52 protein-coding genes, 2 tRNA genes, 4 pseudogenes and 1 riboswitch (2 of these 59 cut by a window edge) are annotated in these 55,675 nt (G+C 60.5%); of the genes and pseudogenes, 30 read left to right on the top strand and 28 right to left on the bottom strand.

What is annotated here, in order from left to right; all coding sequences use genetic code 11:
- From BSF40_RS33520 to ddlA, 4 genes and pseudogenes are all read left to right on the top strand, one after another.
- Nucleotides 1-388, top strand: a pseudogene (locus BSF40_RS33520) (PAS domain-containing protein) (its annotated part extends 338 nt beyond the left edge of the window); the annotation flags it as partial.
- A complete protein-coding gene (locus tag BSF40_RS33515) occupies nt 371-979 on the top strand; it encodes a methyl-accepting chemotaxis protein (RefSeq protein ID WP_256589505.1) in 609 nt (202 codons plus the stop codon). The pseudogene BSF40_RS33520 and the gene BSF40_RS33515, both read left to right, overlap by 18 nt.
- A gap of 168 nt (nt 980-1,147) precedes the next feature.
- On the top strand, nt 1,148-1,747 hold the full coding sequence (locus BSF40_RS14260; protein WP_095965589.1) for a flavin reductase family protein: 600 nt from the start codon (nt 1,148-1,150) through the stop codon (nt 1,745-1,747).
- A gap of 47 nt (nt 1,748-1,794) precedes the next feature.
- Nucleotides 1,795-2,889 carry a D-alanine--D-alanine ligase gene (gene ddlA, locus BSF40_RS14255; RefSeq protein WP_095965588.1) on the top strand — a complete coding sequence of 365 codons (1,095 nt, stop codon included), beginning with the start codon at nt 1,795-1,797 and terminating at the stop codon, nt 2,887-2,889.
- Nucleotides 2,890-3,195: 306 nt separating this feature from the next.
- Here ddlA and ggt read toward each other — a convergent pair whose 3' ends face one another.
- Nucleotides 3,196-5,028, bottom strand: a complete 1,833-nt coding sequence (ggt, locus tag BSF40_RS14245; RefSeq protein WP_095965587.1) for a gamma-glutamyltransferase — start codon at nt 5,026-5,028, stop codon at nt 3,196-3,198.
- Between the two features lie 166 nt (nt 5,029-5,194).
- Here ggt and BSF40_RS14240 point away from each other — a divergent pair, with 166 nt between their 5' ends.
- Complete coding sequence (locus BSF40_RS14240) at nt 5,195-6,298, top strand: DUF2817 domain-containing protein (RefSeq protein ID WP_095965586.1); 1,104 nt, start codon at nt 5,195-5,197, stop codon at nt 6,296-6,298.
- Between the two features lie 184 nt (nt 6,299-6,482).
- On the opposite strand, the gene BSF40_RS14235 is transcribed toward BSF40_RS14240, so the two are convergent.
- A tRNA-Met gene (locus BSF40_RS14235) sits at nt 6,483-6,559 on the bottom strand.
- Between the two features lie 126 nt (nt 6,560-6,685).
- Between BSF40_RS14235 and BSF40_RS33510 the strand changes: the two are divergent.
- Nucleotides 6,686-6,829 (top strand): annotated as a pseudogene (locus BSF40_RS33510) (LysR family transcriptional regulator); the annotation flags it as partial.
- A 15-nt stretch (nt 6,830-6,844) separates the two neighbouring features.
- On the opposite strand, the gene BSF40_RS14225 reads toward BSF40_RS33510, so the two are convergent.
- On the bottom strand, nt 6,845-8,380 hold the full coding sequence (locus tag BSF40_RS14225; protein ID WP_371918085.1) for a methyl-accepting chemotaxis protein: 1,536 nt from the start codon (nt 8,378-8,380) through the stop codon (nt 6,845-6,847).
- An 854-nt stretch (nt 8,381-9,234) separates the two neighbouring features.
- Here BSF40_RS14225 and BSF40_RS14220 point away from each other — a divergent pair.
- Nucleotides 9,235-10,452 carry an MFS transporter gene (locus tag BSF40_RS14220; protein WP_095965584.1) on the top strand — a complete coding sequence of 406 codons (1,218 nt, stop codon included), beginning with the start codon at nt 9,235-9,237 and terminating at the stop codon, nt 10,450-10,452.
- Nucleotides 10,453-10,638: 186 nt separating this feature from the next.
- Here BSF40_RS14220 and ychF read toward each other — a convergent pair whose 3' ends face one another.
- The 8 genes from ychF to BSF40_RS14180 form a co-directional block, all read right to left on the bottom strand.
- Nucleotides 10,639-11,739, bottom strand: a complete 1,101-nt coding sequence (gene ychF / locus BSF40_RS14215; RefSeq protein WP_095965583.1) for a redox-regulated ATPase YchF — start codon at nt 11,737-11,739, stop codon at nt 10,639-10,641.
- Between the two features lie 22 nt (nt 11,740-11,761).
- Nucleotides 11,762-12,346 (bottom strand): aminoacyl-tRNA hydrolase, encoded by a 585-nt coding sequence (gene pth / locus BSF40_RS14210; protein WP_046030136.1) that lies wholly within the window; start codon nt 12,344-12,346, stop codon nt 11,762-11,764.
- Between the two features lie 169 nt (nt 12,347-12,515).
- Nucleotides 12,516-13,115, bottom strand: coding sequence for a 50S ribosomal protein L25/general stress protein Ctc (locus BSF40_RS14205; protein ID WP_007973891.1), 600 nt, complete (start codon nt 13,113-13,115; stop codon nt 12,516-12,518).
- Nucleotides 13,116-13,257: 142 nt separating this feature from the next.
- The gene (locus tag BSF40_RS14200) at nt 13,258-14,199 is read right to left on the bottom strand and encodes a ribose-phosphate pyrophosphokinase (RefSeq protein ID WP_003171603.1); all 942 of its coding nucleotides are present in this window, start codon (nt 14,197-14,199) and stop codon (nt 13,258-13,260) included.
- A gap of 46 nt (nt 14,200-14,245) precedes the next feature.
- Nucleotides 14,246-14,320 (bottom strand) — tRNA-Gln (locus BSF40_RS14195).
- A 36-nt stretch (nt 14,321-14,356) separates the two neighbouring features.
- Nucleotides 14,357-15,208, bottom strand: a complete 852-nt coding sequence (gene ispE, locus BSF40_RS14190; RefSeq protein WP_095965582.1) for a 4-(cytidine 5'-diphospho)-2-C-methyl-D-erythritol kinase — start codon at nt 15,206-15,208, stop codon at nt 14,357-14,359.
- Between the two features lies 1 nt (nt 15,209).
- Nucleotides 15,210-15,827 carry a lipoprotein insertase outer membrane protein LolB gene (gene lolB / locus BSF40_RS14185; protein ID WP_095965581.1) on the bottom strand — a complete coding sequence of 206 codons (618 nt, stop codon included), beginning with the start codon at nt 15,825-15,827 and terminating at the stop codon, nt 15,210-15,212.
- A 4-nt stretch (nt 15,828-15,831) separates the two neighbouring features.
- Nucleotides 15,832-17,556 carry a tetratricopeptide repeat protein gene (locus BSF40_RS14180; RefSeq protein WP_095965580.1) on the bottom strand — a complete coding sequence of 575 codons (1,725 nt, stop codon included), beginning with the start codon at nt 17,554-17,556 and terminating at the stop codon, nt 15,832-15,834.
- Between the two features lie 234 nt (nt 17,557-17,790).
- Between BSF40_RS14180 and hemA the strand changes: the two genes are divergently transcribed.
- The 6 genes from hemA (at nt 17,791) to BSF40_RS14150 (ending at nt 23,166) form a co-directional block, all read left to right on the top strand.
- Nucleotides 17,791-19,080 (top strand): glutamyl-tRNA reductase, encoded by a 1,290-nt coding sequence (gene hemA / locus BSF40_RS14175; RefSeq protein ID WP_007973881.1) that lies wholly within the window; start codon nt 17,791-17,793, stop codon nt 19,078-19,080.
- Nucleotides 19,077-20,159, top strand: coding sequence for a peptide chain release factor 1 (gene prfA, locus BSF40_RS14170; RefSeq protein ID WP_007973879.1), 1,083 nt, complete (start codon nt 19,077-19,079; stop codon nt 20,157-20,159). The genes hemA and prfA overlap by 4 nt, the downstream gene beginning before the upstream one ends.
- Nucleotides 20,160-20,990 carry a peptide chain release factor N(5)-glutamine methyltransferase gene (prmC, locus tag BSF40_RS14165; protein WP_095965579.1) on the top strand — a complete coding sequence of 277 codons (831 nt, stop codon included), beginning with the start codon at nt 20,160-20,162 and terminating at the stop codon, nt 20,988-20,990.
- Nucleotides 20,984-21,739 (top strand): molybdopterin-synthase adenylyltransferase MoeB, encoded by a 756-nt coding sequence (locus BSF40_RS14160; RefSeq protein WP_095965578.1) that lies wholly within the window; start codon nt 20,984-20,986, stop codon nt 21,737-21,739. The genes prmC and BSF40_RS14160 overlap by 7 nt, the downstream gene beginning before the upstream one ends.
- A complete protein-coding gene (gene murI / locus BSF40_RS14155) occupies nt 21,732-22,523 on the top strand; it encodes a glutamate racemase (RefSeq protein WP_095965577.1) in 792 nt (263 codons plus the stop codon). Before BSF40_RS14160 ends, murI begins: the two co-directional genes overlap by 8 nt.
- A gap of 124 nt (nt 22,524-22,647) precedes the next feature.
- The gene (locus tag BSF40_RS14150) at nt 22,648-23,166 is read left to right on the top strand and encodes an acyloxyacyl hydrolase (RefSeq protein ID WP_095965576.1); all 519 of its coding nucleotides are present in this window, start codon (nt 22,648-22,650) and stop codon (nt 23,164-23,166) included.
- 132 nt (nt 23,167-23,298) lie between these two features.
- Here BSF40_RS14150 and BSF40_RS14145 read toward each other — a convergent pair whose 3' ends face one another.
- The 7 genes and pseudogenes from BSF40_RS14145 to BSF40_RS14115 all read right to left on the bottom strand — a co-directional run bounded on the left by BSF40_RS14145 (nt 23,299) and on the right by BSF40_RS14115 (nt 29,138).
- Nucleotides 23,299-23,604, bottom strand: coding sequence for a YkgJ family cysteine cluster protein (locus BSF40_RS14145; RefSeq protein ID WP_015096814.1), 306 nt, complete (start codon nt 23,602-23,604; stop codon nt 23,299-23,301).
- A gap of 99 nt (nt 23,605-23,703) precedes the next feature.
- Nucleotides 23,704-24,486, bottom strand: coding sequence for an SDR family oxidoreductase (locus BSF40_RS14140; protein WP_095965575.1), 783 nt, complete (start codon nt 24,484-24,486; stop codon nt 23,704-23,706).
- Nucleotides 24,483-24,578, bottom strand: a pseudogene (locus BSF40_RS14135) (transcriptional regulator); the annotation flags it as partial. The gene BSF40_RS14140 and the pseudogene BSF40_RS14135, both read right to left, overlap by 4 nt.
- Before the next feature lie 5 nt (nt 24,579-24,583).
- A complete protein-coding gene (gene phrB, locus BSF40_RS14130; RefSeq protein WP_095965574.1) occupies nt 24,584-26,026 on the bottom strand; it encodes a deoxyribodipyrimidine photo-lyase in 1,443 nt (480 codons plus the stop codon).
- Between the two features lie 21 nt (nt 26,027-26,047).
- Nucleotides 26,048-26,989: a MerR family transcriptional regulator gene (locus BSF40_RS14125; RefSeq protein WP_095965573.1), complete on the bottom strand. Its 942-nt coding sequence runs from the start codon at nt 26,987-26,989 to the stop codon at nt 26,048-26,050.
- Nucleotides 26,989-27,948 (bottom strand): DUF523 and DUF1722 domain-containing protein, encoded by a 960-nt coding sequence (locus tag BSF40_RS14120; RefSeq protein WP_095965572.1) that lies wholly within the window; start codon nt 27,946-27,948, stop codon nt 26,989-26,991. Before BSF40_RS14120 ends, BSF40_RS14125 begins: the two co-directional genes overlap by 1 nt.
- 203 nt (nt 27,949-28,151) lie before the next feature.
- The gene (locus BSF40_RS14115) at nt 28,152-29,138 is read right to left on the bottom strand and encodes an NAD(P)/FAD-dependent oxidoreductase (RefSeq protein WP_095965571.1); all 987 of its coding nucleotides are present in this window, start codon (nt 29,136-29,138) and stop codon (nt 28,152-28,154) included.
- A 196-nt stretch (nt 29,139-29,334) separates the two neighbouring features.
- Between BSF40_RS14115 and BSF40_RS14110 the strand changes: the two genes are divergently transcribed.
- Nucleotides 29,335-30,237: a TIGR01777 family oxidoreductase gene (locus BSF40_RS14110; protein ID WP_095965570.1), complete on the top strand. Its 903-nt coding sequence runs from the start codon at nt 29,335-29,337 to the stop codon at nt 30,235-30,237.
- 13 nt (nt 30,238-30,250) lie between these two features.
- Nucleotides 30,251-31,273 (top strand): ferrochelatase, encoded by a 1,023-nt coding sequence (gene hemH, locus BSF40_RS14105; protein ID WP_095965569.1) that lies wholly within the window; start codon nt 30,251-30,253, stop codon nt 31,271-31,273.
- A gap of 145 nt (nt 31,274-31,418) precedes the next feature.
- On the opposite strand, the gene BSF40_RS14100 is transcribed toward hemH, so the two are convergent.
- Entirely contained in the window at nt 31,419-32,693 is a 1,275-nt protein-coding gene (locus tag BSF40_RS14100) for a uracil-xanthine permease family protein (protein ID WP_095965568.1), read from the bottom strand.
- Between the two features lie 2 nt (nt 32,694-32,695).
- A complete protein-coding gene (upp, locus tag BSF40_RS14095) occupies nt 32,696-33,334 on the bottom strand; it encodes a uracil phosphoribosyltransferase (protein WP_095965567.1) in 639 nt (212 codons plus the stop codon).
- 165 nt (nt 33,335-33,499) lie between these two features.
- On the opposite strand from upp, the gene BSF40_RS14090 reads away from it, so the two are divergent.
- The 4 genes from BSF40_RS14090 (at nt 33,500) to BSF40_RS14075 (ending at nt 35,540) form a co-directional block, all read left to right on the top strand.
- A complete protein-coding gene (locus BSF40_RS14090) occupies nt 33,500-34,057 on the top strand; it encodes a hypoxanthine-guanine phosphoribosyltransferase (RefSeq protein WP_007973854.1) in 558 nt (185 codons plus the stop codon).
- Nucleotides 34,058-34,060: 3 nt separating this feature from the next.
- Nucleotides 34,061-34,534 carry a WbuC family cupin fold metalloprotein gene (locus BSF40_RS14085; RefSeq protein WP_095965566.1) on the top strand — a complete coding sequence of 158 codons (474 nt, stop codon included), beginning with the start codon at nt 34,061-34,063 and terminating at the stop codon, nt 34,532-34,534.
- 169 nt (nt 34,535-34,703) lie between these two features.
- Nucleotides 34,704-35,189, top strand: coding sequence for a hypothetical protein (locus BSF40_RS14080; RefSeq protein ID WP_095965565.1), 486 nt, complete (start codon nt 34,704-34,706; stop codon nt 35,187-35,189).
- 63 nt (nt 35,190-35,252) lie between these two features.
- Nucleotides 35,253-35,540 carry a PA4642 family protein gene (locus tag BSF40_RS14075; protein ID WP_095965564.1) on the top strand — a complete coding sequence of 96 codons (288 nt, stop codon included), beginning with the start codon at nt 35,253-35,255 and terminating at the stop codon, nt 35,538-35,540.
- A 106-nt stretch (nt 35,541-35,646) separates the two neighbouring features.
- Here BSF40_RS14075 and mqo read toward each other — a convergent pair whose 3' ends face one another.
- Both mqo and BSF40_RS14065 read right to left on the bottom strand, forming a co-directional pair.
- A complete protein-coding gene (gene mqo / locus BSF40_RS14070) occupies nt 35,647-37,155 on the bottom strand; it encodes a malate dehydrogenase (quinone) (RefSeq protein ID WP_015096804.1) in 1,509 nt (502 codons plus the stop codon).
- Nucleotides 37,156-37,896: 741 nt separating this feature from the next.
- On the bottom strand, nt 37,897-38,136 hold the full coding sequence (locus BSF40_RS14065; RefSeq protein WP_015096803.1) for a hypothetical protein: 240 nt from the start codon (nt 38,134-38,136) through the stop codon (nt 37,897-37,899).
- 204 nt (nt 38,137-38,340) lie between these two features.
- Between BSF40_RS14065 and BSF40_RS14060 the strand changes: the two genes are divergently transcribed.
- Nucleotides 38,341-38,925, top strand: a complete 585-nt coding sequence (locus BSF40_RS14060) for a YajG family lipoprotein (RefSeq protein ID WP_007973847.1) — start codon at nt 38,341-38,343, stop codon at nt 38,923-38,925.
- A 123-nt stretch (nt 38,926-39,048) separates the two neighbouring features.
- Here the strand turns inward: BSF40_RS14060 and BSF40_RS14055 are convergent, their stop codons facing one another.
- Nucleotides 39,049-39,255: a hypothetical protein gene (locus tag BSF40_RS14055; protein ID WP_015096802.1), complete on the bottom strand. Its 207-nt coding sequence runs from the start codon at nt 39,253-39,255 to the stop codon at nt 39,049-39,051.
- A gap of 190 nt (nt 39,256-39,445) precedes the next feature.
- On the opposite strand from BSF40_RS14055, the gene BSF40_RS14050 reads away from it, so the two are divergent.
- Nucleotides 39,446-39,724, top strand: a complete 279-nt coding sequence (locus tag BSF40_RS14050; RefSeq protein WP_007979321.1) for a hypothetical protein — start codon at nt 39,446-39,448, stop codon at nt 39,722-39,724.
- A gap of 102 nt (nt 39,725-39,826) precedes the next feature.
- Here the strand turns inward: BSF40_RS14050 and BSF40_RS14045 are convergent, their stop codons facing one another.
- Entirely contained in the window at nt 39,827-40,990 is a 1,164-nt protein-coding gene (locus BSF40_RS14045) for a 1-acyl-sn-glycerol-3-phosphate acyltransferase (protein WP_172435707.1), read from the bottom strand.
- A 141-nt stretch (nt 40,991-41,131) separates the two neighbouring features.
- Between BSF40_RS14045 and BSF40_RS14040 the strand changes: the two genes are divergently transcribed.
- The 3 genes from BSF40_RS14040 to BSF40_RS14030 are packed head-to-tail and all read left to right on the top strand — an operon-like array spanning nt 41,132 to nt 42,243.
- Entirely contained in the window at nt 41,132-41,314 is a 183-nt protein-coding gene (locus BSF40_RS14040; protein ID WP_008045984.1) for a CPXCG motif-containing cysteine-rich protein, read from the top strand.
- 9 nt (nt 41,315-41,323) lie between these two features.
- Nucleotides 41,324-41,584: a putative signal transducing protein gene (locus tag BSF40_RS14035; RefSeq protein WP_007979315.1), complete on the top strand. Its 261-nt coding sequence runs from the start codon at nt 41,324-41,326 to the stop codon at nt 41,582-41,584.
- A gap of 35 nt (nt 41,585-41,619) precedes the next feature.
- The gene (locus tag BSF40_RS14030) at nt 41,620-42,243 is read left to right on the top strand and encodes an SOS response-associated peptidase (protein WP_095965562.1); all 624 of its coding nucleotides are present in this window, start codon (nt 41,620-41,622) and stop codon (nt 42,241-42,243) included.
- Nucleotides 42,244-42,445: 202 nt separating this feature from the next.
- On the opposite strand, the pseudogene BSF40_RS14025 reads toward BSF40_RS14030, so the two are convergent.
- Nucleotides 42,446-42,940: pseudogene (locus BSF40_RS14025) on the bottom strand (cache domain-containing protein); the annotation flags it as partial.
- A 286-nt stretch (nt 42,941-43,226) separates the two neighbouring features.
- On the opposite strand from BSF40_RS14025, the gene BSF40_RS14020 reads away from it, so the two are divergent.
- On the top strand, nt 43,227-44,045 hold the full coding sequence (locus BSF40_RS14020; protein ID WP_095965561.1) for a M48 family metallopeptidase: 819 nt from the start codon (nt 43,227-43,229) through the stop codon (nt 44,043-44,045).
- A gap of 136 nt (nt 44,046-44,181) precedes the next feature.
- Here BSF40_RS14020 and BSF40_RS14015 read toward each other — a convergent pair whose 3' ends face one another.
- The 3 genes from BSF40_RS14015 to BSF40_RS14005 all read right to left on the bottom strand — a co-directional run bounded on the left by BSF40_RS14015 (nt 44,182) and on the right by BSF40_RS14005 (nt 47,029).
- Nucleotides 44,182-44,766 carry a TMEM165/GDT1 family protein gene (locus BSF40_RS14015; protein WP_007972537.1) on the bottom strand — a complete coding sequence of 195 codons (585 nt, stop codon included), beginning with the start codon at nt 44,764-44,766 and terminating at the stop codon, nt 44,182-44,184.
- Nucleotides 44,767-44,856: 90 nt separating this feature from the next.
- Nucleotides 44,857-44,979: riboswitch (yybP-ykoY riboswitch) on the bottom strand.
- 52 nt (nt 44,980-45,031) lie between these two features.
- On the bottom strand, nt 45,032-46,030 hold the full coding sequence (locus BSF40_RS14010; RefSeq protein ID WP_095965560.1) for a class I SAM-dependent methyltransferase: 999 nt from the start codon (nt 46,028-46,030) through the stop codon (nt 45,032-45,034).
- 33 nt (nt 46,031-46,063) lie between these two features.
- Complete coding sequence (locus tag BSF40_RS14005; protein WP_095965559.1) at nt 46,064-47,029, bottom strand: 2-hydroxyacid dehydrogenase; 966 nt, start codon at nt 47,027-47,029, stop codon at nt 46,064-46,066.
- Between the two features lie 92 nt (nt 47,030-47,121).
- Here BSF40_RS14005 and BSF40_RS14000 point away from each other — a divergent pair, with 92 nt between their 5' ends.
- The 5 genes from BSF40_RS14000 to BSF40_RS13980 form a co-directional block, all read left to right on the top strand.
- Complete coding sequence (locus BSF40_RS14000) at nt 47,122-47,751, top strand: LysE family translocator (RefSeq protein ID WP_095965558.1); 630 nt, start codon at nt 47,122-47,124, stop codon at nt 47,749-47,751.
- Between the two features lie 175 nt (nt 47,752-47,926).
- Complete coding sequence (locus BSF40_RS13995; RefSeq protein ID WP_095965557.1) at nt 47,927-49,609, top strand: fatty acid--CoA ligase; 1,683 nt, start codon at nt 47,927-47,929, stop codon at nt 49,607-49,609.
- A gap of 339 nt (nt 49,610-49,948) precedes the next feature.
- The gene (locus BSF40_RS13990; RefSeq protein WP_095965556.1) at nt 49,949-51,853 is read left to right on the top strand and encodes a DUF1302 domain-containing protein; all 1,905 of its coding nucleotides are present in this window, start codon (nt 49,949-49,951) and stop codon (nt 51,851-51,853) included.
- 28 nt (nt 51,854-51,881) lie between these two features.
- Nucleotides 51,882-53,246, top strand: coding sequence for a DUF1329 domain-containing protein (locus BSF40_RS13985; RefSeq protein ID WP_095965555.1), 1,365 nt, complete (start codon nt 51,882-51,884; stop codon nt 53,244-53,246).
- 173 nt (nt 53,247-53,419) lie between these two features.
- Nucleotides 53,420-55,675: the 5' portion of a LuxR C-terminal-related transcriptional regulator gene (locus BSF40_RS13980; RefSeq protein ID WP_095965554.1), read on the top strand. It continues 483 nt past the right edge of the window; the window shows 2,256 of its 2,739 coding nt (coding positions 1-2,256); the start codon lies at nt 53,420-53,422; the stop codon falls past the right edge of the window.

Genomic DNA, 55,675 nt, shown 5'->3' with positions numbered 1-55,675 from the left:
GCCAGTGCGCTCGGCGGACGGTCGGATCAAGTGTTTCTCGATCTTCTCCAGCGACCTGACCCGCACCATCGAGGCCTCCCGCGAACACGAGAACCTGATCGGTGCGCTGGTGCGCTCCACGGCGGTGATCGAGTTCGATCTCAACGGCAACGTGCTGACCGCCAACGACCGCTTCCTCAGTGGCATGGGTTACAGCCTGGCGCAGATCAAGGGCAAGCATCACCGTACCTTCTGCCTGCCTGATGAATACAACAGTGCCGAGTACCAGAACTTCTGGCGTCGCCTGAATGCGGGCGAGTACGTGGCCGACCGTTTTAAACGCGTCGACAGCCATGGTCGTACAGTCTGGCTGGAGGCGTCCTACAACCCGGTGGCCGATGCCAACAATCATCTCTACAAGGTGGTGAAGTTCGCCACGGTGATTACCGATCAGGTCAATCAGGAACACGCCGTCGCCGAGGCCGCCAACATCGCCTACAGCACCTCGCAACAAACCGACCGAAGCGCCCAGCGCGGCAACGCCGTGGTGACCCAGGCCGTGGGCGTGATGCGTGACCTGGCCAAACACATGCAAACCGCCGGCGACGGCATCGAAGCCTTGAACGAGCAGTCGCTGGTGATCGGCACCATCGTCAAAACCATCAGCGGCATTGCCGAACAGACCAACCTGCTGGCGCTCAACGCGGCCATCGAAGCGGCGCGTGCGGGCGAACAGGGTCGCGGCTTCGCCGTGGTGGCGGATGAAGTCCGGCAACTGGCGTCGCGCACCAGCCAGGCCACCGATGAAATCGTCCTCGTGGTGCGGCAGAACCAGGACATGGCGCGCAACGCCGTGGCATTGATGACCGATGGCAAGCTCCAGGCCGAGCAGGGCCTGGCACTGGCGGCGGAAGCGGGCACGGTGATTGTCGAGATCCAGGACGGTGCACAGAAAGTGGTCAATGCGGTGGGGCAGTTTGCCAATCAACTCACTAACTGACCTGCGATCAGCTCTTGGTGGGAGTGGGCTTGCTCCGGGCGGCGTTCCGACGAAAGCGGTGTGTCATTCAACGCAACTGTGACCGAACTGACGCTTTCGCGAGCAAGCCCGCTCCACAGGGTTACGTGGGCGCTACAATCGGCTCCTTTCCCTCAGGAGCAGACTTCCATGAGCGCTTCCCACCGCCGTCCGGTTCCCTTGTCCAAGGCTTATCGTCTGCTCAATCATGGCCCGACCGTACTGGTCAGCGCCGCCCACGATGGCCAACGCAATATCATGGCGGCAGCCTGGGCCATGCCGCTGGATTTCGAACCACCGAAAATTGCCGTGGTGCTGGACAAGTCCACCTGGACTCGCCAGTTGCTGGAAGCCTCGGGCACGTTTGTGTTGAACGTTCCCTGCGCCGCCCAGGCCGACATTGTGCAGACCGTTGGTTCGACCTCCGGCCTGGAGTTGAGCCAGGGCCAGGGGCGCGACAAGTTCGAGACCTATGACTTGCAGACATTCACCGGCGAGTCGGTCGAAGCGCCGATGCTCGAGGGTTGCGTGGCCTGGCTGGAATGTCGCCTGTTGCCAGAGCCGAACAACCACCAGCAATACGATCTGTTCCTGGCCGAAGTGATTGCCGCCCAGGCCGACGAGCGCGTGTTTAGCGAAGGGCGCTGGCACTTTGAAGGGCAAGACGCCTTGCGCACCTTGCACCACGTGGCGGGCGGGCACTTCCTGACCATTGGCGAGCCGGTGGACGGCAAGAGCTTGCAGCCGTAAGGTTTCGACTATTGAGGTTGTAAGCACATTCACCAGGAGGCCAGGCGATGAAAAAACTGCGTGTAGGGATAATTTTTGGCGGGCGCTCGGCAGAGCACGAAGTGTCGCTGCAGTCGGCGAAGAATATCGTCGACGCCCTCGATCGCTCACGCTTCGAGCCGGTGCTGATCGGCATCGACAAACAAGGCCACTGGCACCTCAACGACCCTTCCAACTTTTTGCTGAACCAGGAAAACCCGGCGCTGATCGCCCTCAATCAGTCCAATCGCGAGCTCGCCGTGGTGCCCGGAAAAGCCAGCCAGCAATTGGTGGAAACTAGCAGTCAGGAAATGCTCGGCCACGTCGATGTGATCTTCCCGATCGTCCACGGCACCCTGGGTGAAGACGGTTGCCTGCAAGGTTTGCTGCGCATGGCCGATCTGCCGTTTGTCGGCTCCGATGTGCTCGGCTCGGCGGTGTGCATGGACAAGGACATCAGCAAGCGTCTGCTGCGTGATGCCGGCCTGGCCGTGACGCCGTTCGTGACATTGACCCGCGCCTCGGCGGCGCGCACCGGGTTTGCCGAGGTTCAGTCCCGGCTCGGTTTGCCGCTGTTCGTCAAGCCGGCGAACCAGGGCTCTTCCGTGGGGGTGAGCAAGGTCACCGACGAGGCCGAATACAGCGCAGCGGTGGAGCTGGCGTTGAGTTTCGATACCAAGGTGTTAGTCGAGTCTGCGGTCAGCGGCCGTGAGATTGAATGCGCAGTGCTCGGCAATGAGGACGCCATCGCCAGTGGTTGCGGCGAGATTGTGGTGCGCAGCGGGTTCTATTCCTACGACAGCAAATACATCGACGACACGGCCGCAGAAGTCGTAGTGCCGGCCAATATCAGCGTCGAGGCCAGCGAGCGTATTCGCGCCCTGGCCGTCGAGGCGTTCCAGATCCTGGGCTGCTCCGGCCTGGCCCGTGTCGATGTGTTCCTGACCGACAGTGGCGAAGTGCTGATCAACGAAATCAACTCGCTGCCTGGCTTCACCCGCATCAGCATGTACCCGAAATTGTGGCAGGCCACCGGCATGACCTACAGCGAGTTGGTGACGCGATTGATTGAACTGGCGCTGGAAAAACATCAGGTTCGGCAGGGGTTGAAGATCAGTCGTTAAGTGCGCTGCTGAAGGGCGCTGCGTTTATCCAGTTCACACGCGTTATCGTTAACCACCATCGCAGGCAAGCCAGCTCCCACAAAAGAACGCGCCCACGCCGAAACTGTAGGAGCCAGCTTGCTGGCGATGGACGCAAGTGCGCCGCGTTTATCCAGATCACACGCGTTATCGTTGACGACCATCGCTGGCAAGCCAGCTCCCACAAAGGACCGCGTCCGGGTCGAAAATGAAGTGAGTTCCAGACCAGTGAAGCCCCCCAAAAAGGGCCTGCTCACTGGCAGGCCTTTCATCACTCCAGCGCGTGACTCAATCCCCCAGCGCCTGCCCCTCACGCCGCGGGTCGGCACCTCCCGTCAGCGACGCTTTGCCCTGGGCGTCCTTGACCCGAACAATCGCCTGGGTGCCGCTGGTCATGTCGATTTCGCTCACGCTGTGCCCTTTGTCTTTCAGCGCCTGAATCAGCGCGGGGCTGAACTGGCCCTGTTCCAATTCTGTCGGGCCGTTGCGGCTGCCGAAGTTGGGCAGGTTGATGGCTGCTTGCGCATCGAGATTCCAGTCGAGCAGGCCGATGGTGGATTTGGCCACGTATTCGATGATTTGCGAGCCGCCGGGGGAGCCGACAGTGGCGAGGAATTCGCCGCTCTGGCGGTCGAAGATCAGGGTCGGCGCCATGGAAGAGCGCGGGCGTTTGCCGGGCTCGACGCGGTTGGCAACTTTCTGCCCGTTTTCCTCGGGGATGAACGAGAAGTCGGTCATCTCGTTATTGAGCATGAAACCCTGAACCATGATGTGCGAGCCGAACGCCGATTCGATGGTGGTGGTCATCGACACGGCGCCGCCGGCGTCATCGACGGCCACCACTTGCGAGGTGGAAATCCGCAGCGGCGAACGGTCCGGTGCGTAGGCCACCCGGATGCCCGGCGGCGTGCCGGGTTTGGCTGTGCCCATGCTGCGTTCGCCGATCAGGGCGGCGCGGCTGGCGAGGTAGGCCGGGTCGACCAGGCCCTTGACCGGCACGGGCACGAAGTCGGTATCGGCCAGGTACTGCGCGCGGTCAGCGTAGGCCAGGCGTTCGGCTTCAGAGATCAGGTGCACGGCTTGCGGGTCGGGTTCGCTGCCGGCCGGGGCTGTGGTCTTGACCGGTTTCAGCGGTGCCAGTGCCAGGCGCTTGTCGTGAGCCTCCAGGGCTTGCAGCGTACCGAGGATCTGCGCCACGGCGATCCCGCCCGACGACGGTGGCGGCATGCCGCAGACCTGCCAGCGTTTGTAGTCGGTACACAGCGGTGCGCGTTCCTTGGCCTGATAGTTGGCGAGATCGGCAAGGGACAGGCTGCCGGGGTTGGCGTGGCCCTGGACCTTGGCTGCGATTTCCTCGGCGACCGGGCCTTTGTACAAGGCATCCGGGCCTTCATGGGCGATGCGTTTGAACACGGCGGCCAGTGCCGGGTTCTTCAGGTGGGTGCCAACGGCTTTCGGGCTGCCATCGGCATTGCGGAAGTAAGCCATCATTTCCGGAGAGCGTGGCATGGACGAATCTGCAGCGATCAACTGGTGCAGGCGCGGTGAAATGGCAAAGCCTTGTTCGGCGAGCCGGATGGCCGGTTCGAACAATTGCGCCCAGGGCAGGCGTCCGTGTTTTTGATGAGCCAGTTCCAGGGCGCGCAATACGCCGGGCGTGCCCACCGAGCGGCCGCCAATCTGCGCCTGGGTGAACCCCAGCGGTTGTCCATTGGCTTGCAGGAAAAGTTTTTCGGTGGCACCGGCCGGGGCGGTTTCACGGCCGTCGTAGGTGCGCACGGCTTTGCCATCCCAAAGTACGATCAATGCGCCGCCACCGATGCCCGAAGACTGTGGCTCGACCAGCGTCAACACCGCTTGCATCGCAATTGCCGCGTCGATGGCCGAACCGCCCCGGCGCAGCATCTCCCGCCCGGCTTCGGCTGCCAGCGGGTTGGCCGCCGCTGCCATGAATTTCTCGGCGTGTTGAGTTTTCAGATCGGTGCGGAAACCGGAAGCGCTTTCCGGGGCGAGCGGCAGCGTCGGCACCGAAGCGTTGTTGCACGCGGCCAGGGTCAAGGCACTGACGATCAGCGCCAGGGCAGGCAGGCGATGGCGGCGCAAAGCGAAGGTTGAGAACACGTGGGGTACTCCGTCCGTTGGATCTACGATCAGTGGACTTTATCGGCCGACCGGGAGGGACGCAAACCGGGTCCTACGGCACTGACGTTTTTGTCCTTCATCAAAGGCAGGAGTTTCTGTAGGGTCGTTGCCAACAGGCAGGCCAGAAAATCAGCAAGAGGCAGACATGCACACCGAGTTCCCAATCCAGCCCGGCTATCGCACCCAGCGTGAACAGTTTCTGGCCGCAGCGGCTGCCGCAGGCGCAACCTTGACTGAGTATCCACACCCGCTCAAAGGTCCGTTCGGTGAATCGCTGAGTACCGATGTGGCGGTGTTGGGTGATCCGGGCGCCAAGCGTCTGTTGATCGCGCTGAGCGGCACCCACGGGGTTGAAGGCTTCTATGGCTCGGGCTGCCAGATCAAATGGCTGCAGGAGTTGGGCAAGCGTTCCCTGCCAACGGATGTCGCCGTGGTCATGATCCATGCCATCAACCCCTGGGGCATGGCGTGGTTGCGCCGGGTCAACGAAGACAACATCGACCTGAACCGCAATCACCTGGATTTCCAGCGATCGCTGCCGGACAACCAGGCCTACAACGCCTTGCATGAAATCTATGCCTGCCCGCAGTTGCACGGTCCGGAGCGTGAGCGTGCCGATGCCTTGCTCGACGAGCAGATTCGCCTGCATGGCTGGCCGGCGGTGATGTCGATTGTCGAGGGCGGTCAGCATGCTCACCCCGATGGCCTGTTCTATGGCGGGCTGGCGCCGAGCTGGTCGAACCGCACGCTGCACCGGATCGTGCAAAAGCACCTGGCCCATGCCGAAGTGGCCATGTGTTTCGACTTGCACACCGGTGCGGGTGAATACGGTCATCCGATGCTGCTGACCATCACCGAGTCCGCCTATCCGGCGTTACCGGATGCGCAGGCGATTTACGGCCCGTGGCTCTACAGCCTGCACACCGGCGCCGATACCCTGAGCGAAACCGGCGTAGCGGCGACGGCTACCGGCTACACCTCGCAGGCGTTGATCGATGCGCTGCCGCAGGTGCGCCTGATGCCATTCGTCATCGAGTGCGGAACGTATCCGGGGCCGGACGTTCATCGTCATCTGCGTGATGACCACTGGCTGCATCTGCACGGCAACCCGAGTGACGCCGTAGGGCGCGGGATCAAGTTGAATCTGCTGGAGCAGTTCTATCCGGCCGATAGCGATTGGCAGTCGATGGTCTGGTTGCGCACGTGGCAAATCTGGGAGCGGGCGTTGTCGGCATTGCCGACATTGTAGGAGCGAGCTTGCTCGCGATGGTCGTTAACGTTAACGCGTGTTTACTGGCTAAACGCTGTGCTCTTGAGTCCATCGCGAGCAAGCTCGCTCCTACAGGCATAAAAAACGAGGCATAAAAAACGCAGGCATAAAAAACGCAGGCATAAAAAAACGGCCTACCTTTCGGTAAGCCGTTTTTAGTACTTGGTGGCTACACAGGGACTTGAACCCCGGACCCCAGCATTATGAATGCTATGCTCTAACCAACTGAGCTATGTAGCCAAGTGGCGCGCATTATTCACCGGTAACGGGGATGCGTCAAGCATAAATCTAAAATATTTCTCTGCGCTTTCAACCGTTTATCAAAATCTACCTTCCAGGCAGGGGTGAAGGGCAGCGCTGGAAACCGCCAACGACCTCGACATCCACCTCAATTCGGACATGCTCTACGTCAACAACGACCACGCACTGTCGGCGGATGTGGCGTGGTTTATCGACTGGCTCAAGACCGAGTTGGAGCAGGACTTCCCGCAAGCGGTGATCCGCGCCTGAGCAGGGCTACCGGATTCAACTCAAGCGGAAGCGCCCGGTGTTGTCGCTTAACGCTTTGCTGCCCTGACTCAGGGTGTCCGCTGCCTGGTTCACCGCGCGGGCACCTTCGAGCAAACGTAGCGCTGCCTGATCGACCTGCTGGATATTACCGCTGACCTCGTCGGCAGTGTTGGCCTGCTCTTCCACCGCCGTGGCGATGTGCGCCAGGGTATCGGTGACACTCTGCACCGCACTGGCGATTTCCCCGAGCCGTTCACCAAGGCCGGTGACCGCTTGTGCATCACTCTCTGCCTGAGTGCACGCGGCCTCCATCAGGTTGACGGCCTCATTCACGGTGTGACGCAGGCTGTCGACCGTGCCGGCAATCTGTGCGGTCGACGATTGAGTGCGCTGTGACAGGCTGCGTACTTCATCGGCCACCACCGCAAAGCCACGCCCTTGTTCGCCCGCCCGCGCCGCCTCGATGGCGGCGTTGAGTGCCAGCAGGTTGGTCTGCTCGGCGACGCCGCGAATGGTGTCGACCACCAGTTGAATCTGCTGTCCCTGCTCGCTGACCCGGCCCAGTGCCGCAGCGGTTTCGTTCAGGCGTTGATTGAGCTGCTGGATGCTCGCGGTGGTGCGCTGGCTGTCGCGGCTGCTGTCGGCGGCAATGCGCCGGGTGTGCTGGGCGCTGCCGGACGCCTGTTCGCAACTGTGGGCGACCCCTTGTGAGGTGGCGGCCAGTTGCGTCGCCGCCGCGGCAATCTGGCTGATCTGCAATTGCTGGGCTTCGACTTCGCCCAGGGCGTCACTGGAGTGATGGTTGAGGGATTGCACTGCGTGGCTCAGTTGCAGGGTTTCGTGATCCACCCCTTGCAGGCTGGTGCGCAGTTGCACCACGGCGACGTTCAGCGCGGTGCTGATGACCGCCAGTTCGTCCCGCCCCTGAACCGGAACTTGCAGGCTCAGATTGCCATCGCGCAGGGCCTCGGCCAATACCGTGATGCCACTGGCGCTGCGGCGGATCGAAGCCTGCAAGCAGATGAACAGATACAGCGCAGCCAACAGCAGGCAGCCGAACACGGCGGCCACCACAATGAACTGGCGGACCGCCGAGCCGTGGTAGTAATCCAGGCGTTGATCCAGCGACACCAGCGACTGCTGGCGCAATGAAGCGAGGTCGGAGAGCAGGGCGTCGAGACTGCGCTCGAAGTCCTCTGGCTTGAGATTGATGCTGCCGCCGAACAGGCCGTTATCCAGCACCTTCAGGCCTGAGTCCAGGCGCTTGAGGCTGTCGTGGTATTGCCCGGCCCAGGTTTGCAGGGCGCTGGGCAAGCGCGCTTCGAGCAGGCCAGCGGTTTTCACCAGCTGCTCCCGTGCATCGCCGATGCGGCTGCGCAGGTCGCGCAGTTGCAGGCGGCTTTGCAGGGTGAACTGCCCGGACACTACCGACGCCTGGCCCACCGCCGCCAGGCGACCGACCCGTTCGATCAGATCGGGTGCGTGTTGGGTGGAGATCTGCGTCAGCAGATAAGTCTCCAGCCACGGCGCCAGTGTCAGGCGATTGTCCATGGCGATCTGCTCGCGCAAGGCTTGCAGGGCGATCAGGGCGTTGGTGAAGCGATCGTAGCCATCCGGCCACCAGCCGACGCCGCTCAGGCTTTTTGAGTCGAGGCCATCGAGGGCGGTTTGCAGGGCCTGATAACGGCTCAGTGTTTCGCTCTCGGCAGCTTCTTTTTGCAGGGCATTGCCCAATTCGGCAGTGGCCTGGCTGACGGCGGGTTGGACCGCATCGAAGGCGCCCATCGCAGCGAGGGTGGCCGGTGTCGGCTGGCGATTGGTTTCCGTGGCGCGCCAGCGGGCGGCGCGATCACGCTGGGCGGCGAGCAGGTCATCCAGTGCATCAAGGGCCAGCAGTTGCCGCACCCCGGCACGTTCGCCGGAAATCAGGCTGAGTTTGTCGCGATAGTCCTGGCCGATCATCCATAGGCTGCCTGCCAGCGGCAGGATAAACAGCAGAAACAACAGCTGGAATTTGCGCGCAAAGCCAAAACGCCCCAGCAGTCCGATCCCCGGTGATAAAAACGCCTGCATGCCCCATGACTCCTCTGGACACCACGCACCATTGGCGTGCGTCGGAGGTTGTTGCACCGCCGACTCGTGCCCTCTAAAAAGGCCTCGAAAGTTCACCTTTGTCCGCTCTGTAGGCCGACTCTGTGGCGAAACTTCCCATTGTCGGTCTCCTTTGTAAGGAAGCCGCGTTAAAGCCGACAAAGAAGGCAAGATTCAGACCATGGCGTTGCGCCATCAATGGAGTGGCGATGAAAATCGAGGTCGTTAGCAGGCTAAGGGGATGGCGTTGCCGCACTGAAAAATGGCACATTGACGCACCTGCAGTTTGTACCTCCTGTTGTCTGGAAATTCCCATGGCTATCAGCAACGCCCAGACCGGCTCAGTGCCGGCGTCCGCTACGCCCCAAAGCAGCCCCCTGGTGATGCGCATCATCGGTGCGGTGGCGCTGGCGCATTTGATCAACGACCTGATCCAGTCGGTGCTGCCGTCGATCTACCCGATGCTCAAGGCCAGCTATGGCCTGACCTTCACCCAGGTCGGCCTGATCACCCTGACGTTCCAGTTGACGGCCTCGCTGTTGCAGCCGTGGGTGGGTTACTACACCGACCGCCATCCCAAGCCGTGGCTGCTGCCGGCGGGTACGGTCTGCACCCTTGTCGGCATTCTGATGATGTCGGTGGTCGGCAGCTTCCCGCTGATTTTGCTGGCGGCGGGCTTGATCGGCATCGGTTCTTCGACCTTCCACCCCGAAGCGTCCCGCGTGGCGCGCCTGGCTTCGGGCGGGCGCTTCGGGCTGGCGCAATCGACCTTCCAGGTCGGCGGTAACGCAGGCTCGGCGTTCGGCCCGTTACTGGCGGCAGCGATCATCATTCCTTACGGCCAAGGGCACGTGGCCTGGTTCGGCCTGTTCGCGGTGTTTGCGCTGTTCGTGCTGTACCGGATCAGCCGCTGGTACGCCAACCACTTGAACCTGTTCAAGCTCAAGCAAGGTCAGGCAGCGACTCACGGCCTGTCCAAGGGCCGAGTGACCAGCGCGCTGGTGGTGCTCGGGTTGCTGGTGTTCTCCAAGTATTTCTACATGGCCAGCCTCACCAGCTATTTCACCTTCTACCTGATCGAGAAGTTCGACCTGTCGGTCGCCAGTTCGCAGTTGCACCTGTTCCTGTTCCTTGGTGCGGTAGCGGCGGGGACGTTCTTTGGCGGGCCGATCGGCGACAGGATCGGGCGTAAGGCAGTGATCTGGTTCTCGATCCTCGGCGTTGCACCGTTCACCTTGTTGCTGCCCCATGTCGACCTGTTCTGGACCAGCATCCTGAGCGTCGTCATCGGCTTCATCCTCGCCTCGGCGTTCTCGGCCATCGTGGTGTACGCCCAGGAACTGGTGCCGGGCAATGTCGGGATGATCGCCGGGGTGTTCTTCGGATTGATGTTCGGTTTCGGCGGGATTGGCGCGGCGTTGCTGGGGCACCTGGCGGATATTCACGGTATCGAGTACGTGTATTACCTGTGTTCGTTTTTGCCGTTGTTCGGGGTGTTGGCGATTTTCCTGCCGCGAACCAAAAAGGCCTGACCCAACACACATCCCCTGTGGGAGCGGGCTTGCTCGCGAATGCGGTTCGTCAGCCACATGTACTTCGACTGACACTCCCTCTTCGCGAGCAAGCCCGCTCCCACAAAGGGGCGGTGGTGTGGCGGATGATTGTGCCGGGCACAAAAAAGCCGCGTATCAAACGCGGCTTTTTCATGGGCGTGTGGCTTACACGTTGAAGCGGAAGTGCATCACGTCGCCGTCCTTGACGATGTAATCCTTGCCTTCCAGACGCCATTTACCGGCTTCCTTGGTACCGGCTTCGCCCTTGTACTGGATGAAGTCGTTGTAGGCGATCACTTCGGCGCGGATGAAGCCTTTCTCGAAGTCGGTGTGGATCACACCAGCGGCTTGTGGTGCGGTGGCACCGACGCGCACGGTCCAGGCGCGGACTTCTTCGACACCGGCGGTGAAGTAGGTCTGCAGGTGCAGCATTTCGTAGCCGGCGCGGATCACGCGGTTCAGGCCAGGCTCTTCGAGGCCCAGGGCTTCGAGGAACATGTCTTTCTCTTCGCCGTCATCGAGCTCGGCGATTTCCGCTTCGATCTTGTTGCACACCGGTACAACCACGGCGCCTTCTTCTTCGGCGATGGCGCGTACAACGTCCAGGTGCGGGTTGTTGTCGAAACCGTCTTCAGCGACGTTGGCGATGTACATGACCGGCTTGGTGGTCAGCAAATGGAAGCCCTTGATCACCGCTTTTTCATCGGTGCCCATGTTCTTCATCAGGCTGCGCGCCGGCTTGCCTTCGGTGAAGTGAGCGATCAGTTGCTCCAGCAGGCCTTTCTGGACTACTGCGTCCTTGTCACCGCCCTTGGCGTTGCGCGCGACTTTCTGCAGTTGCTTCTCGCAGCTGTCGAGGTCGGCGAAGATCAGTTCCAGGTCGATGATTTCGATGTCGCGTTTCGGGTCGACGCTGTTGGAGACGTGAATCACGTTCTCGTCTTCGAAGCAGCGGACCACGTGGGCGATGGCATCGGTTTCACGGATGTTGGCCAAAAACTTGTTGCCCAGGCCTTCACCTTTCGACGCGCCGGCAACCAGGCCCGCGATGTCGACGAATTCCATGGTGGTCGGCAGGATGCGCTTTGGATTGACGATGGCTGCCAGGGCTTCCAGACGCGGATCCGGCATCGGCACGATACCGCTGTTCGGTTCGATGGTGCAGAAGGGGAAGTTCTCGGCCGCGATCCCGGATTTGGTCAGGGCGTTGAACAGGGTGGACTTGCCGACGTTAGGCAGACCGACGATGCCGCAATTGAATCCCATGGTGTTTTCCCCGAGGAGTGAGTCAGGCCTTCTGGCTGTGCAGGTTTTTCATCGCGCGGTTCCATTCCCCGGCGAGGATATCCGGCAGCACGCCGAGGGCAAAGTCGATGCTGGCATCGAGTTTTTCCTGTTCGGCGCGTGGCGCACGACCCAGGACGAAATTTGAAACCATACTGGCAACGCCCGGGTGGCCAATGCCAAGCCGCAAGCGGTGAAAGGTATTCTGATTGCCCAGTTGCGCAATGATGTCGCGCAACCCGTTGTGACCGCCATGGCCGCCGCCCTGCTTGAGCTTGGCAACGCCCGGAGGCAGGTCGAGTTCGTCGTGCGCCACGAGGATTTCTTCAGGCTTGATGCGGAAGAAACCGGCGAGTGCCGCCACGGCCTGGCCGCTGCGGTTCATGTACGTGGTGGGAATCAGCAGACGAACATCCTGACCCTGGTGCGAATAGCGCCCGGTCAGGCCGAAATATTTGCGGTCCGCCACAAGGTTCACGCCTTGTGCGTTCGCGATGCGCTCAACAAAAAGGGCCCCTGCGTTATGCCGGGTCTGTTCGTATTCAGCGCCTGGATTTCCCAGGCCAACGATCAGTTTGATGGCAGTCACGATAGGGGCCCTTCATTGGAGTGGTGGATAACATCGCCGCAATCAGGGAGAGCGGCGAAAGTGGACGAAAATTGCTCATTTACCATGATGTAAACTCCGCGTTCTCGCCCGCTTTCTCGCTATGCTCTAGTCCGCGATGTTTCCGGTCACTCCGGCGTACAGAGTAAAATTACTCTGCAGCGCCTTCTGCAGCTTCTGGAGCAACACGTGGAGCGTGGACGTTGGCAACAGCCTTGTCATCGCCGTGTGCCAGGGCCACGAACTCAACGCCTTTAGGCGCCTTGAGGTCCGACAGGTGAATGATCGAACCGATTTCAGCGTTAGCCAGGTCGACTTCGATGAACTCAGGCAGATCTTTCGGCAGGCAGGAAACTTCGATCTCGGCAACAACGTGCGAGATTTCGCCGCCTTTCTTGGTCGGTGCTTCTTCGTTGATGAAGTGCACTGGAACGATCGCGGTCAGTTTCTGGCCAGCGACTACGCGTACGAAGTCAGCGTGCATCACGTGGCCTTTGGCCGGGTGACGCTGCAGGGCTTTGATCACGACGTTCTGCTTGGTGCCACCAACGTTCAGCTCGATGATGTGGCTGTAAGCCGCTTCGTTTTCGAGCAGTTTGGCAACTTCTTTGGCCAGCATGCTGATGGATTCAGGGGCTTTGTCGCCACCGTAAACTACAGCTGGAACCAGGCTTGCGAGACGACGCAGGCGGCGGCTCGCACCTTTCCCCAGGTCGGAACGCACTTCAGCATTCAGAGTAAAATCGTTCATGTTGTATCTCCAAAATAACCACACTCGCCCCAGCGTTTGCGACCAGCGCTAAAGGCGATATGGGCAAAAAAGCCCCGCCCCGACAGGAATGCCGGGGCGGGGCGCTTTTCGTCAACGAGACATTTCGAGAAGGGCAGGGCCCTTAGCGGAACATCGCACTGATCGATTCTTCATTGCTGATGCGGCGGACCGCCTCGGCAACTACCGGTGCGATATCCAGTTGGCGGATACGCGCACAGGCTTGTGCTGCAGCGGACAGCGGAATGGTGTTGGTCACCACCAGCTCGTCCAGCACGGAATTTTCAATGTTCTCGATTGCCCGACCCGACAGCACAGGGTGCGTGCAGTAGGCGAAAACCTTGGCAGCGCCATGCTCTTTCAGGGCCTTGGCCGCGTGGCACAGGGTGCCGGCGGTATCGACCATGTCATCGACCAGAATACAGGTACGCCCTTCGACATCACCGATGATATGCATCACTTCAGAGTGATTGGCTTTCTCACGGCGTTTGTCGATGATCCCGAGATCCACGCCCAGGGATTTGGCAACGGCACGTGCACGCACGACGCCGCCAATGTCCGGGGACACGATCATCAGGTTTTCGAAGCGCTGATCTTCGATGTCATCCACCAGAACCGGGGAGCCGTAGATGTTATCTACCGGAATATCGAAGAAACCCTGGATTTGGTCAGCATGCAGATCAACCGTGAGAACACGGTCGATGCCGACTACGGTAAGCATGTCAGCCACGACTTTCGCGCTGATAGCCACACGTGCGGAACGCGGACGGCGATCCTGACGGGCATAACCAAAGTAAGGAATAACAGCAGTGATACGAGTAGCCGAGGAGCGGCGGAAGGCATCAGCCATCACTACCAGTTCCATCAGGTTATCGTTGGTCGGAGCGCAAGTCGGCTGAATAATGAAGACGTCTTTACCGCGGACGTTTTCATTGATCTCGGCTGTAATTTCGCCGTCGGAGAATTTACCGACAGAGATGTCACCGAGAGGGATATGCAGCTGACGTACGACACGCCGAGCCAGATCGGGGTTAGCGTTCCCCGTAAAGACCATCATCTTGGACACGCGCAGTACCTGAAGGCTGAGGGTAACCTGGATGAGTATAGGAAAATGGCAGGGGCGGCTGGATTCGAACCAACGCATGGCAGGATCAAAACCTGCTGCCTTACCGCTTGGCGACGCCCCTGTATCTGTTGCAACGATTACCCGGTAATCGGTTCCTTTAGAGCAGACTTTGAAGCTTGCGATGCAACATCGAAACGTTGCTTCCTTTTGCTACAAAACCTGTAAGGTTCTCTGTCAGAAGGGCCGAGACTTTATCAGCTTCAGCTTTGCTTGGGAAGCCCCCAAACACACAACTTCCAGTTCCGGTGAGTTTTGCTTCGGTAAATTTACCTAACAAATTCAAAGCGTTACGTACCTCTGGATAACGCCTTGTTACCACCGGCAAGCAGTCATTTCGACTGTTTCCCTTGGGAACGGGGCGCACTTTAATGGGAGGAGTGTTACGTGTCAACAACGGATCTGAAAAAATTTCTGCCGTACTTACAGAGACTTGCGGTACCAGCACCAGATACCACGGTTCTTCGGGGTCGACAGGGGTCAGTTTCTCCCCCACGCCCTCGGCGAAAGCCGCATGACCACGAACGAAAACCGGGACGTCGGCGCCCAGCGTCAATCCCAGGCCAGCCAGGCGATCTTCATCCCAGCCCAATTGCCACAGGTGATTGAGGCCGAGCAAGGTCGTTGCGGCATTCGAACTGCCGCCGCCAATGCCGCCACCCATGGGCAGGATCTTTTCGATCCAGATATCGACGCCCAGCGAACAACCGGATTGCTCCTGAAGTTTTTTCGCGGCCTTGACGATCAGGTTGCTGTCGTGGGGCACGCCTGCGAACTCGGTGTGCAGCTGAATGACGCCGTCATCGCGCAGGGCGTAGGTGATTTCGTCGCCGTAATCGAGAAACTGAAACATCGTTTGCAGTTCGTGGTAGCCGTCTTCGCGGCGACCGAGAATGTGCAACATCAAATTGAGTTTGGCCGGAGACGGCAGAGTCAGGCGATTGGCTGGCATGTCATGACCCCAGTTTGCGTGGTTGCCAGGCCTTGATCACCAGCGTGACGTCAAGGTCGGTGCCATGCAGCTTGATGCGCTCGGGCAGCCAGTAGCCATTTTGCTGGGTGTAGTCGGTGTATTCGACCTGCCAGCCATCCTGCTCGAGGTTGGCCAGGCGACTGTCGGTATCCAGGGTCAGGTGACTTTTGCTGTCCGGAGCCGGGAGCCCGCGTACCCACCAGGCCAGATTGGACACCGGCAGCTTCCAGCCCAGCTGTTCTTCGAGCAGCACTTCCGGATTCGGCGCGTCGTAGCGTCCCTGGTTGGCGACTTCCAGCGACACCTTGCCCGGACGTCCGGTCAGGCGAGCCGCACCGCGGCCCAATGGCCCGGACAGGCGAATGTCGTAGTAATCCTGGCGCTGCAACCAGAACAGCGTGCCGCTGCCCGAGTCTTTCGGCGCACGGATGCCGATCTTGCCGTCGATCTGCCAGCCATCGAGGCCGGTCAGTTGCTGTTTGTGCTCGCGCCATTGGGCGGCGTTGCCATGTCCCTCGACCGATTCGCGGGGACCAAGGCCTGCGCAACCGGCGAGCAGGGCGATAAAACTGAAAACGATGAAATGGCGCAAAAACATAATCTTAAAGAGTCTCTGATCCGGTCAGGCGTTTGATGGTGCCACGCAGGGTCGGGCTGTCAGGCTGTTCCTTGAGGAATTTGCCCCAGACTTGTCTGGCTTCGCGCTGTTTGCCGTTGGCCCACAGGACTTCGCCCAGGTGCGCGGCGACTTCCTGGTCGGGGAAGCGTTCCAGGGCCTGGCGCAGCAGGCGCTCGGCTTCGTCGAGATTGCCCAGGCGGTAATTCACCCAGCCAAGGCTGTCGAGCACCGCCGGATCTTCCGGACTGATCTGGTGTGCCTGCTCGATCAGGGCCTTGGCTTCGGCGTAGCGTGTGGTGCGGTCGGACAAGGTGTAGCCGAGGGCGTTCAACGCCATGGCATTGTCCGGGTCGCGCTTGATGATCGTGCGCAGGTCTTTTTCCATCTGCGCCAGGTCATTGCGTTTTTCCGCTTGCATGGCACGGGTGTAGAGCAGGTTCAAATCGTCCGGGTATTGCTCCAGGGCTTGATGCAGAACACTCCAGGCCTTGTCGCCCTGATTGTTGGCGGACAGGGTTTCGGCTTCGATCAGGTACAACTGGATCGCGTAATCCGGCTGCTCGTCGCGCTCTGTCGCCAGCTTTCTTTGCGCTTCGGCGGTCCTGCCGTTGTCTATCAGGATGTCGGCCTGACGCAATTGCGCCGGCAGGAAATCGTTGCCCGGGCCCACCTTGGCGTACTCGATCAATGCGCCTTGCGGGTCGTTTTGTTCTTCGGCGATGCGGCCGAGGTTCAGGTGCGCCGAGTCGACGTGGCTGTCCCGGGCGATCAGGTCTTCAAGATAACCCTTGGCCTCGTTCCACGCCTTGGCTTCCAGGCAGACCAGTGCCAGGGAGTATCGCAGGTCGTCGTCTTCCGGGTACTGCTGAACCAGGCTCGAGAACTCGGCCTTGGCGTCGTCCATGCGGTCCTGTTCAACCAGCATCCGCGCATAAGTCAGGCGCAGGCGCTTGTCGTCCGGGTATTTCTTGATGCTTTTCTGCAGCAGCGGCAAGGCCTCGTCACCGCGATCGAGGGTTTGCAGCAGGCGTGCGCGCAGCAGAATCGGGGCAATTTCGCCGTCGTCCGGCGGATTGTCTTCCAGCAGTTTCAGTGCGCCTTTGGTGTCGCCATCCTGTTGCATCAGCAGCGCCTTGCCGAAAATCAGCTGGCTGTTGTCTGGATGGCGCTGCAGCAAGCGGTCGAAGCTTTTCATCAGGCCGTTGCGTGTGTCCTGGTCGGTGTCGGCCGCCGACAGCGCCAGGAAGTCGAAATGAGTGTCGCCCTTGCCTTGCAGGACTTTCTCCATATAGACCATGGAGTCGTCATAACGCCCGGCGCGGGCCAGTTGCACGGCAGCGGCGCGTTGCGCTTCGAGGTCGTCGGGGGCGTTTTTCGCCCAGATCAGCGCGGTGTCCAGGGCCGCCTGGTCGGCACCCAGGTATTCGGCGATACGGAATGCCCGCTCCGAGATGCCCGGATCCTGGGTGTTGATGGCCTGGGTCACATAGTTGTCCAGGGCAATGTCGAAACGATTGCGCTGGCCAGCCAGTTCGGCGCTCAACAGGCTGAAGACGGTTTCCTCGCTGAAGGAGCTGTAGACCTTCGGCTTTTCAGGGGCCGGGGTGCTGTCTTCAACCGGCGGCGTACCGTCCGACGAAACGGGTGCCAAGGCCTGGCAGCCGCTGAGGAAGACAAAAGCGAGGAGCAACGCGGAAGATCTATTCATATAGGAGGAGGACGACTAACCTGCGGTCGGATCATCATGACACAAGCTTTAGGCCAAACATAACCGGCCCGCCAATTTACCCGCACAGCGGATCCGGCCAAACCTGACGGCCCTGTAAACGAGAACCGCTCGCAACGTGGGTCTCGCCTACCGGCGCGATAGATATCGAGTAGTTGTTCTGATTCCGTCGAAGTAGGACAATTGCCGGCTTCACGTCACCATCAGCGACTTTGAATGGCCTTCCTTGCACTCGGTATTAACCACAAGACTGCTTCAGTAGACGTCCGCGAGCGCGTGGCTTTTACCCCTGAGCAGCTGGTTGAGGCCTTGCAGCAGCTCTGCCGACTCACCGACAGCCGCGAAGCTGCGATCCTCTCCACCTGCAATCGCAGTGAACTCTATATAGAACAGGATCACCTGTCGGCGGATGTCGTGCTGCGCTGGCTGGCCGAATATCATCATTTGAGCTACGACGAGCTGCGCGAAAGCGCCTATGTGCATGAAGATGATGCGGCAGTTCGTCACATGATGCGGGTGGCCTCCGGGCTCGACTCGCTGGTGTTGGGCGAGCCGCAGATTCTCGGCCAGATGAAGTCGGCCTATGCCGTGGCTCGCGAGGCGGGCACCATCGGGCCATTGCTCGGGCGGCTGTTCCAGGCCACGTTCAACGCGGCCAAGCAGGTGCGCACCGACACGGCCATCGGCGAAAACCCGGTATCGGTGGCATTTGCCGCGGTGAGCCTGGCCAAGCAGATTTTCAGCGACCTGCAACGCAGCCAGGCCTTGTTGATCGGTGCCGGCGAGACCATCACCCTGGTCGCCCGCCATCTGCATGACCTGGGGGTAAAGCGCATCGTGGTCGCCAACCGTACCCTGGAGCGCGCGAGCATCCTGGCCGAACAGTTCGGCGCCCATGCGGTGTTGCTGTCGGATATTCCGGCAGAGCTGGTGCGCAGCGATATCGTCATCAGTTCCACCGCCAGCCAGTTGCCGATCCTGGGCAAGGGTGCAGTGGAAAGCGCCTTGAAACTGCGCAAGCACAAACCCATTTTCATGGTGGATATCGCCGTTCCCCGCGACATCGAACCGGAAGTCGGCGAGTTGGACGACGTTTACCTCTATAGCGTCGACGATCTTCACGAAGTGGTCGCCGAGAACCTCAAGAGCCGCCAGGGCGCTGCCCAGGCCGCCGAAGAGATGGTCTCGGTCGGCGCCGAAGACTTCATGGTCCGTCTGCGTGAATTGGCGGCGGTGGACGTGCTCAAGGCCTATCGTCAACAGAGCGAACGCCTGCGCGACGAAGAATTGCAAAAGGCCCAGCGCATGCTGGCCAACGGCAGCAGCGCCGAAGAGGTGCTGGTGCAACTGGCTCGCGGGCTGACCAACAAACTCTTGCACGCACCGAGCGTGCAGTTGAAAAAGCTCTCTGCCGAAGGTCGCCTGGATGCGCTGGCGATGGCCCAGGAACTCTTTGCCCTCGGTGAGGGCTCATCGGATAGCTTTTCGGATAAAAAACCGCAATGAAAGCGTCACTGCTCAATAAGCTGGATATTCTCCAGGACCGTTTCGAGGAATTGACCGCCCTGCTGGGCGACGGCGAGGTCATTTCCGATCAGAACAAGTTCCGTACCTATTCCAAGGAGTACGCGGAAGTTGAACCGATCGTGGGCACCTATAAAGAACTGCTGAAAGTGCAGGATGACCTCGAGGGCGCCCAGGCTCTGCTCAAGGACAGCGACCCGGACATGCGTGAAATGGCCGTGGAAGAAGTCCGCGAGGCCAAGGAGCGCCTGGTCACGCTCGAAGCCGACCTGCAGCGCATGCTGCTGCCCAAGGACCCGAACGACGGGCGCAACGTGTTCCTCGAAATCCGTGCCGGCACCGGCGGCGACGAGGCGGCGATTTTCTCCGGCGACCTGTTCCGCATGTATTCGCGTTACGCCGAGCGTCGTGGCTGGCGGGTGGAGATCCTCTCGGAAAACGAGGGCGAACACGGCGGCTATAAAGAGGTGATTGCCCGGGTCGAGGGCGACAACGTCTACGGCAAGCTCAAGTTCGAATCCGGTGCGCACCGTGTGCAGCGGGTTCCGGCGACCGAATCTCAGGGCCGCATCCACACGTCTGCCTGCACCGTGGCGGTATTGCCCGAGCCGGACGAACAGGAAGCCATCGAGATCAACCCGGCCGACCTGCGCATCGATACCTATCGCTCCTCCGGCGCCGGTGGCCAGCACGTCAACAAGACCGATTCGGCGATCCGCATTACGCACTTGCCGTCCGGCATCGTGGTCGAGTGCCAGGAAGAACGTTCGCAGCACAAGAACCGTGCCCGGGCGATGTCCTGGTTGTCGGCCAAGCTGAACGATCAGCAGACCTCCGCCGCGGCCAACGCCATCGCCAGCGAACGCAAGCTGCTGGTCGGTTCCGGTGATCGCTCCGAGCGCATCCGCACCTACAATTTTGCCCAGGGCCGGGTCACCGACCACCGGGTCAACCTGACCTTGTATTCCCTCGACGAGATCCTCGCCGGCGGCGTCGAGGCGGTGATCGAGCCGTTGCTGGCCGAGTACCAGGCCGATCAACTGGCAGCGATAGGTGAGTAAATGACGATCATCGCCAGTTTGTTGCGTGCCGCCGATCTGCCCGACTCGCCGACGGCGCGTCTGGATGCCGAATTGCTGCTGGCGGCGGCGTTGGGCAAGTCCCGCAGTTTCCTGCACACCTGGCCGGAACGCATCGTGCCGAGCGAAGCGGCGCTGACGTTCGCCGAGTATTTGCAGCGCCGCCGCAGCGGTGAGCCGGTGGCCTACATCCTCGGCCAGCAAGGTTTCTGGAAGCTGGACCTGGAAGTGGCACCGCACACACTGATCCCGCGCCCCGACACTGAGCTGCTGGTGGAAGCTGCGCTGGAACTATTGCCGGCCACACCGGCCAAGGTGCTCGACCTCGGTACCGGCAGCGGCGCGATTGCCCTGGCGTTGGCCAGCGAGCGTCCGGCCTGGAACGTCACTGCCGTGGATCGCGTGCTGGAAGCGGTGGCCCTGGCCGAGCGCAATCGCCAGCGCCTGCACCTGAACAACGCCAAGGTACTGAGCAGTCATTGGTTCAGCGCCCTGGAAGGTCAGCGTTTTGAGCTGATCATCAGCAATCCGCCCTACATTGCAGCGACCGATCCGCATCTGGTCGAGGGCGATGTGCGCTTCGAACCGGTCAGCGCCCTGGTGGCGGGTGTCGACGGGCTCGACGATCTGCGTCTGATCGTCGACCAGGCACCGGATCATCTCGACGCTGGCGGCTGGCTGATGCTCGAGCATGGCTATGATCAGGCCGAGGCGGTCCGCGACCTGCTGCTGACCCGCGGTTTTGAAGAAGTCCACAGCCGCACCGATCTGGGCGGTCACCAACGCATCAGTCTGGGGCGCCTGCCGTGCTGAATGATCAGGAGTTGCTGCGTTACAGTCGGCAGATTCTGCTGCAACACATCGATATCGATGGCCAGTTGCGGCTCAAGGACAGCCGCGTATTGATCGTCGGGCTCGGCGGCCTTGGCGCGCCAGTGGCGCTGTATCTGGCGGCTGCCGGCATTGGCGAGATGCACCTGGCGGACTTCGACACGGTCGACCTGACCAACTTGCAACGCCAGATCATTCACGACACCGACAGCATCGGCATGGGCAAGGTCGATTCAGCGATCAAGCGCCTGACGGCGATCAATCCCGAGATTCAACTGGTCGCCCATCGTTCGGCGCTGGATGAGGATTCCCTGGCCGCCGTGGTGGCCGGGGTAGATCTGGTCCTCGATTGTTCTGACAATTTTTCCACCCGTGAAGCGGTCAATGCCGCTTGCGTGGCGGCCGGCAAACCGCTGGTCAGCGGCGCGGCGATTCGCCTCGAAGGTCAACTGTCGGTGTTCGATCCGCGTCGGCCGGAGAGTCCGTGCTACCACTGTTTGTATGGGCACGGCAGCGAAGCCCAGCTGACATGCAGCGAGGCCGGCGTGGTCGGGCCGTTGGTGGGGCTGGTTGGCAGTCTGCAAGCCCTCGAAGCGCTGAAGTTGCTGGCCGGATTCGGTGAGCCGCTGGTGGGGCGCCTGCTGTTGATCGATGCCTTGGGTACACGCTTCCGTGAGTTGCGGGTCAAGCGCGATCCGGGTTGCAGCGTCTGTGGGTCGAAACATGCGTGAAGCGCCGATTGGCGTGTTCGACTCCGGTGTCGGCGGGCTCTCGGTACTGGCCGAGATCCAGCGTTTGCTGCCCAACGAGACACTGATGTACGTCGCCGATTGCGGCAATGTTCCCTATGGCGAGAAAACCCCGGCATTTATCCAGCAGCGTTGCAGCGTGATGGCCGACTTCTTTCAGCAGCAGGGCGCCAAGGCCCTGGTGCTGGCCTGCAACACGGCAACGGTGGCCGGCGTCGCCGACTTGCGTCGCGACTATCGCGATTGGCCCATCGTCGGCATGGAGCCGGCCGTCAAGCCGGCCGCCGCCGCAACCCGCTCCGGCGTGGTCGGGGTGCTGGCCACCACCGGTACCTTGCAGAGCGCCAAGTTCGCCGCGTTGCTAGACCGCTTCGCCACGGACGTGAAAGTGATCACCCAGCCCTGTCCCGGGCTGGTGGAGCTGATTGAAAACGGCGATCTGCAGAGCGCCGAGCTGCGTGAGCTGTTGGCCGGTTATGTCGAGCCACTGCTGGCGGCTGGCGCGGACACCCTGATTCTCGGCTGTACCCATTACCCCTTTCTCAAGCCGATGCTCCGGCAGATGATCCCCGCGGACATCAGCCTGATCGATACCGGTGCCGCCGTCGCGCGGCAACTCCAGCGGCTTTTGGCCGAACGCGAACTGCTTGCCGCCGGGCCTGCCCGTGAAGCGCAGTTCTGGACCAGCGCCGATCCGCTTCATTTCAGAAATATCTTGCCGATACTGTGGAATACCTCTGGCGTTGTGCGAAGCTTCAACCGGTAGAAGGCTGTCTGGGGGGGAGTACGAAAAATCGGGGTGAACTTCTGATAAATCGCTGACTTCTATAGTTTTGCTGGGCCAGGCAACAAAAAAATCATACGAAATCGTTCGGAAAAGGAAGTTTCTAGTGAAGCGACTATTCTGCTTGGCCGCGATTGCGGCCACATTAATGGGGCACACCTTGACTGCGCAGGCGGCAGGTGTGGAGTTCGCAGTTGGTCAGACCAGCGATTCGACCATGACGTATCGACTGGGCATGCAATTCGACTGGGACCAGAGTTGGTGGCAGAGCGACGTGGGTCGTCTGACCGGTTACTGGGATGGCGCCTACACCTATTGGGAGGGTGACGAGAAATCCAGTAACCACAGCCTGTCGTTCTCGCCTGTGCTCGTTTATGAATTTTCCGGCCAGAACGTCAAACCCTACGTCGAGTTCGGGATTGGCGTGGCGGCGTTTGCCAGCACCGAAGTCGAAAGCAGCGATCTGGGCAGCGCCTTCCAGTTTGAAGACCGCTTTGGATTCGGTTTGCGCTTTGCCGGCGGACATGAAGTCGGGGTTCGTGCGACGCACTATTCCAATGCCGGGATCACCACTCCGAACGATGGTGTAGAGAGTTACGCATTGCATTACACGATGCCGTTGTAAGACGCAACGCGGTACTAAATGTGGGAGCGGGCTTGCTCGCGAAAGCAGTGGATCAGTCGACATTTTAATTGACTGACCTGACGCTTTCGCGAGCAAGCCCGCTCCCACATTTGTTTCAGGGTGAAATTGAATTCAGCGATACGCCGTCGAAATCCCCAGGCGTTCGTCGATGCATTCCGGTGCGCCCATCTCGAACTCCCGGCAGATCAGCGGACGTTTTTCGTAGATGGTGCACATCATCGTGTTGCGATCCAGTGCGGCACACCAGCCGTCGTCCAGACGCAGCATGACTTCCCCGCCCCAGTCATCGGTATCGATGAACCGTTCAGGCACACCCGTGTCGGTGATCAGCATGACTTCGAGCTGGCAGCAGCAGGCTGCGCAGGTCGAGCACGTGACCGCGGGTTCCGCGATTTGCGTATGGGGGATGGTTTTCATGCCGCGCAGTGTAAGGCAGTCACCCGGTGCTGTGTGAAAGGTCTGACGGACGCCCAGGTATCGGCGCGTCCGGGATACCGCTGCCGATGATGGCGATTTTCAGGGTTGGTCCTTGATCGGTGGCTGACTGCGCACCATGCGTTTGCCGATCTCCAGTTTCACTTGGTCCGGCCGTTTGGAGAGCGGCCAGAGGGCAGCCATGAACGCAGCCGGGAAAGCGATTTCCAGCGGGCGGTCCTTGAGCTTTTCGAAGATGTGCCGTGCGGCTTTCTCCACCGGCCAGCTCAAGGGCATGGGAAAACCGTTTTTCGCCGTCAGTGGCGTTTCGACAGCCCCGGGGCTGATCACTGTGAGTTCTATGCCTTCAGGGGCCAGGTCGATGCGCAGGGATTCGAACAGGTAACGCAGCCCGGCCTTTGAGGTGCCATACGCCTCTGCCTCGGGCAGTGGCAGGTAAGTTACCGTGCTGGCCATGGCCACCATATGGGGTGCGGTGCCGGCACGCAGCAAAGGCAGGGCGGCGTCGATGCAATAGCTACTGGCCAACAGGTTGGTACGCAACACGTGCTCGATAATCGACGCATCGAACTGCCTGGCATCCACGTACTCGCTGGTGCCGGCATTGAGTATCACGGTGTCCAGCGAGCCCCAGTCCTCGGCAATCTGTTCGCCGATCTCGCGCACGGTCTGGCTGTTGGTCAGGTCACCGGCCACCACCAGCACTTGCCCCGGATAGCGTTGCGACAATACTTTCAACTGCGCCACCGAGCGCGAACTGACGGCCAGGTGCGCACCGCTTTTCAGGATTTCTTCGGCCAGGGCGACACCGATGCCGCTGCTGGCGCCGGCCAGCCAGTATCGTCGTGAGAGCGTACGACTCATCCCAATCTCCTTTTCAGCCAGGCCATTGCCCGGCCCAATACGGGTAAATGTTGATAAAGCAGAACCCCAGCATCGAGCTAATCCCGGTGGCGGTCATTCATGACCCAGCGGCGGCGTATTGCCGTGACGGCAGGTTTTTGAACGCCGTCAACGCTCGCGTCCGGGATGTGCTCAAGTCGACGATCGGTGTAGGGTAATCCACCCCACCAAAAAGGCCGCCGAGATTGGCGGGGTTGTGCACATCTTTTTTATTCAGCCCTGCCAACTCCGGCAGCCATCGCTTGATGAATACACCTTCGGGATCGAATTTTTCCGATTGACTCAGCGGGTTGAAAATCCGGAAGTAAGGCGCCGAGTCGGTGCCGGTGGAAGAGCTCCATTGCCAACCACCATTGTTCGCCGCCAGGTCGCCATCGATCAGGTGACGCATGAAAAAGCGTTCGCCTTCGCGCCAGTCGATCAGCAGGTTCTTGGTCAGGAACATCGCCACCACCATGCGCAGGCGGTTGTGCATCCAGCCGGTGGTCAACAGTTGGCGCATGGCGGCGTCGATGATTGGCAAGCCGGTGCGCGCCTGTTGCCAGGCGGCCAGTTCATCGGGAGCGTTGCGCCAGGCCAGCGCTTCGGTTTCCGGGCGAAACGCGCGGTGTCGGGACACTCGCGGGTAGCCCACCAGGATGTGTTTGTAGAATTCGCGCCACAGCAGTTCGTTGATCCAGGTGACGGCGCCGGTGTTGCCGCTTTCGAACTCACCCTGATTGCTGTTCAACGCGGCGTGCAGGCATTGGCGAGGAGAAATCACCCCGGCGGCAAGATAGGCCGAGAGCTGACTGGTACCGGGTTTTGCCGGGAAGTCGCGTTCGTTCTGGTAGTGCTCGATCTGCGCTTCGCTAAAGTTGTCGAGGCGACGCCGGGCTTCGGTTTCGCCGGCCGGCCACAGGCTTCGCAGGTGATCACCGGGTGTTGCGAAACCCTCGACGCTCAAGGGGATCGCATCGCTGGCAATGTTCAGCGGCGCTTGTTTGTGCGGTGCGCGGACCAGGCTGGGCAGCGCGTGGTGCAGTCGTTCGTAGCAGACTTTGCGGAACTGGCTGAAGACCTGAAAGTAAGTGCCGGTCCGGGTCAGCACGCTTCCGGGCTTGAACAGCAATTGATCGAGGTAGCGGTGAACTTCGATGCCTTCGGTCTGTAGCGTCCGGGCGACCGCAGCATCGCGACGGGACTCGTGAATGCCGTACTCATCATTGAGGTGCAACGCGTCGACCTGCCACTGCCGGCACAGGTTCAGCAATACGCTGGGCGCGTCATCCCAGCGGGGAGCCTGGCGGATCAGCAGGGGAATGTTCAGTTGACCCAGTTCGCGGCTCAGCTCGCGCAGGTTACGCAGCCAGAAGTCCACTTTGCAGGGCGCATCGTCGTGTTCCAGCCATTGCTCCGGACTCAGCAGGTACACCGCCACGCAGGGGCCACGAGCCGCGGCGGCCGAGAGGGCGGTGTTGTCATGTAGACGCAAGTCGCTGCGCAGCCAGATCAATTGCATAGGGGGATCCACGCGATTCATTTAAATCAGCCCGCACTGAACCAGTGCCTGATGTGCCGACAATGGATCTTCGGCCAGGTACAAGTCAGTGATCTCGGTGGTACTTGCGGACAACTCGGCGTGGTGGATGCACACCGTTGGTCCGGCAATCATTTTTGGGCAACTGACACCTTTGAAAAGTTTCGGCAGTTGCGCCAGGTTCATGGCCTTGCTGGAGTACAGCAGAACCCCACGGGGTTGCAGCAGTTCGACCGCCAATGCCAGTTCGCCGACAGGCAGCGGCCCGTCGAAGACCTCCACCGGGCAATCCGCGCTGCTGATCAGCCAGGCCGTGAGCCACAGCTGAGGTTCCATGGGCAGGTCCGAGTGGTTGATCAACAGCATTGGCGCGGTGCGCAACTGACGATTGTCATGGTAGATGCGTGCACCGAATTTGCTGCGTAGCCAGGCACAAAAAAAGCCCCGTTCCATCTGCGCACCGAATTGGCCTTGCCAGCGTTGCTCCAGGGCGGCCAGCAAAGGCATGAGCAATTGCTCGCACAGGGTTCGCGGCGGATACAGCGCCATCGCCTGATTGACGTTGTCATCCAGGGCGCGTTCCTGCAATCCGCTGACCGCCTGCAGCAACGTTAGCTGCAATGTGTGCCAATCGTTGTCGACGGACTCGCTGAATATCTGCGGTGTATCGAGCAATTCCTTGACCTGGCTGACGGCGACGCCACGGTTGAGCCAGGTGAGGATGGCCTGGATACGTTGTACATGGTCGGCCGAGAACAGCCGATGCCCCTTGGGTGTGCGTTGCGGCACGATCAGACCGTAGCGCCGCTCCCAGGCGCGCAGGGTCACGGCATTGACGCCGGTCAGGCGCGCCACTTCACGGATCGGCAGCCAGCCTTCGTCCAGCGCTTTTTTAATGTCATCGCCGAGGTCTTCGCGGGCGCTGGTGTCGAGTGTCTTTTTCATCAGATGGCGTTTCGCAGGCTGAGGTTTTCCGGGTGTGGTTGCAGATAGACCTGCTGTGCGATGTACGGATCGGGGTGTTGGCGAAAGTGATGTTTGAGCAGCGTCAACGGCACCACCAGCGGCACGATGCCTTGGTGGTACTGGCTGATCAGCTGTTGCACTTCCTGCTTGTCTTCGCGGCTGATGGCCTGTTTCAGGTAACCGCTGATGTGTTGCAGGACGTTGGTATGGGTGCGGCGGGTGGCGCACTTTTTCAGCGCCGCCATCAATTCGCTGAAATATCGGGGACCCAGTTCCTGCGGATCGTTTTTGCCCATGCTGCCCAACAGGTGGCCCAGGGCTTTGTACTGCACCGGGTTGTGGGCCATCAGCAGGTATTTGTAGCGTGAGTGAAAGTCCGTGAGGCCGCGCCGGGTCAGGCCTTCCTGGCGTAGCTGCTGCCAGGCGCTGTAGGCGAATACGCGGGTGAGAAAATTTTCCCGAAGCACCGGATCGTTGAGCCGGCCGTCTTCCTCCACCGGCAAATCCGGGTGTCGCAGACAGAAGGCCCGGGCGTAGATCCCGCGACTGCCACTGTCCGCTCGTGTGCCGTTGGCGTGGTAGACCTTGACCCGCTCCAGGCCGCAGGACGGGGAATTTTGCATGAAGATATAACCGCAAATATCCCCCAGCTGCGCTGCCATGTCCCGGCCGTAGGTGGCCAGCGGTTGTGTCACGTTCAGGTTGTGATCCAGTGTTCCCACGGCTTCGGGTTGATCGGCGCCACTCACCAGTCGAATCGGTTGGCGGGGTACGCCGAGGCCGATGGCCACTTCCGGGCAGACCGGGATGAAATCGAAGTAATCAGTGAGGGTACGGCTGCATAGCCGCGACTCCTTGTGCCCGCCGTTGAAGCGCACATCGAGCCCCATCAGACAGGCGCTGATGGCTATTTTCGGTTTGACGGGGATGTGGGACATCGGAACACCTCGAATCTGAACCTGTACAAACATTTGCGTCTGTACAAGATAACTTCATCATAGATTCGAAGTTGTACAAGTCAAATTTTTTGTATAGGTTTTTTCGGCGCAATGCCCCTCCCTGTAGGAGCTGCCGAAGGCTGCGATCTGTTGATCTTGAAAAACAAAATCAAAAGATTGCAGCCTTCGGCAGCTCCTGCGGTTCATTGCAGGTGTTCATGCAAGCGGCGGGCAGCTTCCTGACCGCTTAGCCAGGCACCTTCGACACGTCCGGACAGGCACCAGTCGCCACAGGCGTACAGCCCCAGGTCGGCATCGGCCAGGGTGCCCCATTCGTGACTGCTGGCGGGGCGGGCGTAGAGCCAGCGGTGGGCGAGGCTGAAGCTCGGCGCAGGCATGGAATCGTGCAGCAGTTCGGCAAACGCGCCGTGCAACTGCTCGATCACCGCTTCCTTGGGCAGGTCGATGTGTTGCCGGCTCCAGGCGCTCGTGGCATGCAGCACCCAGGTGTCGAGAGTGTTGTCGCGCCCGGGTTTGCTGCGGTTGCGGGCCAGCCAGTCGAGTGGGCTGTCCTGTACGAAGCAGCCTTCCATGGGCGTTTCCAGCGGCGTTTCGAAGGCCAGGGCAATGGCCCAGGTCGGGTCCATTTTCACCCCGGCGGCGGCCCCTGCGAGTTTCGGCGCCGATGCCAGCAAAGCCGTGGCCTGCGGCGCCGGCGTGGCGATGACGACGTGGCTGAACGGGCCGTGGGTGAAGCCCTCGGCGTCTTGCAGATGCCAGTGTTCTTCCCCGCGATAGACCTCAGTGATCCGGCAGGCGAAATGCACTTCAAGATCACCGATCAGGGCGCGGGTGATGGCACTCATGCGCGGCGTGCCGACCCAGCGGGTCTGCTCGTCCGGCGACAGGTTGAGCTGACCGCCATGGTAGGTGTACAGCTGCGGCGCCCACTCGGCGACCCAGCCTCTGGCCTGCCAGCGCTGGACTTCCGTGACGAAGCGGCGGTCGCGGGCGGTGAAATACTGCGCGCCCATGTCCAGGGCACCCGCATCGCTGCGCTTGCTCGACATGCGCCCGCCGCTGCCGCGGCTTTTATCGAAAAGTTGAACCACATACCCGAGGTCCGTAAGGGCCTGGGCGGCGGAGAGTCCGGCAATGCCGGTGCCAATGATTGCGATAGGTACAGTCATAGGGGCCTCGTTTACCTTTCTGTACAGACTACGCCGGGGTTCAAACCTGTACAATATTGTTTTTTGGTATAACTTTTAGCGTTCTCGTTCTGACAGCTTGGCCTATTGTTAAACATAGAGCCTGCTCGATACCAAAGATCCCTGCTTATAAAAATAGACTAGTGGACAGGGTAAAACGCCACGCGAGGAAGAAGTCATGCACATATTGCTGACCGGCGGTACTGGTTTGATAGGACGTCAGCTCTGCCGGCACTGGTCGGGGCAGGGCCATCGCCTGACAGTCTGGAGTCGCAAGCCTGAAAAAGTCGCGAAAACCTGTGGTGCCCAAGTGCGTGGAATTGCCCGGTTGGAGGATCTGGGGCAGGAACCGGTGGATGCGATCGTCAATCTTGCCGGCGCGCCGATTGCCGACCGACCCTGGACGCACAAGCGTAAAGCCTTGTTGTGGAGCAGTCGGATCACGCTGACTGAAACCCTGCTGGCGTGGCTTGAGCGTCGCGAGCAGAAACCCCGGGTGTTGATTTCCGGTTCGGCCGTCGGCTGGTATGGCGACGGTGGCGAACGCGAACTGACCGAGGACTCGGGGCCGGTCAGCGAAGACTTTGCCAGCCAGCTATGCATCGCCTGGGAAGAAACCGCGCAACGGGCTGAAGCACTGGGCATTCGCGTCATCCTCATTCGAACCGGGTTGGTGCTGTCGGCCGAGGGCGGCTTTTTGTCGCGGCTGTTACTGCCCTTCAAGCTGGGACTGGGGGGGCCGATTGGCAACGGCCGGCAATGGATGCCATGGATTCATATCGACGATCAAATCGCTCTGATTGATTTTCTTCTGCATCGCAACGAGGCCAGCGGTCCCTATAATGCGTGCGCACCCAAACCGGTGCGCAACCGCGAGTTTGCCAAGACGTTGGGCACCGTACTGCATCGCCCGGCATTCATGCCGATGCCGGCCTTCGCATTGAAGATCGCGCTGGGCGAGTTGTCCTTGCTGTTGCTGGGTGGCCAACGGGCCACGCCGGTTCGCTTGTTACAGGCGGGTTTCACTTTTCAGTTCACGGATTTGCGCGCGGCTCTGGATGATTTGTCCGCTCGCCTTTGAAATAGGATGTTGCATGACCGATCACGCGTTGCTTCTGGTCAACCTGGGTTCACCTGCCTCCACCTCGGTGGCGGATGTGCGCAGCTACCTCAATCAATTTCTGATGGACCCGTACGTGATCGACCTGCCATGGCCGGTGCGGCGCTTGCTGGTATCGCTGATCCTGATCAAGCGTCCCGAGCAATCGGCCCATGCCTATGCCTCGATCTGGTGGGACGAGGGCTCGCCCCTGGTGGTGCTCAGCCGTCGCCTGCAACAAGCCATGACTGCCCAGTGGCAGCACGGCCCGGTCGAGCTGGCGATGCGCTATGGCGAGCCTTCGATTGAGTCAACCCTGGTGCGCATGGCCGCCGCGGGGCACAAGCGGATAACCCTGGCGCCGCTTTATCCACAGTTCGCCGACAGCACCACGACTACGGTCATCGAAGAGGCCAAGCGCGTGGTGCGTGAGAAAAACCTCGACGTGCAGATGTCGGTGCTCCAGCCGTTCTACGATCAACCCGAGTACCTCGATGCGCTGGCTGCCACGACCAAGCCCTATCTGGAGCAGGATTTCGATCACTTGCTGATGAGCTTTCACGGCTTGCCGGAACGGCATCTGAAGAAACTCAACCCCGGTCACTGCTTCGACGGTGGCGGTGATTGCTGTGCCGGAGCGCCACCGGAGGTGGTCGCCACCTGTTATCGCGGCCAATGCCTGCGTACGGCGGCAGAGGTCGCCAAGCGCATGGGGCTAGCGGAGGGCAAGTGGTCGGTGTCGTTCCAGTCGCGCCTGGGGCGTGCCAAATGGATCGAACCCTACACTGAGGCGCGCCTCGATGAGTTGGCTAAAAGCGGCGTGAAAAAGATTCTGGTGATGTGCCCGGCGTTCGTTGCCGATTGCATCGAGACCCTGGAAGAGATCGGTGATCGCGGCAAGGAGCAATTCCGCGAGGCGGGGGGAGAGGAGTTGGTGCTGGTGCCGTGCCTCAACGATGACCCGCATTGGGCGCGGGCGTTGAGTGCGTTGTGCGAGCGCGCGCCGTTGGTCCTTTAAAAGCTTCGTCGGAACGCCGCCCGGAGCAAGCCCGCTCCCACATTTGATCGGTGCTGGACACAATATATGTGTACACCGAAATCCAATGTGGGAGCGGGCTTGCTCGCGAAGAGGCTCTTACAGTCAGCGAAAAATCCGAACCTGCTTAGATCAGCGGCTCATTCGCCTTTTTGTGCTTCCAGCTGTCATTGCCCGGCAGGATCAGGTTCAAGCCAATCGCCACCACCGCGCATAGTGCGATGCCTTTGAGGCCGAAGTCGTCCGGCCCCGTGCCGGTGCCGATCAGTACACCGCCGATCCCGAACACCAGGGTCACCGACACAATCACCAGATTGCGCGCCTCGCCCAGATCGATCTTGTGGCGGATCAGTGTGTTCATCCCCACCGCCGCGATCGAACCGAACAGCAGGCACAGAATCCCGCCCATCACCGGCACCGGAATGCTTTGCAGCAGCGCACCGAACTTGCCGATGAACGCCAGGCTGATGGCGAAGATCGCCGCCCAGGTCATGATTTTCGGATTGTAGTTTTTGGTCAGCATGACCGCACCGGTCACTTCGGCGTAGGTGGTGTTGGGCGGGCCGCCAAACAGACCGGCCGCCGTGGTGGCAATGCCGTCGCCGAGCAGGGTGCGGTGCAGGCCGGGCTTCTTCAGGTAATCGCGACCGGTCACGCTACCCACGGCAATCACGCCGCCGATGTGTTCGATGGCCGGGGCCAAAGCCACCGGAACGATGAACAGGATCGCCTGCCAGTTGAATTCCGGCGCGGTGAAGTGCGGGATGGCGAACCAGGGTGCCGCAGCGATCTTCGCGGTATCGACCACGCCGAAGTAGAACGACATGCCGAAGCCCACCAGCACGCCGGAGATGATCGGCACCAGGCGAAAGATGCCCTTGCCGAAAACCGCAACGATCAGCGTGGTCAGCAGTGCAGGCATCGAGATCATCATCGCCGTCTGGTAATGAATCAATTCACTGCCGTCACCGGCCTTGCCCATGGCCATGTTGGCGGCAATCGGTGCCATCGCCAGGCCAATCGAAATGATCACCGGCCCGATCACCACCGGCGGCAGCAGGCGGTCGATGAAACCGGTGCCTTTGATCTTCACCGCGAGACCGAGGAAGGTATAGACGAAACCCGCCGCCATCACGCCGCCCATGGTCGCGGCCAGGCCGAACTGGCCCTTGGCGAGAATGATCGGGGTGATGAAGGCAAAGCTCGATGCCAGGAACACCGGCACCTGGCGCCCGGTGACGATCTGGAACAGGATCGTCCCCAGGCCGGCCGTAAACAGCGCCACATTCGGGTCGAGACCGGTGATCAGCGGCATCAACACCAGGGCGCCGAAGGCCACGAACAGCATCTGTGCACCCGACAGCACCGTGCGCCAGAGCGGATCGTTGAACTCTTGCTGCATGGTCACGCGTCCTTCTGCTTGGTGCCGAAGATCTTGTCACCGGCATCGCCCAGCCCTGGGATGATGTAACCGTGTTCGTTCAGTTTTTGGTCAATGGAGGCGGTGTAGATGATCACGTCCGGGTGTGCCTTCTCGACCACAGCGATGCCTTCCGGGGCGGCAACCAGCACCATGGCGCGGATGTCGCGGCAGCCGGCCTTTTTCAGCAGGTCGATGGTGGCAACCATCGAGCCGCCGGTGGCGAGCATCGGGTCGATGATCATCGCCAGGCGTTCGTCGATTTCCGGCACCAGCTTCTCGAGGTAGGTGTGGGCCTCGAGGGTTTCCTCGTTGCGGGCCACGCCCACGGCGCTGACTTTGGCGCCCGGGATCAGGCTGAGCACGCCTTCGAGCATGCCGATGCCGGCACGCAGGATCGGCACTACGGTAATTTTCTTGCCGGCGATTTTCTCGACCGACACAGTGCCGCACCAGCCATCGATATCGTAGGATTCCAGCGGCAGGTCTTTGGTGGCTTCATAGGTCAACAGGGCACCGACTTCCTGAGCGAGCTCACGGAAATTCTTGGTGCTGATGTCTGCGCGGCGCATTAGGCCAAGTTTATGACGGATCAGCGGGTGGCGGATCTCATGGATGGGCATGGGGAAAGGCTCCGGCGGCGGGCAAAAAAACCGGCCTAGATTAATCTATCCGAGGGTGTTGTCCTATAGACATACAGTACGTTAGTCCACAAACGCTTGATCTGGCCTCGCTTGATGCGTACCTTTGCCCGCTTTTCCTGAATCCGCCATCCCCTGGAGAGCACCATGTCCGCTGATCTCGAGCATATCCGTCAAATCATGCGAGAGGCTGACTGCCTGTACACCGAAGCTGAAGTCGAGGCGGCCATCGCCCGCGTCGGTGCACAAATCAACGATCAACTGGCGGATTCCAATCCGGTGGTGTTCTGCGTGATGAACGGCGGGCTGATTTTCTCCGGCAAGCTGCTGACCTATCTGCACTTCCCGCTGGAAGCGTCCTACCTGCACGCTACCCGCTATCGCAACGAAACCAGCGGTGGCGACCTGTTCTGGAAGGCCAAGCCGGAAGTGTCCTTCATCGACCGTGATGTGTTGATCATCGATGACATCCTCGACGAGGGTCACACCCTGGGTGCGATCATCGACTTCTGTAAGCACGCTGGCGCACGTAAAGTGCACACCGCTGTGCTGATCGATAAAGACCACGACCGCAAGGCCCGTCCGGACCTCAAGGCCGATTTCGTCGGTCTGCCGTGCGTCGACCGCTACATCTTCGGTTACGGTATGGACTACAAAGGCTACTGGCGTAACGCCAACGGGATTTTCGCCGTTAAAGGAATGTAAGACATGGATACGCCGCGTTTTCTGGATCAGACCTTGTTCGCCGAGCTGGCCGGGAAAGCCGCGGCCAATCCTCGCGGGCGCCAGCATCACAATTTTCATCAGATGGAAGACGCTTGCCATCGCATGGCGGTGGGGCTGCAGCCGTCCACCTATATCCCGCCTCACCGGCACTTGGGTGACAACAAGGCCGAAACCCTGTTGGTCCTCAAGGGACGGCTGGGCGTGTTGATCTTTGACGAGACCGGCATGGTGCTGAGCAAGACCGTGCTCGAGGCCGGTGGCGACTGTGTTGGCGTGGACCTGCCAACCGGTGTGTTCCACGGTCTGGTGGTGCTGGAGGCCGACAGCCTGATGTTCGAATGCAAGGCCGGTCCTTACCGTCCGGTCGGTGAAGGCGAGCTGGCGCATTGGGCGCCGCGCGAAGGCGAGCCTGGTGTTGCCGAGTATCAGGCCTGGATGCGCGCGCAGTTCGATTGATTTTCTTCCTGTGGGAGCGGGCTTGCTCGCGAAGAGGGAGTGTCAGTCAACATCAAGGCGACTGACACACCGCTTTCGCGAGCAAGCCCGCTCCCACAGGGTGTCGTGTTCACAGCCTCACGTCCGCTCGCCCATGCTAGAGTGCTCGGCCCCGATTCCGGAGCCTGCCATGTACCCTTTTATCCGCAGCTGCGCCGCCCTGTTGCTGATCCTCAGCCTGCCTCTGGCCGCCGCCCCGGCGCCCATGCACAGTCAATTTCTGCCGCCGGACGATCTCACTCTGCGCGCTGCTGATCCCGAGCAGCAGCAACTGATGCAGGTCACCGATTATTCGGTGGTGGTCGGTGCTCAGCGTCAATCCAGTCAACAGCCGATTCCGGTCACTTCGCCGTTGCTGATTCGTCTCAAGGGCAAATCCCTGAACAAGGGCGCTACCATCAGTCAGGTACTGGTCAATTTCGATGGTGAAAGCAAAAGCCTGAAGAAGCCGGTTTACGACGAGGCGAGCAAGACTCTGACCCTCTATTATCCGCTGGCGCAATACCGGGTGGTGATCGACTTGCTGCGCAACGACACGGTGTATTGCCAGTTTCTCAGCTACGCCAATGGCCATGTATGGGCCGATCTGCATACCGGCAGCACTCGTGCGCGTTGAGCCCTGTGCCTGCGCGGGGGTAAACTGCCCGCCCCGTGAAATGTCTGCGAGCTGGAGTCGGCAATGCGTAAAGATAAAAAACAAGTGATTGGTGACGAGATCGGTGATGAGCAGATCAAGTTGTTCCTCGATTTCGAACCGGTCGACGCGACTTCTCCGTCCCTGCACAAACTGGTCAAGGCCTACCGTGGCCTGCGCATCGACGATTTCGAGCGTTTCCTGACGTTCTTCGTCGAAGCCGGTTACGACGTGAATGGCAAGGATGAGCACGGCAATGACTTTATTGCCCTGATCAAGGATCAGCGCAATGCACCGGATTACATCGAGTTGATCGAGAAGGTTCGCGGTTAAGATCAGGAAATCGCAGCCTTCGGTAGCTCCACAAGGAGCGATCTTTCAAAGGCATAAAAAAACGCCCCGCTCTCAATGAGAACGGGGCGTTTTTCATGGGGCCGAATCAAGCGTAGCTTTCGGTCTCGCTGCTGGCTTCAACCAGTTCCAGGGCAACGTTGTTCTGCGTGCTGATCTTGCGATACAGCGCAGCGTCGGTTTCCAGAACTTTCTCCCGGGCCGGGAAGATTTCTGCCAGTTTGCCAGCCCATTCGCCCTTGGCTTTGCTCGGGAAGCATTTCTCGATCAGCTCGAGCATGATCGAAACAGTCACCGATGCACCAGGCGAAGCACCGAGCAATGCAGCCAGGGAACCGTCCTTGGCCGCGACCAGTTCGGTACCGAATTGCAGGATGCCGCCTTTTTTCGGGTCTTTCTTGATGATCTGCACCCGTTGTCCGGCCACTTCCAGGCGCCAGTCTTCGGCTTTCGCCTCCGGGTAGAAGCGACGCAGGGACTCCAGGCGCTGCTCCATAGACTGCATCACTTCGCTGACCAGGTACTTGGTCAGGTCCATGTTGTTTTTCGCCACGGCCAGCATCGGGCCGATGTTGCCGGCGCGAACCGACATCGGCAGGTCCATGAAGGAACCGTGCTTGAGGAACTTGGTGGTGAAGCCGGCGTACGGTCCGAACAGCAGGGACTTCTTGCCATCGACCACGCGGGTGTCCAGGTGCGGCACGGACATTGGCGGTGAACCTACGGCAGCCTGGCTGTAGACCTTGGCCTGGTGGTGCTTGACCACTTCCGGGTTGTCGCAGCGCAGCCACTGGCCGCTGATCGGGAAGCCGCCGAAGCCTTTGCTCTCTTCAATGCCCGAGGCTTGCAGCAGTGGCAGTGCCGCGCCGCCAGCGCCGAGGAAGACGAATTTGGCGTCGACTTCACGGGTGTTGCCGCTGTTGACGTCCTTGATGCTGACGGTCCAGCCGCCGTTGCTGCGCTTGAGGCCGGTCACGCGCTTGCAGTACTTGACCTGGGCATCGGGTGCGCTGGTCAGGTGCTTGAGCAACTGGTTGGTCAAGGCGCCGAAGTTGACGTCGGTACCATTGATCACGCGGGTGGCGGCAAGGGTTTCGCCGGGGTCGCGCCCAGGCATCATCAATGGCATCCACTCTGCCATTGTCGCCTTGTCTTCGGTGTATTCCATGTCGGCGAAGGCGTGGTGCTTGCTCAGCACCTTGAAGCGTTCCTTGAGGAAGGACACGCCGCTGTCGCCCTGCACGAAACTCAGGTGTGGCACCGGGCTGATAAACGATTTGCACGAGCCGAACGTGCCTTTCCTGGTCAGGTACGACCAGAATTGCTTCGACACCTCGAACTGGGTGTTGATGTGCACGGCTTTCTTGATGTCGACGGCGCCATCGGCTGCCTGCGGCGTGTAGTTGAGCTCACACAGCCCGGCGTGACCGGTACCGGCGTTGTTCCAGGGGTTGGAACTCTCCGCGGCACCGGAGTCCATCAGCTCGACGACTTCCAGCTTGATCGCGGGGTCGAGCTCTTTGAGCAGCACTGCAAGGGTGGCACTCATGATGCCGGCCCCAACCAGTACTACGTCGACTGCTTCGTTATGCGCCATTTAACGCGTCTCCAAAATCTGCAGCACCAAATTGTCGGCATGGCTGCCAGGCGTTCCAGGGCGTGTCAATGTGGCCCCAGGGTATTCATGGCAGTATCGCCATGTCCGAATCTTCGCAATTTATCGCAACTTCGACGGACGCTACCTGCCGGGTCTAATAAGAGTCATATGAACTCATTTCAACGTGCGACTGGCAATTCGACTTATGGTCGATACATCCGTTTGTGCAACCAAATCCGTAGCGGACAGGCTTCAGGCTCCGGTGTTCGAGGAATACTCGGTCCTGTGTCGTTGGGCTGTTGTAGACGCTAATGGTGCATGTTCAGACGCAAAACTATTCATTTGCTCGCCACACTCTTGTGAAGTTGTGAAAACCCGTTTTTTTCACGCTCTTTTGAAGACGTGAACCTCAAAAAGGGCTGTCCCAGCCTGGCACCGTGCCCGGATGGATTACCGCCATGGGATACAGGGCAGGCAAAACGGGCAAACAGCTCAGTGACCGAGCGTAATGACAGCTCTGCAGATTCGCGAAAAGTGGAGGTTTTGCTCAACAAAACAGCAAGCGCGCCAGCTTCACTCGATCTGTGTGGGCGGCTCTCTGTGGGCGGTGCGGGGTGTCAACACAAGCGCATTGACGATGCTGCGAGGCCCGATCAGGAGACGTCCTTATAATCGGGGGGAGATTGTATCTAAGAAACGCAGGGAAATGGTCGTGTTTAATGACTTTTATTAGGTGTTTGGTCAGGTTGTCAGCAGTTGCTGTGCACGCGAGCGTGGCTGGTACGGTTGCGAAACGACGCGGGCGCCGGCCGGCAGCGGCTGATTCAGCCAATTCAGGCGGATTTCCTCGATTTCAACCCAGCCATCTCCCATGGGCTGCAAGCTGCACTGCTTGAAGGCCTGGCAGTGGCCGTTGCGGTCGAGCAGGGCGAAGCAACGGTGCAACGGGCGGGGCGCGAACAGAGAGATCAGATGGCGCATGGTGAAGTACCGTGTGGGTGATTGCCAGGAAGATTGCCTGTAGGCCATTACGTGCAAGTGTAGGAGGGGTGACATCTGTGTGACATGAACTGCAATCCCCAGGGGTTGTCAGAGATTTCATCAAACACTGTGAGGTGCTGGTTCCCCGCAGTGGCGCACCGCTATACTGCCGGCCTGTTTGTGCCTGATTCTGGAGAGAAGAGCATGTTGCAACGCCTGTTGTTCGGTTTGATCACTGTGACCAGTTTGACCCTGGTTGGCTGCGCCCACAGCCCGCAACAACTGAGCCCGGAACCCAAGCTGACCGCCCAGTTGGCCCCGGTCGGCCATGGCCAACCCGTCGTGGTGCGTGTCGTGGACGGTCGCCCGTCGCCGACGCTGGGCACCCGTGGTGGCCTGTACCCGGAGACCAGCGCGATCACCGTGCAGGGCGCGCAGATCCTGCCGAAGCTGCAGGCCCAGGCTGAAGCCGCCGTGCGTCTGTTGGGCTTTACCCCGACGAACAACGCCATGAATGCGCCGCAACTGACCGTGACCCTGGCGGAATTGAAGTACCAGTCGCCCAAGGAAGGCATGTACGTGACCGAAGCCACCATCGGCGCGACGTTCCGCTCGGATGTGCAGAACGCCAACCGTCGCTACAGCGGTCGTTATGGTTCCTCCCTGGACCAGCGCTTCGGCATGGCGCCGAACCAGGAAACCAACACCAAGCTGGTCAGCGATGTGCTGAGCGACGCGTTGACCCGCCTGTTCAAGGACCCGACCGTAGGCCAGATTCTCGGCGAGTAATGCGAGCCCCTGTAGGAGCGAGCCTGCTCGCGATGGTCGTTAACGATTACGCGGGGAATCTGATACCCCGCGGCGTCCTCAAGTCCATCGCGAGCAAGCTCGCTCCTACAGGGGGCAAGGAAATCAGGCAGCCTGCGAGTAGAAATCCAGCACACTCACACCCGTCAGCAAGTCCGTTTCCGGCAAATCCGCATGTTGATGCCCGCCCAGGGCGCAATACACCAGCCAGTGGCGATCCTGAACGTTGAAGGCGAGGCTGCCGACGAGGGCTTGTTGTTCTTCGCTGGGGATGATGAGGTAGAGACGATCCTGGTTTTCGGCGTGGAGCATGACGTGATCCGTGTCGGTTTAGAGACGCGCATGTTCGCTGATACAGATGACGAAGCCGTGACTCAGGACAGCCATTGATCAAAAGCTTCGTTATTTGTCGGAAACCGAGGGCAGGGGCGCAGGCTTTCGGTAGAATCCGCGCCGCGGTCGCCCGTCCGGCAACTGCTACCTGTTTGACTTGAGGTTTGTGATGTCGCTGCACTTGATGACACTGTTTACCGCCCATCCCGCCAAACTGATCAATCTGCTGGCCTTGCTCTTTGCCTTCCCGGGCGGCTGGTTGCTGCACGCCACCCGTCGCCGCGAACTGCGTGCGATGGCCAGTTTGCAGGCGCAGCGCCAGAGCAGCCCGAACGTAGAGCCCACGCTGGATTGGGCGACCTTGCGCATGAACCGGTTTTTCTACATCTTCGGCTTTGCCTGCATGGGGATGGCGCTGCTGGTGTCCTGGATCAGCACTCAGGTCTGAACCTTTTCAAAGTAAAAGATCGCAGCCTTCGGCAGCTCCTACAGGGGCACATCAATCCCGTGCAGGAGCTGCCGAAGGCTGCGATCTTTTGATCTTGACCGCTTACAGCGGCAATCCTGCCTTCACCCGGTACTGATTACGCACCGGCGTTGCATATTGCAGCACCAGGTAAGGACGATGCTCTTGCGGGCAAGCGTCCAGGCGGCGTTGCCATTCTTCCTGGGCCTTGGCCAGTTCTTGGGCCGGGAACACCTCGGCGGCCTTCGGCACCTGCAACTGCGGATCAGCGTCTTTCCACTGCGCGTAAGCCAGGTAGTGCACCGGGAACAAGCGATAGCCGCTGAGGATTTGCTTGTCCATCTCGACCGCCAATTGCTTGGTGTCTTCGAACAGTTCGGTGATCGGCGCGGCAAAGTTCACATGCACCCGGCCCTTGTAGCCGGTGATGCCCTTGGCGATGCTCACGTCATCCTCGCCCGGCACCTTGGTGTAGCCGCCGGTGGTGGCGCGGATGTAAAGCTCGCGGGCCTTGGCCTGATCGCAGGGGTCGTACTCGTAGCTGATCGACACCGGGGTCAGGTTCAGCGACTGAATGACTTCGCCGAACGGCTCGTCCTTGCGGCTCATGTGGAACATCTTGAGGATCGCCGATTCGGTACGGTCGTCACCGTCCTTGGCGCGGCCCTCGGCCTGGGCGATCCAGATCGAGGCGCAATCGTTGCGGATCGAATGGTTGATATACGCCGACAGCAATTGATAGGCCGCCATTTTCTCCCGGCGACCGCTGATTGAGCGGTGCACGATGAAGCTCTTGTTCAGGCGCATCAGGTCGCTGACGAAAGGCTTTTGCAGCAGGTTGTCGCCAATGGCAATGCGCGGGGTCGGCAGGCCGGCGTGGTACACGGCGTAGTTGACGAAGGCCGGGTCCATCACGATATCGCGGTGGTTGGCGATAAACAGGTAGGCACTGCCGGACTTGAATTGCTCCACCCCGGTATAAGTGACACCGTCGGTGGCGCGCTCGATGGTGTGGTCGACGTAAACCTCGACTTTGTCCTGTAACGTGGCCACACAGGTCACGCCGGCAAACTCACGGCGCAGCCGATGGGCTATAAGAGGTTTGAGCGCCCAGCCTAAAGCGCCGGCAAAACGCGGGAAGCGGAAGTGGGTGAGGATATCTAGAAACGCCTTGTCGCCGAGCAGCCGGTCCAGCACCGCTGGGACTTCGCTGTCGTCGTAAGGTCGGATGGCATCGAATTCGCCCATCATGCTCTCTTGTTAGAAACGGCTAGGGTAAGTAAAGGTTTTGTTCGAAAACCGGCGGGGCACGGTCTGAAAAAGTAGCCAGACAAAATAGCCCTGCAAATAGACCGGCGATTATACGCACAAGTCACCTGGGAGACCGCGATGCTGGAAAACGCAGTGTATGAATGTCCGTATTGTGGTGAGGAGGTAGAGACTACTCTGGATTTGTCCGGTGGCGATCAGACCTACATCGAGGACTGTCAGGTGTGCTGCCGGCCGATAACCTTCGTGTTGCAGGTTCATGAAGAGGAATGGCATCTCGAAGTGTTCAGTGAAAATGAATGAGGAACGTGTATGCAGCGCATCTACGATCCGGAAAACCTGATGGAAGGCGAGCTGCTGCAAGGCATGCTCGCCAGCGAGGGTATCGAGGCGCATCTGGTGGGCCGTGATTTGCTCGGCGGCTCCGGGGAGTTGCCGATCTATGGCCTGCTCGGGCTGTCGGTCGAGAACGACCAGGCCGAATACGCCCGTGAGCTGATCACCGCGTACAATGCAGCGCTGCCGCTGTCCGGCGATGAACCGGACAGTTTTCCCGGCACGCTGGTCTGTTAGGCTGGCGTTCGTTTGATCAAGAGCTGTGTTGCCCCATGTGTGGACGTTATGCCCTGTTTCGCTGGAACCCTGCCTTCGCGGCGCTGCCTGGTTTTCCCGCCGACCAGAAGGCGCAGTGGAACATTTCCCCGAATGATTCGGTGTTGATGCTGCGGGCCGGGCCTGACGGTCAGCGCTCGCTTGCCCGCGCCCGCTGGGGCCTGACGCCTCCCTGGCTGACCGATCTGTCCCGCACCCCGGCCCACGCCCGCGCCGAAACCGTTGCCGAGCAGCCGATGTTTCGCCAGGCCCTGCGCGAGCGCCGCTGCCTGTTGCCGGCCAATGGTTTCTACGAATGGCGCGGCACGACGCGCAAGCGCCCGTACTGGCTGACACCGGGGGAGGGCTCGTCATTGTTTTTTGCGGCGATCTGGGAGGCCTATCCGGTACAGGAGCAGGTGTGGCTGAGTACCGCCGTGATTACCCAGCCAGCGGCGAGTCAGCGGCGGCCGTTGATTCTTGATGAGGCGGGGCAGGCCGCGTGGCTCGATCCCGAGACACCGTTGCATACTTTGCAAGCCTTGCTGGCCAGTGAGCCTGCCGCGTTGCGCGAACGGGTGCTGGCCAACATGGTGAATGATCCGAAGCTCAATGGGCCGGAGTGTTTGACGCCGGGTTGAGTTTTTTTGGTGGCAGTGCTGGCCCCTTCGCGAGCAAGCCCGCTCCCACTCTGGATCTGTGGCGTACACAAATCCCCTGTGGGAGCGGGCTTGCTCGCGAAGAGGGCCTGAAGGTCAAACCCTGAACTGATTGATCAGCCGCCGCTGTTGCTCGGCCAGCTTGGTCAAATCCGCACTGGCCGCACTCGACTCATCCGCACCGCCGACCATTTCCCCCGGCACCGCTGTAGAGTTTCTGGTTGGCGCCCAGGAGCATTTCCTGAATGAAGTTCACCGACAGGTCGGCGCCGACGATACCCTGGAAGGCACCGTTGAGCATGATTGGTTCAATGAAGGAGGCGAGCATGACGATTTTGTCGCCCGCCTTATAAGGCGCAGGATCAATCACGCAGGATTTTCCGGTTTCCTTTGAGCACAGGTAGTACTCGCTGGCGCGCACGCCGGTGGACAGGGTTTTCTGGTCGTCGACGTCCACCAGTTTGTCCAGGCCCAGGGTGCCGTCGTCGTTGCGGAACCACCAGGGCAGGAAGCGCCCGTTGCTGGCATCGATCCCGACCACCTGGGTGCCGACGTAGGCCGCATCTTTGTGGTCCAGTGCGTCTTTTTCCCAACCGATGTAGGTGCCGAGGATCTTCGGGTTCTTGACCACGTTTTCCTTGATCAGGCCGATCAGTTGCTCACGGCTCAGGGCGGGTTGGCCAACGGCGCCCGGCGGGCTCCGTACGCGAAAGGACGTCTGGGGAGGTGTATCGGCAGGGTGTCGGGCGGGCATGAGTGCGAGCCGTTGAAATGGCTGTTTTTGCGTGGCGGATGTCGCAAATGAATCAATGCGCGGCGTGACGGGCTGCGGCTTGCCCCGAAGTGTGAATTTTTTTCTGCATTGATGAGAGCTTTGTCTGAATCGCGCGTCTTATGTCTATTGTCTCTGGCGTCGATACCATTCCACGCCTAGGATACCCGGCATGTTTTCAGGGAGTTTTTCGATGAACAAGACATTGGCTATATATGCGCTGAGCGCAGGCCTGCTGCTCGCTGGCTGCCAGTCGGTCAATACCACCAGTGGTGGCGCTGTGGGCGTTGAGCGCAAGCAGTACATGTTCAGCATGTTGTCCTCGCAAGAGGTCGACCAGATGTACGCCCAGTCCTATACAAAGACTGTGAGTGAGGCGAGCAGCAAAGGCGTGCTGGACAAGACCAGCAGCGATGCCAAGCGTGTTCGGACGATTGCCGACCGGCTGATTGCCCAGGCGCCGAACTTTCGTCCGGACGCGGCCCAATGGAAGTGGGAAGTGAACCTGATCAAGAGCGACGAGCTCAATGCCAACTGTGGTCCTGGCGGCAAGATCTTTGTCTACACCGGGCTGATCGACAGTCTTCAACTCACTGACGATGAGCTCGCCGCGGTCATGGGCCATGAAATCGCCCACGCCCTGCGCGAGCACGGTCGTGAGGCGATGTCCAAGGCATACGGTATCGAAATGGCCAAGCAGGGCGCCGGTGCGTTGCTCGGGTTGGGCCAGGACAGCCTGGCCTTGGCGGACGCTGTAGCCAACTATGGCATGACCTTGCCCAACAGCCGTGCCAATGAAAACGAGGCGGACCTGATCGGCCTAGAACTGGCCGCCCGCGCCGGCTACAACCCGAACGCCGCGATCACCCTGTGGAACAAGATGAGCAAGGCCAGCGAAGGTGCTCCGCCGGAGTTCCTCAGCACGCACCCGTCTTCGAGCAGTCGGACGGCGGCGTTGCAGGCGGCGATTCCCAAGGTTATGCCACTTTACGAGCAGGCCAAGAAGTCCTGATAGTCATGCGGTGAGGCTGCTGGCCTCTTCGTCGGAACGCCGCCCGGAGCAAGCCCGCTCCCACAGGTTCAGCGCAATCCTTGTGGGAGCGGGCTTGCTCGCGAAGAACGATAACGCGGTCTAACGACCTATTGGGTCAAACCCACCCACTGCTCTGCATCGCCTTGTACACCGCGACAATCGCCAGGATGAAGAACGCCGACGCCGCCAGTCGACGGATCAGGGTCAATGGCAGCTTGTCTGCGGCAAAGTTACCCGCCAGAACCACCGGTACGTTGGCAATCAGCATGCCGGCGGTGGTGCCGATGATCACCAGCCACAACTCCGGATACTGCGCAGCCAGCATCACGGTCGCGATCTGGGTCTTGTCGCCGATTTCCGCCAGGAAGAACGCGATCAGCGTGGTCAGGAACGGCCCGAACTTGCGGGCGGTGCTGGCCTCGTCGTCATCCATCTTGTCCGGCACCAGGGTCCACAGGGCGGTCGCGGCGAAGCTCGCGGCGAGGATCCAGTGCAGCATCGTATCCGAGAAGAAACTGCCGACCCAGGCACCGACTGCACCGGCGGCCGCGTGGTTGGCCAGGGTCGCGGCAACGATACCGGCGATGATCGGCCAAGGCTTGCGGAAGCGAGCGGCGAGAATGAGTGCGAGCAGTTGCGTCTTGTCGCCGATTTCGGCCAAGGCAACGATTGCGGTGGGTACGAGTAGTGAATCCAGCATCAGGGGTTTTCCTAAGGGGCGGGTCGACACGGCTATGACACGTACAGCCTTCCCGCCCCGGGTAAGGTGTGCGTGTCATAGGTCTTGTCAAACCCTGCGATCCATCTGATGTGGATGCTTGGGTCGCATGCGCCATGGTCTGAGGACCAAGTATGTTGACGCATGCCGGACGAGCGTGGCGCTCGTGGGAGACTACTCCCCTAGGACGGAGCGGATTCTGCCTTTGCAAAACCCATTCGGCAAGCCTTCTTTTTCAAAAAAAGTTTCAGCCGCGCTTTGCCCGGTAGATTCTGAAACCCTGTCCTTCGGCCTTGATCGCACACACGCCAAGGTGCTCTTCGATCAATGGTTGATACTTCAGGAAGCTGTTCGCTACCAAGCGAAGTTCGCCGCCGTTTTTCAGATGTTTGGCTGCTTTTCGCAGCAAGTTCTCCGTTGCGAAATAGTCGGTGTGCACGCCGACATGGAACGGTGGATTGCTCAGGATCGCACTCAAACCCATCGGCGCTGCGTCGATTCCGTCACCGGTAATCACCTCGGCTTCCAGACCATTGGCCGCCAGGGTCAGGCGACTGCTGGCAGCGGCAAAGGCATCCACATCCAGCATCGTGACCTGATTGTGCGGGTAACGACGTTTCACCGCAGCGCCCAGAACCCCGGCGCCGCAACCGAAATCGAGCAAATGACCGCCAGGCAGTTTGTCCAGGTGTTCCAGCAGCAGCGCGCTGCCGCGATCGAGGCGACCATGACTGAACACTCCCGGCAGGCTGATGACCTTCAGCGGGCCTTCGGCCAGCGGCAGCTCGTAGGTCTGCGCCAGGCTTTCCAGCGGCTTGGCTTCAGGTGCGTTGGCCACGGTCACCTGCCAGAGCTGGCAGTGGCGCGCGCTGTCGAGTTTGCGTGGCTTGCCGAACGGGTTGAGTTGTTTGGCGGCACCTTCGATGCCGCTTTTTTTCTCGCCGACCAGGTACAGCTCGCGGCCGGCCAGACGCGAGGCGAGGGCGTTGAGGATGTAGTCGGTCAGGTCTTTGGCCTTGGGCAGAAAGACCACGGCGCTATCGAATCCGCGCTCCGGTGCGTTCACGCCAAAGTGGATGCGCCCGTCGAAGCGGGCGTCCAGCGCGGCCTGATCGCCGGCGTGCCAGCACCAGCCATGGGCATCGGGCAGGCGGCCCAGCAGGTCGTCGGCGGGTAAACCGGCCAACAGCACCGAACCCTGGAATAACTCGGCCTGACGAAGCAGTACTTCACTGCGCGGATCCATAACTGCTCCCGTGAAAAAAAGTGCCGCAGTTTATCAACTGACGACCCGCAGCGCCTTACCGCTGAAGTATCCCAGTGCGTTTTCGGTCACTTGGCCGACGATCCGCTGGCGCGCTTCACGGCTGCCCCAGGCGTTGTGCGGGGTGACGATCAGGCGCGGGATGTCGTGGGCCAGCAGTGGATTGCCGTTGACGGGAGGCTCGACGCTCAGCACGTCAGTGGCGGCGCCGCCCAGATGACCGTTGCGCAAGGCATCGGCCAGCGCCTGTTCGTCGATCAGGCCGCCGCGGGCGGTGTTGACCAGGAACGCTTCGGGTTTCATCGAGGCCAGTTCGCGGGCACCGATGAAGTGACGGGTGTGTTCGTTGAGCGGGCAGTGCAGGGTCAGGGCATCGACTTGCGGTAGCAGTTCAGTCAGTGGCAGACGGTCCGGCCGGGCAGGGCGCCCGGGAATCTGCCCCAGCAGCACGCGCATGCCGAAGGCTTCAGCCAGCCGTGCGACCGCGCCGCCCAGTTCGCCGTGACCCAGCAGGCCAAGGGTTTTGCCTTCGAGTTCGACAATCGGGTAGTCCAGCAAGCAGAACTGTTTGGCCTGTTGCCAGCGGCCTGCGCCGACGGCTTTTTGATAATCGGCCAGGCGCGTGGCCAGGTTGAGCAGCAGCATGATCGTGTGCTGCGCCACCGACGGCGTGCCATAGCCCTGGCAGTTACACACGGTTATCCCGTGGGCGCGGGCGGCAGCGAGGTCGACGTTGTTGGTGCCGGTGGCGGTGATCAGGATCAGCTTGAGGTCAGGGCTGGCGGCCATGGCGGCGGCGTCGATCAGGATCTTGTTACTGATGGCGACCGTGGCGCCCTTGAGGTGTTCGATGACTTGATCGGGCAAGGTCTGGGCGAACAGCTGCAATTCGCTGAAACAACTGCGCAGGGGGTTGAGGTCAAGGTCGCCGAGATCCAGGGACGGGTGGTCGAGGAAAACGGCGCGGCGAGTATTCGTCATCAACTGTACCTTTTGTGCATTGAACTGAAGGCGTAATCTGCCGAGCCTACCAGATGAAATAAATAGTTACGCTTGGCCTGAAGGAGCCCCACATGTACTGGACAGAGTTCTTGACCGTTGCCCTGATTCACTTGCTGGCCGTGGCCAGCCCCGGCCCGGACTTTGCCGTGGTGGTACGTGAAAGTGTTACCCACGGCCGCCGCGCGGGCACCTGGACCGCACTGGGTGTGGGCACGGCGATTTTCCTGCACGTGGGTTACTCGCTCTTGGGTATCGGCCTGATCGTGTCCCAGTCGATCGTGCTGTTCAACGCCTTGAAATGGGCCGCCGCCGCTTACCTGCTGTACATCGGTTACAAGGCACTGCGCGCGCAACCGGCCAAGCCTGTGGCGGACGATCTGCACAAGGAAGCCGGCGAGCGCACGGCCCGTGGTGCCTTTGCCTCGGGTTTCGTCACCAACGGTCTCAACCCGAAAGCCACGCTGTTCTTCCTCTCGCTGTTCACTGTGGTGATCAACCCGCACACACCACTGGCCGTGCAGGCCGGTTACGGGGTTTACCTGGCAGTCGCGACAGCGACCTGGTTTTGCCTGGTGGCGATGTTGTTCAGCCAGCAGCGCGTACGCGCCGGTTTTGCGCGCATGGGGCACTGGTTCGACCGGACCATGGGCGCGGTGCTGATTGCGATTGGCGTGAAGCTCGCTTTTACCGAGATGCATTGATCAAAGGTGATTCCCTGTAGGGGCTGTTGCGGTGCGTAATAAATGGCAAATACTGGCGTAATGCCAGTATTTGCAGGGCTCTACAAATCATTCCTTTGGCTGATTTGGCTGACGATCAGGGGCACTAAAGTGCGTACTTTCAGTCACGTCCGTGCAGTCAGAAAAAGGGATTCTTATGTTGCAGACTCGCGTTATCCCCCCGGCCGAAGGCGCTTACCAATACCCGCTGCTGATCAAGCGGCTGCTGATGTCCGGTGCCCGTTATGAGAAAACCCGCGAGATCATCTACCGCGACAAGTTGCGCTACAGCTACCCGACCCTGATCGAACGGGTGGCCCGCCTGGCCAACGTGCTGACAGCGGCCGGGGTCAAGCCCGGGGATGCCGTGGGTGTGATGGACTGGGACAGCCATCGTTACCTGGAGTGCATGTTCGCCATCCCGATGATCGGCGCTGTTATCCACACCATCAACGTGCGCCTGTCGCCGGAACAGATCCTCTACACCATGAACCACGCCGAGGACCGCTTTGTGCTGGTCAACAGTGAGTTCGTCGGCCTCTACAAGGCCATCGAAGGGCATCTGACCACGGTCGACAAAACCCTGTTGCTGACTGATCTGCCGGAAAAAACCGCGGACCTGCCGAACCTCGTCGGCGAATACGAACAACTGCTGGCCGCGGCGAGCCCGCAGTACGATTTCCAGGATTTCGACGAAAACTCGGTCGCGACCACGTTCTACACCACCGGCACCACCGGCAATCCCAAGGGCGTGTACTTCACCCATCGGCAACTGGTGCTGCACACCATGGGCGTGTCGACCATCATGGGCGCGATCGACAGCGTGCGCCTGCTGGGTACCAGCGACGTTTACATGCCGATCACCCCGATGTTCCACGTCCACGCCTGGGGCTTGCCGTATGTGGCGACCATGCTCGGACTCAAGCAGGTGTACCCCGGCCGCTATGACCCGGAGTACCTGGTGGAGTTGTGGCACAAGGAGAAGGTCACGTTCTCCCATTGCGTGCCGACCATCCTGCAGATGGTCCTCAATGCCAAGGCTGCGCAGAACGTCGACTTCGGCGGCTGGAAAATCGTCATCGGCGGCAGCGCCCTGAACCGTACGTTGTACGAGGCGGCCAAGGCCAAGGGCATTCAGTTGACCGCCGCCTACGGCATGTCGGAAACCGGGCCACTGGTCTCGTGCGCGCACTTGAACGATGAATTGATGGCCGGCACCGAAGACGAACGCACCACCTACCGGATCAAGGCCGGCGTGCCCGGGCCGCTGGTGGAGGCGGCGATCGTCGACACCGAGGGCAACTTCCTGCCCGCTGACGGCGAGACCCAGGGCGAACTGGTGCTGCGCGCACCCTGGCTGACCGAGGGTTATTTCAACGAGCCGCAGAAGGGCGCCGAGCTCTGGGCCGGAGGCTGGCTGCACACCGGCGACGTGGCGACCCTGGACAGCATGGGGGTGATCGACATTCGTGACCGCATCAAGGACGTGATCAAGACCGGTGGCGAGTGGATCTCCTCCCTGGACCTGGAAGACCTGATCAGTCGTCATGTGGCGGTACGTGAAGTAGCAGTGGTGGGGATCCCTGATCCGCAGTGGGGAGAGCGGCCGTTTGCCCTGCTCGTAGTCCGTGAAGGTCACGTCATCGGGGCGAGGGAACTCAAGGAACACCTCAAGCCTTTTGTGGAGCTGGGGCACCTGAGCAAGTGGGCGATTCCGAGCCAGATCGCCCTTGTTACTGAAATTCCCAAGACCAGCGTCGGCAAGCTCGACAAGAAGCGCATTCGTGTCGACATCAGCGAATGGCAGGCCACCAACAGCACCTTCCTCTCGACGCTTTGAGCACCTCCCGGTGTGCCCGAAAGGGCACGCCAGCCCCACCAAGCAAGCGCTTGGCTTGTCAAATCGAAATTTTCAGCCATCCTTGCCGTGCCGACGGGTGTCGGCCTGGCGAAAGGACTGTTCCAGAGTGGCTGGCAACTGCAAATCACACTTTAGAGGGATCAAGCGCTACTACCTGCTGGCTATAGTCCGCTCAAGGATTTTTAAGAACGGGGCAACCGCACGAACCGGGGCGATGCAACTTTGGAATGACTTTGGGATGCCATGGCTCCCGGTTATCCACAGCGTTTTTAGAAGTGCTCAATGCCATAAAAATAAAATGCACATGGAGTAGCGTCGATGACATCAGTAAACCAGTTCTGGCGCCGGGCGAAGCTGCCCCTGGCTGTCAGTCTTGCCTCTACGCTCGCCGGGCCAGCATTCGGCGTCAGTTTCAACGTCGGTGAAATCGAAGGTCAATTCGACTCATCCCTGTCGCTCGGTGCCAGTTGGTCTACCGAAAGTGCCAACAAGAACCTCATCGGTGTCAACAACGGCGGCAAGGGTCTGTCCCAGACTTCTGATGACGGTCACCTGAACTTCAAGAGCGGGGAAACCTTCTCGAAGATCTTCAAGGGCATCCATGACCTTGAACTGAAATACGGCGATACCGGTGTTTTTGTCCGTGGCAAATACTGGTACGACTTTGAACTGAAGGACGAAAGCCGTCCGTTCAAGGACATCAGCGATGACGGCCGCAAGGAAGGCGCCAAGTCCGCCGGCGGCCAGATCCTCGACGCCTTCGTCTATCACAACTACTCCATTGCCGATCAACCAGGCTCCGTACGTCTGGGCAAGCAGGTGGTGAGCTGGGGTGAAAGTACCTTCATCGGTGGCGGCATCAACTCGATCAACCCGATCGATGTGTCCGCGTTCCGTCGTCCGGGTGCCGAGATCAAGGAAGGCCTGATCCCGGTCAACATGTTCTATGTGTCCCAGAGCCTGACCGAAAACCTCTCGGCCGAAGCGTTCTATCAAATTGAATGGGACCAGACCGTCGTCGACAACTGCGGCACGTTCTTCTCCCAGCCAGACATCGTTGCCGACGGCTGCGACGACAACCTGCGTGTACTGGCCAAGCGTTCGCAGATTCCGGCCATTGCCCTGGGACCTTTGGCCGCCAACGGCGTGGACGTCAACAATGAGGGTGTTCTGGTGCGTCGTGGCCCCGATCGGGATGCCCGCGACGGCGGTCAGTGGGGCGCGTCCCTCAAGTACATGTTCGAACCGCTGGATACCGAGTTCGGCGCCTACTTCATGAACTACCACAGCCGTGCGCCGATCTTCAGCGCAACAGGCGCGCCGCAGTCGGTCTACAACACTGCAGCGGCACTCCAGGGTGGCCCGTTCGCCGCGCTGGCGCCATTGCTGGTGGCGGGTAATTCGCAGTACTTCATCGAATACCCGGAAGACATTCGCCTGTATGGCCTGAGCTTCTCCACCACCCTGCCTACCGGTACGGCGTGGAGCGGCGAGATCAGCTACCGTCCGAACGCTCCGGTGCAACTCAACTCCACCGACATCCTGTTCTCCGGTGTCCGTCCTATAGGCAACAACAACCCAAACAACCCGTTGACCAATGCATCGCTGCTTACCGGCGTGCCGGGTCAGGACCTGCACGGGTATCGTCGCAAGGAAATCACCCAGTTCCAGACCACCCTGACGCACTTCTTCGACCAGGTCATGGGCGCCAGCCGCCTGACCCTGGTGGGCGAGGTGGGCGTGACCCACGTCGGCGGCCTGGAAAGCACTTCCGACGTTCGTTATGGCCGCGATCCGGTCTACGGCCCGGGTGAGTTGCCACCTTCTGGCGCGCTCGATACCTGCGTGGCGCTCAACACCAGCACCATCAACGGTGCCGGCCCGGGTACGCCGACCAACAATCGCAGCCGCAACTGCAACGACGAAGGCTTCACCACCGCGACTTCGTGGGGCTACCGCGGTCGTGCCATCTGGGAATACAACGACGTGTTTGCCGGTGTGAACCTCAAGCCGAACGTGGCCTGGTCCCATGACGTGGAAGGTTACTCCCCTGGCCCTGGCGGCAACTTCGAGGAAGGCCGCAAGGCGGTCAGCCTCGGTGTCGATGCCGAGTACCAGAACACCTACACCGCGAGCCTGGCCTACACCAACTTCTTCGACGGCAAGTACACCACCGTGGATGACCGCGACTTCGTTGCGCTCAGCGTCGGCGTGAACTTCTAAGCACAGTATTTTCAGGACGAACGCAAATATGAAAATAACAAAGAGTCTTTTCCACGCCGGTGTTCTGGGTCTTTCGCTGCTGGCGACCAGCGTCATCGCAGCGGTTCCCCAGGCCGAGGCCGACAAGCTGGGCAAGAGCCTGACCCCGATGGGCGCCGAAATGGCGGGTAACGCCGACGGTTCGATCCCGGCCTGGAAGCCGATGGCGAAGAACGCCGGTACGGTCGACAGCAAAGGTTTCCTGTCCAATCCGTTCGCCAGCGAAAAACCGCTGTTCACCATCACGGCGCAGAACGTCGACCAGTACAAGGACAAACTCGCACCGGGTCAGTACGCGATGTTCAAGCGCTACCCGGAAACCTTCAAGATGCCGGTCTATCCATCCCATCGCGGTGCTACCGTGCCGGATGATGTATTCGCCGCCATCAAACGCAACGCCACCAACACCAATCTGGTGTCCGGCGGCAACGGTCTGGAAAATTTCGAAACCGCCATTCCGTTCCCGATTCCGAAAAGCGGCGTTGAAGTCATCTGGAACCACATCACCCGTTATCGCGGGGGGAGCGTGACTCGTCTGGTGACCCAGGCCACGCCGCAGCCGAACGGCTCGTTCAGCCTGGTGTACTTCCAGGACCAGTTCGTGTTCCGCGACAAGATGAAGGATTACGACCCGAAAAACCCGGGCAACATCCTGTTCTACTTCAAGCAGAAAGTGACTGCGCCGGCGCGTCTGGCCGGTGGTGTACTGCTGGTTCACGAAACTCTCGACCAGGTCAAGGAGCCGCGCTCGGCGTGGGTCTACAACGCGGGCCAGCGTCGTGTGCGCCGTGCACCGCAAGTGTCCTATGACGGCCCGGGTACCGCAGCTGACGGCCTGCGTACTTCCGACAACCTGGACATGTTCAACGGTGCACCGGATCGTTACGACTGGAAGCTCGAAGGCAAGAAAGAGATGTACATCGGCTCCGATGCCTACAAGCTCGACGATCCGAAGCTCAAGTACGCCGACATCATCAAGGCCGGTCACATCAACCAGGACCTGGCGCGTTACGAGTTGCGTCGCGTGTGGCATGTAGTTGCCACCCTGAAGGAAGGTCAGCGCCACATCTACGCCAAGCGTGACTTCTACATTGACGAAGACACCTGGCAAGCAGCGGTCATCGACCATTACGACGGTCGCGGTCAATTGTGGCGCGTCGCCGAGGCGCATGCCGAGAACTACTACGACAAGCAAGTGCCGTGGTACGCCCTCGAAGCCCTGTATGACCTGCAGTCGGGTCGTTACCTGGCGCTGGGCATGAAGAACGAAGAGAAGTCGGCTTATGACTTCGGCTTCACTGCCACCACCAGCGACTTCACCCCGGCCGCCCTGCGTCAGGACGGTGTTCGCTAAGGTGAACTGAGTAGAGGCCGCACCCTCTGAAACGCCCCGACTGGTTCGGGGCGTTTTTTTGCTTGTAGACTTTTTGTAGCCATTTGTAGCAATTACCTTCATTCCCTATCCGTTTACGGCTAGTCTGCGGACATCTGCAACGCCGCCACCCGCAATTCAAACAAGAGCCGGCTATGACTGATTTGTCCACACCCCAAGGTTCTGCACCGGTTACCGTCGCGACACTCGACGGGCGGTTTTTCCGTCCGCCGTTGCCCGACGGCCATGTGCTGCGTCCACGTTTGTGCGAGCGTCTGAGTGCCGGGCTTGCAGGCAGGTTACTGCTGGTCAGTGCCCCGGCAGGGTTCGGCAAGAGTTCGCTGGCGGTGGAGTTCTGTCAGGGGTTGCCGGCACACTGGCAAAGTCTCTGGCTGGGGTTGAGCCCGCGAGACAGTGACCCGGGGCGCTTTCTCGAGCGGTTGCTGGAAGGCCTTCAGGACTATTTTCCGCACCTGGGCAGGCAATCCCTCGGGTTGTTGAAAATGCGCCAGCGCCATCAGCCGTTCGCATTCGAAGAGTGGCTCGACGGCTTGCTCGATGAACTGGCCGTACACCTGTCCACGGCGAAGCCCTTGCTGCTGGTGCTGGATGATTATCACTTGGCTCAGGGGCCGGTGCTGGACCGTTGCCTGCAGTTTTTCCTCAACCATCTTCCCGATGGTTTGCTGGTGATGGTCACCAGTCGCCAACGTCCCGACTGGCATCTGGCGCGGCTGCGGCTGTCGCGACAACTGCTTGAGCTGCATGAACAGGATCTGCGCCTGACCCACGACGAGGCCTTGAGCCTGCTCGACCGGCACAGCAGCTCCTTGCGCGGTGAGGCACTGGAAAACCTGATCCAGCGCAGTGAAGGCTGGGTTGCAGGGTTACGCTTCTGGCTGCTGGCGGCTTCGGAGGCGGGCACTGATGGCGCGCTGCCGCAATCGTTGCATGGCGGGGAAGGGCTGATCCGCGATTATCTGCTCGAAGAAGTCATCGATTGCCTGCCCGCCGAGGTCCAGTCGTTCCTCTATGACACGGCGCCCCAAGAGCGTTTCTGCAGCGAACTGTGCGATGCCGTTCGTGACGCTCATGACAGCGGGGAGATCCTGCGCTTCCTGCTTGCCCACCAAGTGTTCCTGGTGCCGCTGGACGAGCATGGTCATTGGTATCGTTATCATCATCTGTTTTCCGATCTGTTGCGTACGCGGCCGACGTCCCAGTCGATGGTGCCGGCCGCGAGCCTGCACCTGCGCGCCTGCCGCTGGTTCAATGCCCAGGGACTGCTCGATGAGGCGGTGGAGCAAGCGTTGCGTGCCGGTCACCTGGACGTCGCGGCGAACCTGGTGCAGAACCTCTCCGAAGAGCAACTGCTGGCCGAGCAGAATGTCGGCATGTTGCTGCGCTGGAAAATGGACTTGCCTGACAGCTTGCTGATCAGCACCCCGCGCCTGATTGTGCTGTATAGCTGGGCGCTGGGCCTGGCTTGCCAGCTGGATGCTGCCGAAGAGCTGGCCAGCCATCTGAGCCGCTTCCTGCCTGCTCCGTCGGCCACCGCCCAGAAGTCCATGCTGGCTCAATGGCTGGCGTTGAGTGGCATCATTGCCCGCGGGCGCGGCAATCGTGAACTGACGCTGCAGTACTGCCGCGAGGCATTGGAAAGTCTTCCGGCCAAGCGTTACGGCCAGCGTCTGATGTGCCTCTCGACCCTGTCCAACCTGGCCATTGCCGACGGTGATTTATGGCGGGCACGGGGACTGAACCGCGAATCGCTGGAGCTGGCGCAACGTGTCGGCAACCCGTTGTTCGAAGCGCTGGCGCACTACGATCGCGCACGGGTGCTGCAAGCGCGCGGGGAAATCTGTCGGGCACTGGAAGAGGTCCGTCAGGGCCTGCAACGCCTGCAGAGCTTGTCTGCACAACGGCTGTATGCGGTTCGCGCCCGGCTGACCCTGTACGAAGGCTTTTTGCTGGCCCTGCGCATGCAGCCGCAATTGGCGCGGGTGCGCTTGCAGGCCGGCCTGAGCGAGGCGCGCGCCTGTCGTGACATCAGCGTGCTAATCGGCCACTGCGTGATTGCCAGGCTGGAAGGCAGCAGCGGCGAGTTCGCCAAAGCCTTTGCCGAACTGGCCGAAGCCGAGCGGCTCATGCACATCTGGGACGTGCCACCGATCTACTACCTGGCCATGATCACCCTGGTCAAATGCGAGCTCTGGCTGGCCCAGGGGCGTACCGATCTGGCCGAGGCCTGGCTGGCGCGCCTGGGGCAGACCTACAACGGCGAAAACGGGGCGGCACCACCGGAGTTCCATCCGCAATTGCCCTTGCATATCGAATTGCAACAAGCCTTGCTGGACGTCATCCAGGGCCAGCCGATGCTGGCTGAAGGGCGATTGAATGCGCTGCTCGAA

It is taken from the genome of Pseudomonas sp. ACN5 (assembly GCF_002303975.1).
Classification (GTDB): Bacteria; Pseudomonadota; Gammaproteobacteria; order Pseudomonadales; family Pseudomonadaceae; genus Aquipseudomonas; species Aquipseudomonas laurylsulfatiphila.
This window is presented reverse-complemented; position numbering and strand designations above follow the sequence as displayed.

Bases quoted from the DNA above. Each gene is read 5' to 3' on its own strand.
- ispE (WP_095965582.1), bottom strand. From the start codon at position 15,208: ATGCCAGCCAATCGCCTGACTCTGCCGTCTCCGGCCAAACTCAATTTG.
- BSF40_RS14085 (WP_095965566.1), top strand. From the start codon at position 34,061: ATGGATACGCCGCGTTTTCTGGATCAGACCTTGTTCGCCGAGCTGGCC.
- BSF40_RS14010 (WP_095965560.1), bottom strand. From the start codon at position 46,030: ATGGATCCGCGCAGTGAAGTACTGCTTCGTCAGGCCGAGTTATTCCAG.
- BSF40_RS14015 (WP_007972537.1), bottom strand. From the start codon at position 44,766: ATGCTGGATTCACTACTCGTACCCACCGCAATCGTTGCCTTGGCCGAA.
- BSF40_RS14120 (WP_095965572.1), bottom strand. From the start codon at position 27,948: ATGTCCCACATCCCCGTCAAACCGAAAATAGCCATCAGCGCCTGTCTG.
- mqo (WP_015096804.1), bottom strand. From the start codon at position 37,155: ATGGCGCATAACGAAGCAGTCGACGTAGTACTGGTTGGGGCCGGCATC.
- lolB (WP_095965581.1), bottom strand. From the start codon at position 15,827: ATGTTTTTGCGCCATTTCATCGTTTTCAGTTTTATCGCCCTGCTCGCC.
- BSF40_RS14005 (WP_095965559.1), bottom strand. From the start codon at position 47,029: ATGACGAATACTCGCCGCGCCGTTTTCCTCGACCACCCGTCCCTGGAT.
- murI (WP_095965577.1), top strand. From the start codon at position 21,732: ATGCGTGAAGCGCCGATTGGCGTGTTCGACTCCGGTGTCGGCGGGCTC.
- BSF40_RS14100 (WP_095965568.1), bottom strand. From the start codon at position 32,693: ATGCAGCAAGAGTTCAACGATCCGCTCTGGCGCACGGTGCTGTCGGGT.
- BSF40_RS14145 (WP_015096814.1), bottom strand. From the start codon at position 23,604: ATGAAAACCATCCCCCATACGCAAATCGCGGAACCCGCGGTCACGTGC.
- ychF (WP_095965583.1), bottom strand. From the start codon at position 11,739: ATGGGATTCAATTGCGGCATCGTCGGTCTGCCTAACGTCGGCAAGTCC.
- BSF40_RS13990 (WP_095965556.1), top strand. From the start codon at position 49,949: ATGACATCAGTAAACCAGTTCTGGCGCCGGGCGAAGCTGCCCCTGGCT.
- phrB (WP_095965574.1), bottom strand. From the start codon at position 26,026: ATGCAATTGATCTGGCTGCGCAGCGACTTGCGTCTACATGACAACACC.
- prmC (WP_095965579.1), top strand. From the start codon at position 20,160: ATGACGATCATCGCCAGTTTGTTGCGTGCCGCCGATCTGCCCGACTCG.
- BSF40_RS14060 (WP_007973847.1), top strand. From the start codon at position 38,341: ATGTTGCAACGCCTGTTGTTCGGTTTGATCACTGTGACCAGTTTGACC.
- BSF40_RS14140 (WP_095965575.1), bottom strand. From the start codon at position 24,486: ATGAGTCGTACGCTCTCACGACGATACTGGCTGGCCGGCGCCAGCAGC.
- BSF40_RS13995 (WP_095965557.1), top strand. From the start codon at position 47,927: ATGTTGCAGACTCGCGTTATCCCCCCGGCCGAAGGCGCTTACCAATAC.
- BSF40_RS14045 (WP_172435707.1), bottom strand. From the start codon at position 40,990: ATGGGCGAATTCGATGCCATCCGACCTTACGACGACAGCGAAGTCCCA.
- BSF40_RS14205 (WP_007973891.1), bottom strand. From the start codon at position 13,115: ATGAACGATTTTACTCTGAATGCTGAAGTGCGTTCCGACCTGGGGAAA.
- hemA (WP_007973881.1), top strand. From the start codon at position 17,791: ATGGCCTTCCTTGCACTCGGTATTAACCACAAGACTGCTTCAGTAGAC.
- BSF40_RS14260 (WP_095965589.1), top strand. From the start codon at position 1,148: ATGAGCGCTTCCCACCGCCGTCCGGTTCCCTTGTCCAAGGCTTATCGT.
- BSF40_RS14240 (WP_095965586.1), top strand. From the start codon at position 5,195: ATGCACACCGAGTTCCCAATCCAGCCCGGCTATCGCACCCAGCGTGAA.
- BSF40_RS14115 (WP_095965571.1), bottom strand. From the start codon at position 29,138: ATGACTGTACCTATCGCAATCATTGGCACCGGCATTGCCGGACTCTCC.
- BSF40_RS14055 (WP_015096802.1), bottom strand. From the start codon at position 39,255: ATGCTCCACGCCGAAAACCAGGATCGTCTCTACCTCATCATCCCCAGC.
- BSF40_RS14065 (WP_015096803.1), bottom strand. From the start codon at position 38,136: ATGCGCCATCTGATCTCTCTGTTCGCGCCCCGCCCGTTGCACCGTTGC.
- BSF40_RS14180 (WP_095965580.1), bottom strand. From the start codon at position 17,556: ATGAATAGATCTTCCGCGTTGCTCCTCGCTTTTGTCTTCCTCAGCGGC.
- BSF40_RS14110 (WP_095965570.1), top strand. From the start codon at position 29,335: ATGCACATATTGCTGACCGGCGGTACTGGTTTGATAGGACGTCAGCTC.
- BSF40_RS14090 (WP_007973854.1), top strand. From the start codon at position 33,500: ATGTCCGCTGATCTCGAGCATATCCGTCAAATCATGCGAGAGGCTGAC.
- BSF40_RS14225 (WP_371918085.1), bottom strand. From the start codon at position 8,380: ATGGACAATCGCCTGACACTGGCGCCGTGGCTGGAGACTTATCTGCTG.
- BSF40_RS14125 (WP_095965573.1), bottom strand. From the start codon at position 26,989: ATGAAAAAGACACTCGACACCAGCGCCCGCGAAGACCTCGGCGATGAC.
- prfA (WP_007973879.1), top strand. From the start codon at position 19,077: ATGAAAGCGTCACTGCTCAATAAGCTGGATATTCTCCAGGACCGTTTC.
- hemH (WP_095965569.1), top strand. From the start codon at position 30,251: ATGACCGATCACGCGTTGCTTCTGGTCAACCTGGGTTCACCTGCCTCC.
- BSF40_RS14050 (WP_007979321.1), top strand. From the start codon at position 39,446: ATGTCGCTGCACTTGATGACACTGTTTACCGCCCATCCCGCCAAACTG.
- BSF40_RS13985 (WP_095965555.1), top strand. From the start codon at position 51,882: ATGAAAATAACAAAGAGTCTTTTCCACGCCGGTGTTCTGGGTCTTTCG.
- BSF40_RS14035 (WP_007979315.1), top strand. From the start codon at position 41,324: ATGCAGCGCATCTACGATCCGGAAAACCTGATGGAAGGCGAGCTGCTG.
- BSF40_RS14020 (WP_095965561.1), top strand. From the start codon at position 43,227: ATGAACAAGACATTGGCTATATATGCGCTGAGCGCAGGCCTGCTGCTC.
- BSF40_RS14080 (WP_095965565.1), top strand. From the start codon at position 34,704: ATGTACCCTTTTATCCGCAGCTGCGCCGCCCTGTTGCTGATCCTCAGC.
- BSF40_RS14075 (WP_095965564.1), top strand. From the start codon at position 35,253: ATGCGTAAAGATAAAAAACAAGTGATTGGTGACGAGATCGGTGATGAG.
- BSF40_RS14220 (WP_095965584.1), top strand. From the start codon at position 9,235: ATGGCTATCAGCAACGCCCAGACCGGCTCAGTGCCGGCGTCCGCTACG.
- BSF40_RS14040 (WP_008045984.1), top strand. From the start codon at position 41,132: ATGCTGGAAAACGCAGTGTATGAATGTCCGTATTGTGGTGAGGAGGTA.
- BSF40_RS14030 (WP_095965562.1), top strand. From the start codon at position 41,620: ATGTGTGGACGTTATGCCCTGTTTCGCTGGAACCCTGCCTTCGCGGCG.
- BSF40_RS14000 (WP_095965558.1), top strand. From the start codon at position 47,122: ATGTACTGGACAGAGTTCTTGACCGTTGCCCTGATTCACTTGCTGGCC.
- upp (WP_095965567.1), bottom strand. From the start codon at position 33,334: ATGCCCATCCATGAGATCCGCCACCCGCTGATCCGTCATAAACTTGGC.
- ddlA (WP_095965588.1), top strand. From the start codon at position 1,795: ATGAAAAAACTGCGTGTAGGGATAATTTTTGGCGGGCGCTCGGCAGAG.